Genomic DNA, 57,671 nt, shown 5'->3' on the forward strand with positions numbered 1-57,671 from the left:
GCGGCAAGCCTGTCTTGGAGAGGGATGCGGTGGTGGGATGGCGGCCGCCGCTGCCAGGCGCGCCCGGTCCGCGAACTTTACAGGAGTACCTGGACAGCCACCGTATGCCCGCGGGGATCTCTTTCGACACGGCCGGCGGAAAGATCAACAATGCCTCCGCGGCATTGCTGCGGGAGTGGGTGCAGTCCCTGGCCACGGAAAAAGACGAGCTGGGCGGGTGGCGCTATTCGATCAAGGATATTCATGCTGCCGTCGGCCACGACCTCCTGGCCTACAGCACGGTCAGGTTCTGGGTCGCTGCTGCGCGCGAGCTTGTGCCGGGCGCGGAGGACGCCGACACCGGCGGCAAGCCTGTCGACACCGGCGGCAAGCCTGTTTTGGAGAGGGATGCGGTGGTGGGATGGCGGCCGCCGCTGCGGGGCGCGCCCGGTCCGTGGACTTTACGCGAGTACCTGGACAGCCACCGTATGCCCGCGGGGATCTCTTTCGAGACGGCCGGCGGAAGGATCAGCAATGCGGCCGCGGTATTGCTGCGGGAGTGGGTTTACTCTATTGCCACGGAAAAGAACGAGCTGGGCAGGTGGCGCTATTCGAGCAAGGATATTCATGCTGCCGCCGGCCACGACCTCCTGGTCTACAGCACGGTCAGGAGGTGGGTCGCAGATGCGCGCGAGCCTGTGCCGGGCGTGGAGGACGCCGACACCGGTGGCAAACCTGTCTTGGAGAGGGATGCGGTGGTGGGATGGCGGCCGCCGCTGCCAGGCGCGCCCGGTCCGCGGACTTTACGCGAGTACCTGGACAGCCACCGTATGCCCGCGGGGATCTCTTTCGACACGGCCAGCGGAAAGATCAACCATGCCGCCATGGTATTGCTGCGGGAGTGGGTTTACTCTATTGCCACGGAAAAGAACGAGCTGGGCAGGTGGCGCTATTCGAGCAAGGATATTCATGCTGCCGCCGGCCAGGACCTCCTGGGCGAGAGAACGGTCAGGGTTTGGGTCGCAGATGCGCGCGAGCTTGCGCGGGGCGCGGAGGACGCCGACACCGGTGGCAAGCCTGCCTTGGAGAGGGATGCGGTGGTGGGGTGGCGGCCGCCGCTGCTGGGCGCGCCCGGTCCGCGGACTTTACAGGAGTACCTGGACAGCCGCCGTATGCTCGCGGGGATCTCTTTCGAGAAGACCAACGGAAAGATCAACAATGCGGCCGCGGCATTGCTGCGGGAGTGGGTTTACTCTATTGCCACGGAAAAGAACGAGCTGGGCAGGTGGCGCTATTCGAGCAAGGATATTCATGCTGCCGCCGGCCACGACCTCCTGGCCTACAGCACGGTCGGGGTTTGGATCGCAGATGCGCGCGAGCTTGCGCGGGGCGCGGAAGACACCGGCGGAAAGCCTGCCTTGGAGAGGGATGCGATGGTGGGATGGCGGCCGCCGCTGCCAGGCGCGCCCGGTCCGCGGACTTTACACGAGTACCTGGACAACCACCGTATGCCCGCGGGGATCTCTTTCGACACGGCCGGCGGAAAGCTCAGCAATGCCGCCATGGTATTGCTGCGGGAGTGGGTGCAGTCTTTGGCCACGGAAAAGAACGAGCTGGGCAGGTGGCGCTATTCGAGCAAGGACATTCATGCTGCCGCCGGCCAGGACCTCCTGGTCTACAGCACGGTCAGGAGGTGGGTCGCAGATGCGCGCGAGCCTGTGCCGGGCGTGGAGGACGCCGACACCGGTGGCAAACCTGTCTTGGAGAGGGATGCGGTGGTGGGATGGCGGCCGCCGCTGCCGGGCGCGCCCGGTCCGCGGACTTTACGCGAGTACCTGGACAGCCACCGTATGCCCGAGAAGATCTGTTTCGAGAAGACCAACGGAAAGATCAACAATGCGGCCGCGGCATTGCTGCGGGAGTGGGTTTACTCTATTGCCACGGAAAAGAACGAGCTGGGCGGGCGGCGCTATTCGGGCAAGGATATTCATGTTGCCGCCGGCCAGGACCTCCTGGGCGAGAGAACGGTCAGGGTTTGGATCGCAGATGCGCGCGAGCTTGCGCGGGGCGCGGAAGACACCGGCGGCAAGCCTGCCTTGGAGAGGGATGCGATGGTGGGATGGCGGCCGCCGCTGCCAGGCGCGCCCGGTCCGCGGACTTTACACGAGTACCTGGACAACCACCGTATGCCCGCGGGGATCTCTTTCGACACGGCCGGCGGAAAGATCAACAATGCGGCCGCGGCATTGCTGCGGGAGTGGGTGCAGTCCCTGGCTACGGAAAAAGACGAGCTGGGCGGGTGGCGCTATTCGATCAAGGACATTCATGCTGCCGTCGGCCACGACCTGCTGGTCTACAGCACGGTCAGGTCTTGGGTCGCAGATGCGCGCGAGCTTGTGCCGGGCGCGGAGGACACCGACACCGGCGGCAAGCCTGCCTTGGAGAGGGATGCGATGGTGGGATGGCGGCCGCCGCTGCCAGGCGCGCCCGGTCCGCGGACTTTACACGAGTACCTGGACAGCCACCGTATGCCCGCGGGGATCTCTTTCGGGAAGGCCAACGGAAAGATCAACAATGCCTCCGCGGCATTGCTGCGGGAGTGGGGGCAGTCCCTGGCTACGGAAAAAGACGAGCTGGGCGAGTGGCGCTATTCGATCAAGGACATTCATGCTGCCGCCGGCCACGACCTCCTGGCCTACAGCACGCTCAGGACTTGGGTCACGGATGTGCGGAGGCAGCGGGGAGGACAGCAGGAGAGGGTGCCGGGTGGGTTTGGTTCGGTGTCTTTCGGCGGTGGGGGCAGGCCGATGATCGTTCAGACGGGGCGGTTGGCAGATGAGAGTGGTGGTTCCGCGTTCGCGGGGCGTGTCGAGTTGCAGCGGCGGCCTTTGGGGGAAGCGTTGTCGTTGGTGCCGGAGTGGGTGATGGAGTGGTGGCCTGATTCTTCGCCGGGCGCGCCAAGTACGTTGCTCGAGTTCCTCGTGGCGAATGAACACATGCTTCCTGAAGATGTGTCGCCGGTACCTGATGAGAATGGCGTGCTTCAGGGGACGGTGTTGATCTTTGTGCGTGCCTGGTTCCTGAATGCGCTGGAGATAGGAGTCGAGGAGAATGGCTGGATTGATTCAGACGACGTCGCGGACCTCATGGAGCTTGTTTCCGAATGGCCGGTGACGGGCTTGCTTCCAGGCGGGGAGGATTTGTTCTCGGTTCCGGCGTCGTTGTTGCAGGCTGCTCCCGGCTCGTCCGCGGTGTCATCGGAAATTCGTGCGGAGGCGCAGGCGTCGATGGCGCTGGGTCGGCAGAAATCGCGGGCGCGTGTCGAGGAAAGCGATCATGACGTGGAAATGGAAGTGCCGGTTGTGGATGCTTCGCCACAGGAAATGATGCCCGGTGGACAGTCCGGCGCCGGTGAACCGGCCAGGGGCAGAGATCTGGAAGACCGTGTGCGCGTCCGGGCGCACGACGCGGGCGTGGCCCCCGCCGGCGAGGTCAGCGGGAGCGTTCCGGCTGGCGCTGAGAGTGCGCGGCGAGTCCTTGACCAGGGCAGGGAGGAAACCGTGTGGGGCGAGTCCGGGCTCGAGGTCGGCGAGGAAACGTACATGGTGCGGGCTGTGAGGCACCGGGTTGAACCGTTCGCGGGCATGGATGACCTGTTCCCCGCGCGTGATCGCCGTGATCCGAGCCGGGCCGACGAGCCCTACGCCGATGAAAACGGTGATGTGCACCCCGCGGTGAAAAGAGGCGCCGATCGGATCACCGCCAAGATGGCGGAGGGTATGGCGATGCTCAGAGGTATCGCCGAGGACCCCGATGATCCCCGATTGCCCGCAGAGTTGGCGACGAAGATGCCTGCCGTGCAACAATTCCTGCGCATAAAGGTGGCGGAGGAGCTGAAGCGGTTGGTCCTGGGCGAACCGTTGCTGTCTCCTCGGCTCGTGGTTGGCCCGGTTTTGCCGGAGCATGTTCTGAATCATGATCAGGGGCTGGCCAACGGGAAAGAGCTAGGGGTGCGGCTGAGCGACGCCGAGGCGGCCTTGCCTGGGAACCCTGCTCTGGCGGGGAGCAGAATCGACGTGAAGGGTTTGTATATGGGGGCGTCGTTGAGAACGCCTGGTTCTCAGGAAGAGTGGAAAGAGAAATACCGGCAGGCCCCGAACTATACTTTCGCCACGCGTTCAAGGGGTGCGAACATCACCCATATCGCCGGGGAAGGGATGACCAACTCCGTCGGTTTCGTGAACGCGCCGACCGTGCCGGATGCTTATCCTCCGGAGATCAATCACGGCGCGGTCAATTCGCTGCTCATCCCCTTTGAAGTCACAATGCCGAACAAACGCGGCAAAGATGTGGAAGACACGTTTATCGCGCTGATCGTACTGGATAACGCGTACGACTCCTCCGATAATCCACACCATGTACTCTGGGCCGAGTACAGTCACGAGTTCTTCAGTGGTCTTTCAGTAGTCGTCAAAGAGGAACCCGAATAATCCTGGACATCGACCCTGGTGCCCGAATCAAGGAATTGGTAAACGGCAGCACGTCGTGACTGTGGGCCGGGTGGCCTGTCGGTCTTGTGTTGACTGACACCTGAAAAGAACGCAGTTGCGGCGAGAGCGCGAAGGGCCACGGCTGCTCAACTGGGCGGTCGCCTCGTTACCGGTGTGCGAGGACGCCACCCCGTCAGGCTGGGCACAATGGCTATTGGTGCGCCGATCCCTGACATCTAAGAGCAAGGGTGAACCCGAACTTGCTTACTGCTTATGTTGCGCCCCAAGGGAACGGACGATGATGAGCTGATCCGGGTCACAAACGCCCGGTGGGCGGTCGAGGAGTGGTCCCAGACCGCCAAGAGCTACTAGTACTCCAGCCGTAGTTCGTGATGGTCATGGTTCGTGGGTCGATTGTCGCTGGTAGTGGCTTTGTTGGGCGCGGTATTGGTGGCGTCTGCGCCATGTTGAGCGGCGGATCCGGTGTGCGACATCGAGAACGGGTCGGCTGATGAGTGTGGTGAACAGGTGGTGGATTTCGTTGCAGGTCAACGAGATCCATCCGGCGGTTGCTGGTTCGGGGTTTCGTTCGGTGGATGCGACGACGGCGAGGAAGGCGTGGGCGAGCATCGCCATGACCGTCCAGCGGTGCCAGGAGGTCCAGTGTCGGACCTGGTGCTGGTCAAGGCCGGTGAGGCCTTTGCCGGCCTGGAAGGATTCCTCGACTGTCCATCTGCGGCCTGCGACCTGAACCAGGATCCGTAGCGGCACCGGTTCGGGTGCGTAGCAGCGGTAGAACGCCAGCTCGCCGGTGGTGCGGTGGCGGCGGATCAGCAACCACCGGCACCCGTCGGGCTCGTCGGTGCCGATGTCGGCGAACGCCCAGTCGTAGTAGCGATTCCCTTTTGCCCCAGCGCCGGCGGAGAGGCGTTGCCAGACGTGTTTGGGCAGCCTTGCGGCGACATCGTCAGCACGCAGCACGCCGGCTCGAGTGTTGACCCGGCGGTCGCAGCCGATGGCGAGAACGTAGCCGGTGCCGCGTTGTTCCAGGTTCTTGCGCAGGTGGGGGTCGGCTCCGTAAACCTCATCCCCGGCGACCCACTGTGCGCGGACGCCGGCGTCGAGAGCGTGCCCGATCATGGTGGTCGCCAGCGCTGGTTTCGTCGCGAACGCGGTGTCGTCAGGGATTCCGGCGTCGGTGCGGCGGCCGGGATCGGTGGTCCAGGATTTCGGGAGGTAGAGGGCCCGGTCGATGAACGCGTGCCCGGCGTCGGTGGCGTAGGTGAGGTAGACCGCGACCTGGGCGTTCTCGATGCGGCCCGCGGTGCCGGTGTATTGGCGTTGCACTCCGACGGTGTGGACGCCTTTCTTGAGGTCGCCGGTTTCGTCGACGACCAGCACGGCGCCGGTGTCACCGAGGTGTTCGGTGACGTAGTCACGCAGGTCGTCGCGGCCTTGTCGGCGTCCCAGACTGCTTTGCGCAGCAGGTGTTGTATCCCGTCGGGGGTGTCGTCGCCGGCGTGTTCGGAGATGGTCCAGCAGTTCTTGTCCGGCAGGTCCGACAGCAGCCCGAGCAGCAGTGCTCGTGCTCGTCGGCGGGGTTCGACTCGGGCGAACCGGCCGGCGATCCTACTGATCATCTCCTCGAACATCACCGCCCATCGGTCAGGGTTTACGCTGGGGCCTGCGGCCACCAGCCGATCAGGGTTAGTCCACACAACCGACCATGATCAACTGGTGGCCGCACCTGCTTTCCAGCAACCCACCAGCGACATCACGAAGTCCGGCTGGAGTACTAGGTCGGCGCCTACCGTATCGCTCCGGTGACAAGATGTCCGTGCGGAACGATGTCCGCCGAGGGAACCGCGAACGCCATTCCCTTCGCGAACACAGTGCTCCAACCCGGTGGCCGTGGCATTGGGTAACGAGTTCGACCCGGCCGTAAATCCTTATGGCATCATCGCGATCGACTACGGCCCTCTCTATCTCGACATCTTCAGGGACCGGAAAATCGTTAAGCCGTAACTGGAAGACGATGCGTGAGCAACCTTCGGACTCTGGCCATAGAGATTTCGTTGAGTCCGGTCTGGTCGACTGTGCACTGGACCCGTAGGCCGTCGGGCCGGTGCGGGGCAAGCGGACTCGGGAGGACATCTGATGGGCAACGGGAAGGCAGGCCGCCAAGGCGTTCTGATGATCACGCTGGTCACGGGCCTGGTATGGGCTTCGTCGCCTGCTGCGGCGCAAGAGATGCCTGTCCCCTTGCCCGCCCAGCAAAAGGGGTGCCTCCCGGCACCCGCGAACACCGAGCCCGGCGTGCCCTGGGCTCAGCAGCGGATGGCCGTGGACCGGGTCTGGGCGCTTACCAAGGGGGCCGGCGTCACTGTGGGAGTGGTCGACACCGGTGTCGACGGGACTACGCCCCAGCTGTCCGACGGACGTGTGAAACCCGGTGTCGATGTCACCACTCCGGAGCGCAAACCCGCGAACGACGACTGCTTCGGGCACGGCACTTTCGTAGCCGGGATCATCGGTGCCGCCGTCCGGCCGGGGACCGGGTTCGCCGGTGTCGCGCCTGAAGCCACCATCCTCCCGATTCGTTGTGCGATCACCACGGCGGACGGCTCGCCGCCGGTCCTGACCGCGACGGAGATGGCGAAGGGCCTCCGCGACGCCGTCGACGGCGGAGCCCGGGTGATCAACATCTCGGCCAGCACCGACACCCCCGACGAGGATCTCGCGGACGCTGTCCGGTACGCCGCCCAGCGCGATGTCGTGGTGGTCGCCTCCGCGGCGAACACCGCCCAGCAAGGGGACCCGATCACCTATCCTGCCTCCTATCCCACGGTCATCGCCGTCGGCGCGATCGACATCACGGGTAAGAAGGCGGACTTCTCCCAGACCGGGAAGTTCCTCTCCCTGGTGGCTCCCGGCGTCGGGGTCACCAGCGTCGGCCCCGGTGGTGCCGGTCATTGGGTGGGAAGTGGCACCAGCTACGCCGCGCCGTTCGTCGCGGGCGTCGCCGCGCTCGTACGCGCCTACCGTCCCCAGCTGTCGGCCGAGCAGGTCAAACACCGGCTGGAAGCCACCGCGGACCATCCGGCGGCTGCTCTGCCCGACGCGCAACTGGGCTGGGGCACGGTCAACGCGATGGCCGCCGTGACGACGTTGCTGCCCGAGGAATCCGGTACCGCGGCACCCGTCGTCGCGGCTGAGCCGGCACCGTTGCCGGTGCCCGTCCGGGCCGATGGCCCCGGCGAGGTCGTCGCGGTCACCGCCGCGATCTCGGTGCCGGTCCTCGCGGTGCTCGGACTGCTGGTGTTCCGCCTGTACTTGGGCGCGAGGCGCCGCCGCTGGAAGCGAGCCCGGGTGGTCGAGTTCTCCCGCCGCACTTGAGGTACCTGCTCACGGACCTTCGATGAGTTGAACGCACGTAAAGGCCCTCTTTCCCCGGCTGGGCCGAGGAAAGAGGGCCTTTACGTGCGCGAGACTGGAAAGTCTCCGTGGCCCCCGCCCGGAGCGTTGGAGGCTCGGATCAGCCGGCCGGAGGCTGCGAATCGTCCTCCACCAACGGTGTCTGGACCAGCCGGACCGAACGGCGCCGGTTGATGAACTGCGCGCGTCCCGGCGGAAGTACCCGGGGCCGGAGGTTGCCCAGGAAAGCCCCTTCGGTCTTCGGGCAGGACAGCAGCAGCGCCGGTGTGCCCAGTTCCCACATGCGCCGGATCGCCGGGTTGCTCATCGAGCGGCTGGCCCCCGCGGTGCTGCGCGCGAGGATGATGTGCACGCCGACGTCGGCGGCCTGGGCGAGCACCGGCATCAGGCCCTGCAGCGGGCCGGCGCTTCCGGCGGACTCCGACAGCTCGAAGTCGTCGATGATGATGTAGAGCCGCCCGCCCGACCACCAGTCGCGCAACGGGAGCCTGCTCGGGCTGATTTCCGGGCCGGGAATGCGTTTCTCGATGACGGACGCCGCACCGGTGATCGATTTCGTCAGTGCTTCGGCGCCGACGGCGTATTCCAGCTGGTACTCGGCCGGGATCGAATCCCGCAGCTCGCGACGGAAGTCACCGAACATGATCCGGGCTTCATCGCTGCTGTGATGTGCCACGATCGATCGGGCGATGTGCTTGAGGATGTTGGTCTTGCCCGATTCGGCGTCACCGTAGATCAGCAGGTGCGGCGTGACGTCGAAGTCGTGCCACTCCGGTTCGAGGTGCTGGTCTTCGAGGCCGAGCGCCATACGCATCTCCGCCGCCGCCGACGGCGCGTGCGGCGCCGGCAGTTCCCGTGCGTGGAGGGTCTGAGGCAGAAGCCGGACCTTCGGTGCTCGGGGTGCGCCTGGTGGCGCGAGCGCTTCGGCGAGTTCCACAGTCGCCTCGGCGAGATCGTCCGTGCGGGAATCACCGTCGATCCGGGGGAGGGCGGCGAGGAAGTGCAGCCGGTCCGGGGTGATACCGCGGCCGGGGATCGACGGCACGGTCGCGGCGAACCGGCTGTTGATTTCGGAGTCGACGGGGTCGCCGAGTTTGAGCTCGAACCGCGTCCCCATGACGTCCCGGAGCCATGGCCGCATTTCCGACCACCGGTTGGACGCAACGACGAGATGGATGCCGAAACTCAGTCCCCGCGCGGCCAGCTCGGTGAATTTCTCCTCGATCTCTTCGAAGTCCTGGCGGATCGTGTACCAGCCGTCGACCACGAGGAAGACGTCGCCGTAGGGGTCGAGGTCGCGGAAGCGTCCTTCGGCACGGGCTCGGCGGTAGCTGACCATCGAGTCGACGTTGTGCTCGGCGAAGATGGCCTCGCGCCGTGCCATCAGGTTGGTGATTTCCAGGACCGTGCGGGTGACCCGGTCGCGGTCGAGCCGGTTGGCGACGCTGCCGATGTGCGGCATCGCCGCGAGGGACGAGAGTGTCCCGCCGAAGTCCAGGCAGTAGAACTGGACCTGCTCGGCGGTGTGGGTGAGCGCGAGTCCGCAAATCAGCGTACGCAGCATCGTGCTCTTGCCACTCTGCGGTCCACCGACTACCGCCGCGTTGCCTTTGCTGCCCGACAGGTCGGCGATCAGCAGCTCACGTCGTTGCTGCGCGGGCAGGTCGATGAGCCCGACGGGCACGGCCATGTTGGCGGTGTTCAGTTCGCCGACCGGGCGCGGCCCATACGTCGGGTGGTCCACCAGCGGGGGCAGCAGCTGGTCCAGGGTCGCCGAAGTCTTCAGCGGCGGCAACCAGACCTGGTGCGCCCGCGGGCCGATACCTCGCAGCCTGCCGATCAGCACGTCGATCATGGTCTCGGTGGCCTCGTTGGTCTGGTCGTCCTCGACAGGCTCGGGCTCCGGTGTGACCGGTGGCTCGATGTACCGCTGTCCGAACGCGACAATGTGCTGCTCGACGGCGAGACCGGTCTGCCTTCGCTTCGGCCGGTAGGGCGCGGAGGAGAAAGCGCCCTTGAAGCGCACCAGGGTCTGGGTGTCCGGCCGGAGATAGCCGTTGCCCGGGCTGTTGGGCAGTTCGTAGGCGTCCGGGACGCCGATGACGCTGCGGCTCTCCATCGCGGAGAAGGTCCGGAGCCCGATCCGGTAGGACAGGTGCGTCTCGACCTTGTGGATCCTGCCTTCGTCCAGTCGCTGGGACGCGAGCAGCAGATGCACCCCGAGGCTGCGGCCGAGCCTGCCGATCATGGCGAACACGTCGATGAACTCGGGCTTGCTTGACAGCATCTCGCTGAACTCGTCCACCACGATGAACAGGGCAGGCATCGGTTCGAGCGGCACCCCTTGGGCGCGGGCAGCCTCGTAATCCCGCCGGGAGGCGTAGTTGCCGGCCGCACGCAGATGTTCCTGGCGCCGGTTCATCTCACCGGTCAGCGCGTCCTGCATCCGGTCGACCAGTTCGAGCTCTTCGGCGAGGTTGGTGATCACCGCGGAGGTGTGCGGCAGCTGGTCGAAACCGAGGAAGGCCGCGCCACCCTTGAAGTCCACCAGCACGAAGTTCAGGTCTTCCGGGGAATGTGTGGTGGCCAGGGCGAGCACCAGGGTGCGCAGCAGTTCGCTCTTGCCGGAGCCGGTGGCGCCGACGCACAGCCCATGCGGCCCCATACCGTCTTCTGCCGATTCCTTGATGTCGAGTTCGAGCGGTGAGCCCGCCCCAGCGATGCCGATCGGTACCCGCAGCCGCCGTTTCCCGGTCATCCGGTCGCGTCGGTACTTCACCGGGTCGAAGGTGGCGACGTCGCCGATGCCGAGCAGTGTGGCCAGGTCGTAGTCGACGGCGAGCGGCTCGTCGTCCTCGGAAACCTCGCCGATGCGGAACTGGGCCATCGTCCTGGCGAGGGCGTTCGCGGCGGTCACGCTCATCCGGTCGGGACGGCAGAGCCGGGCGGTCTGCTGCTTGCCCACCCGGTCGAAGGAGACGGTCCGGACCTCGTCCGCGTCGACCTCCAGGAACAACGCACCCGCCCGCTGCTGCCAGGGGAGCGAGCCGGACACGTCCAGGACCACGGTGTTGCGATAGCCCTCATCGGCTGCCCTGTGGTCGGCGGGCACCGAGACACCGTCGAGGACGAGGACGACGAACGGCTCGGACGCGGTGATCGGCGTGTCGGCCTCGAACCGCGGCCGCCCGGTGAACGAAGGGCCGCCGAGCAGCAGTTCGGCCTGCGTGATGTCGTCGGCGGCGAGCCGACGGGCTCCGGCGGCGTCACGGCTTTCGAAGTCCTGGTGGTGGGGGAGCCACTTGAGCCAGTCCCACCGGTCCCTGTGTTCGTCTGAGGCGCAGACCGCGATCCGGACGTCACCGGGAGCGTGCGCGGTGGCCAGCTGAGCGAGGATCGCCCGCGTCAGTCCGAGAACGGCTTCGTCGTCACCGGAGAACTGGATCTGCCCGAAACCACGCAGGTAGACCGCGATCGGCGCGTCCGGGAGCGTGTTGTACGCCCGCATGAACCGGCGCAGAGCGTGTGCCGTGAGCGGTTCGAGGTCTTCGATCGGCTGACTGTCCGGGGGGACCAGCTTGAACGTCGAACGCTGGGTGCCGAGGCCGAGCCTGATCTCCCCGAAATCGTCGTGCGCGGGGCGTCGCTCCCACAGCCGGTAACCCAGCGCCATCGACCACAGCGCGTGCGGGTCCGGGTGAATCCAGCGGGCCGCTTTTCGCTGAGCGCGCAGTGCGTCACGGGCCTGCTTACGCAGCTGGCCGAGGTAGCGGATGTAGTCGCGCCGGTGCCCGTTCAGCTTCTGCTTGTGCGTGACCGAGTTCCGCAGCATCTGCGTGACGAGCATGCCCAGGGCGGACAGCACCATGAGGCCACCGCCGATATAGGCGAAGGCGCCGGCGCCGGGGCGGACGAACATCATCACCATGGCGAGCGAACCCAGTGCCATGGGTGCGTACATCAGGACGCTGCTGATGCCACCCCCGGTGTCCTCGGGCACGCCGGGGGGCGGCTGAAGCTCGGTTTCGATCTCGGGGGCGGGCGGTTTTGGCCGTCGCGCGCGCCGGGCGAACAACGTGGTGCTCACAGGCTCTCCCTTGGTGAGTGGTTCTCCCCGTTCTCGGGGATCTCGGTCCGGCGTTGTCCGCCCGCGTCGCGGCCGTGGCTAGCGTGGACGCCGGGACAAGGGCCTGGACCTGGACGGAAGGGCCTGTCACCTGAAGAAGAGCGAACACAGCATCGCACAACGAACGCGGCGAAGCTACCGTCCATTTCGGATGGTAGGACCAGACGACCGGTCCCTCCGGTCGACCTGAAACATGTGCTGAACAAGGGGCTGATCCGTGACGGCGTCCGAACCGGTACCGATCGTGGACCCGGGAATCGAAGTGCTGACCTTCGAGCAGCTGGCTCAGCTGGTCAACGAGGTCAGCCCGGATTCCTTCTACGGGCGTGCGCAGGCTTTCGACACGGCTATGGCGCAGTTCGAGCAGGTGCAGGACAACCTCGCGCGCGGTACGCGCGAGCTGTGGGACGCCTGGCGAGGCGAGGGTGCCGATTCCTTCGCCGACGTCGTCCGTAACGTCTCGACTCTCGGCACCACGGTGATCCAGGCCATGGCCAGCCCAGGTTACGGTGCCACGCTCCGGCGGGCCGGTGACGCGCTGGCCCTCGCGCAGCAACGTATCCGCGACCTCCAGGCGCAGAAACGGGAAAGTGATCTCCCGGCCGCGCGTCAGGTGGTGAACGAACTCGGTATCGCCTACCAGGAGATCGGGTCGGCCATCACGCCGTTCCCCGGTGCCGAAACCGAGATCCCGATGAACGGCCAGGGGTCGGTGACGAACGCGACCGGTTCCGATGGGGCGACCCCGGCGACGGGCACAGTCCAGCCCCCGGCCGGGGACGGTCGGTATGGCGACGTGACGGAAAGCCACAGTGGCGGCATCATGCCCGCCGCGGCCTTGGTGCCGTTGGGCGGGCCGATGGCGCAAGGGCAACCCGGTCGCCAGGGCGACGTCTGGGCCGGGTTACTGGGTGATACGCCCCAGGGGCGAAGCGAAACCGTGACGTCCGCTGTATTGGGCAAGGGAACACCGGTCACCGAGCCTCACGTGGATGAAGGAACCGTTGACGGTCAACAGAACGGGGCCGTCGTCGCGGTGCTGGGCCGGGTTCCGGGAGCGCAGGACGGGTCGCGGGAGCCGGAACGCAAAAAGAAACGAAAGGAAAAGGACGGGTGCGAGGACGAAAGCGCGACCTCGGAGCCGGACGAGCCGCAGTTGACACCGGAGGCCCCGAAGGCGGATCTTACCTCCTCCGGGGACTCCGCCCTCAAGGCTGATCTCACCGCCGACGCCGACGAGTCGGCCCCGTCGGTGTCGACGGTGTCAGCGAAGGACTCTTCACCCACGACTCCCGCCGCTCCCCAACCGGTCGAGAGCAAAGCCCTGGTTCCCGCCACCGCTCCGGCTGACGCGACGGTGACTTCGCCGACCGCGACCGCCGGAGCACCCGCACCCACCGCGCCAATCGTGCCGCCTGAAGCCGTGACACCTCCGGCCGAAGCCCTCGAAGTACCCCCGCTCCCGCACGGTTCCGGAGCCGGGCTTCCCGGCAATGCCACGCCGATGTCGCTGGGCACGCCGGCGCAGCCCGTCGTCACGCCGGTCGTCGCGCCGGTAGGAGGAGAGACCTCCTTGCCGGGCGCACTGCCCGCTACACCTGCGTTCAGGCCCGTCACCGGCGGCTTCGACGCCAGTGCCACCCACGGGATTCCGCCGGTGGTTCCGGGCGGGACCGGTTCCCCCCGGATACCCGGGGAGGCCATGCACGGCGGCGGTGGCGGATTCATGTCGCCGATGCTCGGTGGCGGAGCCGGCGGAGGCCACGACGCCGACAACGAACGGCAACCGGCAGGCTTGCTCGGCGTCGACCCCAAGGTCTGGGAGGGTTCCGGTAACGCACATCAGGTCCTGGGCCGTCCTGCGGCGGCACCGCCGCCGCGGTCGGGCGATCTCGACGACGCGAAGAAGAAGGCCATGGAGATGGTGGACTCCGTCCTGGGACGCTCCGACGAGAAAGAAGAGGATCGGGTTCCCGAGTGAGGGGTCGTGAGCGGTGATGCGGCCTTGCTCCGTGAAGTACTCGCTTCCTGCCTTGAGAGCAGGTCCCGGCACTGTCGCGGGGCCGCGTGTGCTGGAGGGGCATCAATGTCCACAAGGGACACCGCAGGGCGATTGAGTGTTCGATTGATGACGCTATGTGCGGTTCTTCTAAGGGTCGTGAGTGATAATGACGGTTAGAACAACCCGAATCACTCACGACCCCCTTCCGAAACCGTGCCACTCGCACAAATCGGGCACTTCGACCTTGGAAGTGTCCCTTATGGACAGTCAAGAGTCGAGTGAGTCCGTGAAGGCCTCCTTGCCTACCCTTAGAGTAGGCAAGGAGGCCTTCACGGGGCGGAGCAGGAAACGATTGGTCAGTCCCGGCCCGGGGTATTTCGGATATGGCGTGTGTCCACTTAGGGCAGATCGCACGCGGTGCACTTCCAGGCGTCACGGGATTTCTTATGCTCGGTCCATGATCGTGGTGCAGTGGGAGAACAGTCTGCCGTTCGCGGTGTTCGAAACCATCGACGACTACAACATCGCGTATCCCCAGGCGCGGATGCCGTATCACGGCGACGTCCGCGGAAGGTCACGCAGCTTCACCTGCGCCGCCTCCGGGTTGTGGGACGACTTGACCGTGAGCGGCCACAAGTACATCCTGGACTTCCTCCCCGGCGACGTCGCGGGCTCCCGCGGCTTGGCGTGTGAAGGTACCGTCGTGGCGACCCGATGGGGAAATCCGCCGGTTCTGCTGCTGGCCGAACGGGTGCCACTGCGGTGGGCGTGGGAGGTCATCACCAAGGCCTGGCCCACCACTCTGGACAGTGCGGCACGAGTCCTGCACTCCACCACTCGGGAGCGGTGAGGAGCCTTGCATCTGGAGGTCGTCCGCCCGGCTCATTGTTTCCGGGCTTGGTCCACGATATCGCGCAAACCGTTGACCACTACGGTGTTGTAGTTGAAGAGGAGGACGCTGGCACCTCGAGTCCGCCATTCCTCGATCTTGCCGGGATGGTCCACCAGACCGAACAACGAACACCGTGGCGCGGATCCGACCGCCTCGGCTATCCGATCGACGGCCGACAGATAGTCGACGTGGGCGAAATCCCCTGGTACGCCCAGTGAGAGCGACAAATCGGTGGAGCCGATCCAGACGGCGTCGACGCCCTCGGTCGTGGCGATCGCGGCGCAGTTCTCGACGGAATGCCGGTCTTCGGCCTGGACCACGACGACGGTGTCGCGGGCGGCCTTGGCCAGGTGCTGCTCGAGACCGGAGGTGCCGTGGAGGCCTGCTCGAGTGCTCACCGCGAGGCTGCGAGTTCCCAGGGGCGGATAATGCGCGGCGCTGACCGCCGCCTCGGCCTCCGCGACACTCGACACGTGCGGCACGACGATTCCCGCCGCGCCGGCGTCCAGTGCGTGCAGCGCCGAGGCGGGCTCGTTGCCGGCGACGCGTACCAGTACGGGGATGCCGGCCGCGTCGCCCGCCCTGATATGGTGCTCCACCTCGACCGTCTCGGCGGACGCGTGCTCGGTGTCGAGCAGCACGAAGTCGAAACCCAGATGCCCGGCCAGTTCCACCACGGAATGAGAAGGGATCTTGAGGATCAGGCCGAGAAGTGGAACACCGTCGACGATTCGGGCCCGCAAGCTCACTGGGCGCCGCCCGACAGCGGCTGATTCCAACCACGGGCGTCGTCTCCGGGTGCTTCCCACCCGTCATCCGTCACGATGAGAGTGTCCTCCAGCTTCACGATGCCGACCTCGGGATTGGACAGGGTCGTCTCCAGGGACAGGACCATGCCGACCTCGAGCGGGGCTTCCTCGTGATCCGCGGGGTAGGGCACCGGTCCCGTGCCGGTCAATCGAGGGGCTTCGTGGGTGATGAGGCCCATGCCGTGGCCCACGAAGAACATCTCATCCGCGTGGGGGCAGCCGGCCAGCGCTTTGTCGGCCAAGGCGAAGATATCCCCGCCTCGGCGGCCGGGCGTCACCGCAGTGCGCACACTCTGTTGCACCGATTCGACTTCGGCCAGCAGGTCGCGCATCAAACCGGTCGGTTCGCCCGCCACCGCCATACGAGCCAGATCGCCGATATATCCCTGGTACATACCGCCGGAATCGAGTGACAGCGCTTCTCCTTCTTGCCACACCCTTGACGAAGGCGCGCGATTGAACTCGCTGCCGCACGACACCAAGCAGTAGTCGAAAACCAGCCCTCGATCGGTCTGTTCCCGACGGAACCGCTCGACTATCTCGATTTTCGTTTCGCCGGGACGGGACCCGGCGAAGGTGGCGGCCATGGACTCGATGATACCGACCGAGGCGGTTCGCACCAGTTCGAGTTCTTGAGGGGATTTGATCGCGCGTACACCTTCGAGGACCGGATGTGCGTCGACGAAGGTCGCTCCTGGCAGCTCGGCGCGCAGTACCTCTCCCGCGTCGACGGGGAGAAAGGCCTTCTCCACGGCGATGGTCATATACTCCAGACCGCGCTCTCGCAACCCGCCGGCGATCGCGTGCGCCGTGTCCACGCTCGACCACGACAGATTCCGCACGTCGGGAACCCACAGGGGGAAAACGGAGGTTCCCCATTCCTCGTTCCCGCAGCCGACGTAAAAGGACTTCTCGGCGGCGCCTTTGAAGTAAACGAGCGCGGGAAGGTACCGCGACACTCCGATCGCGTCGAGGTTGGCGAAGAAGAAGTACCGATACCCGCCGAGCAGATGCTGGAGGGAGAATCGAGTGGTCGCGATCACCACATCGGCGCCGGACTTTTCCATAAGGGAGTCCATGCGGCGCTGATCGAAAGGTAGGTCCATGACACTCCTTGAATCGATTGCCTGTCAAAAAGCAGAGAAGTTCAGTATAGTTCCGGCTGGCGAGTTCCCTTCGGCCATGAATCGAGCACACACATGAACGAGTTCTCCGGCGGCGCGCAGGCCGTTCCCGTCACCCGATCGATTTTGGACCGGTTCCGGTTGACCGGCAGGGTCGCCTTGGTGACCGGTGCAGGGCAGGGCATCGGCCGCGCTTTCGCCCACGCCCTGGCGGAAGCCGGCGCCAAGGTGGCGATCGTCGACCTCAGTGCGGAACGTGCGGCGGAGGTTGCCGATGAGCTGCTGAAATCGGGCGCGGAAGCGATCTCGATCCAAGCGGACGCCGCCGACGAACGTTCCATCGAGGGCTTTGTGCGCACCACGCTGGAGACGTTCGGCCGGTTGGACATCGCGGTGAACAACGCGGGGATCAATCTCAATTCCGCGGCTGAGGAGACGACGCTCGACGAATGGGACATGGTGCACAACCTCAACCTGAGGGGGGTGTTCATCGCGTGCCGGTACGAAGCGAAGGCGATGTTCCCGAACGGGTACGGAAAGATCATCAACACGGCGTCGATGGCGTCACTGATCGTCCCTCACCCCCAGAAGCAGGTGTCGTACAACGTTTCCAAGGGAGCGGTGGTCAGCCTGACCAAGACGCTGGCCGCCGAATGGGCCGACCGTGGAATCCGGGTGAACTGCATCTCGCCGGGAATCATCAGGACCGCCCTGATCGAAGAGTCCGAGGCGCTGGCTCCCTTGGTGGACGAATGGATTTCGAATATCCCGGCCGGCCGGTTGGGTGAGGTCGCCGACCTGCAGGGCGCCGTCGTTTACCTCGCGAGTGAGGTCTCCGACTACATGACGGGGCACAATCTCGCGATCGAGGGCGGGCAGACGCTGTGGTAGGCCATGCCTCGCCGCGCGTCACGCGGCTTCCATGGAACCACGCAGGGCCATCGCCCGTTGGAGTTCGATGGCCGCGGCCAGTTCCTCGTCGGAGACGTCGTTGACGAACAAGGCTTTTCCGATGCCGACGGGCAGTGGCAACCGCTGCTGCCCGTCGCGCCGCCGGACCGTTGCGTGCAGGGCGCGCCCCAGCACCTCGGGCGTGTGCAACGGACTCCAAGTCGGAAGCTCGAGGTCGGACATCACCGCGAACACGCGGGCGCATTCGTCCTCGTCCACGAGTCCACGCCGGCAGGCGAGCGCGGTGCTCAGCGCCATGTCGAGACAGACGGCTTCACCGTGCAGCATCGAGGGAAGACCGAGCATCTCGACGGCGGGACTGAAGGTGTGCCCGTAGTCCATGCTGCGTTCCAGCGTCGCTTCCCACAGATTCGGTTCGAGCTCTTCCAGCATGCCGCTGATCGCGGCTTCCAGGATAGCCGTGGCGGCCGCCTCACCTTCCGGAGACCGCCCTTGGAAATTCTCGTCCAGAACGACCTTGCCATATCGCTCGAGAAGGTCGAAAAGCGCTTCGTCCTTGATCAGTCCGACCTTCAAGATCTCGGCGAGTCCGTTGCTGATATGACGCCGGTTCAGCGTGGAGAGAAAACGCCGGTCGAGCAAGGTGAGCGCCGCCGCCGAATAGGTACCGAGCTGGTTCTTGTGACCGTTGAAATTCACTCCGGTCTTCACGCCGACCCCGGCGTCGACCAAACCTACCAGGGTCGTCGGGACTCTGACGAAGGGTGTTCCGCGTCGGTACAGGCTGGCGGCGAGCCCTACGATGTCCATCACGACACCGCCGCCCACGACGATGACCGGCTCGCGCCTGCGATCGATTCCGAAGGCGTCGAGCCGCTCTACGAAGCGCAGTACGACGTCGATCTCTTTGCGCACCTCACCTGACTGGATCACCATTATTTCGTAAGTGACCCCGTGGTGGTCCAGGTACCGCCGTAGCTCGGCCCCGTACAACCTGTCGACGGTTTCGTCCACCACCACGAAGCGGCGTCGTGCCCGGCTTTCACCTGAGCCGCCCGCATCAAGGAGATCGGTGCGGTTCGGATCGAAGACGCGGTGACAGGACCGGATCTCGTAGTCGACCGGTTGTGAGGCCTTGACATGCCAGGAGGAGATGCCCACCGTCGGGGTGACCTTCGTGGCCGTGGTCGGCTTCCTCGGTGCGGGCGGCGCGACCGCGGGCGGCGCACCCTCGTCTTCCGGCCGGTGGTGCGAATTCGTCAACTTGGGCATCTTTCGCCCTTTCTTCTTGACTGGGCCGCGGTCGAGTGCGCCGGCTCGCCGCCCTTCTGGTCACGGCGCTTGATAAGATCAATTTAGGTAAACCGAACAAGGCATCGCAATTCGTGATTCCGCGTGGTGGAACACGGGCTTGTTATTGTCGAACGTTGCTGCCTTTGGATACCCCGTCGGTCGCGGCTTCGGCCTGCCCAGGTGTCAGGAGGGGCGGGGCGGATCGTCCGGTCAGCGCCGGACGAGAGGGGATCCGGCAGTCACGGCGATCAGGGACCGGGCATAGCGGGCCGCCGCGGCCGGGTAGAGGTGGAAGAACTTCACGGGTGCCACCGATTCGATTTCCAGGAGCAGCAGCCTGCCGGTGACGGGGTGGCGGAGGAAGTCGAGCCGTACCGAGACCGGGTGCACCGGAACGGTCTTCAGGTAGGCGTCGTAGGTGGCGTGGATGTCGGCGAGATCCTCGCCGTGTTCGGTGTAGCCCGTGCGAGCGTTCGGATGGAACTGTGTTCCGGCGCGCCCCGGCGCGAGGATGGCGTCTTTGGTGATGGCGTGGGAGAACTCGCCCTCGATCATGATGATCCCGTTCTCTCCCAGTGAATCGATCGTGGAGACATAGGGCTGGACGCAAGCGGTCACCCCGGCCTGATCGAAGGCCGCGAGCTTGGCGACGAGTTCGCGCTCCTCGGTGACCCGGGCGGCGCCGAGCGTCCCTCCGGACGAGATGGGTTTGACGACGACGGCATGCTCGCCGAAGTCGCGTCCCGCGCGGGCGAGCGTCTCCGCCGCGATCGCACCGATACCTTCCCCCGGCCGGACCACGGTGGTCGGGATGGTCTTAGCACCGTGCTGCTCGACCTGGGGAAGGTATTCCTTGCTCATTCCGCCCACGATGATCGGGTATTGGTTGGCCAACCGCACACCCTGGCGGTGCAGGGATTCCACCCATTCCCGGAATTCCGCGAGTTTGAGCCACATGTTCCACGGGGACTGGACGGCGACCACGTCGAACGCGGTCCAGTCGATGCCAGGGGATTCGTCCCAGCTGAGGACCTGCGTGGCGCAGCCTTGTTCTTCCAAGGCGGCTCGCAGCAGTGGAGTGTCCCGATCGGACCAGTCCTTGCCGGGAAAAGCACTGGAGGTTACGAGTGCGATGTTCACGGAAGCCCTCTCGATACGTATACGAGCGCCTTGCTCGGCGAAGCCGAAGGTAAGGACCGAGAGGAACGACCCGCAACATCGATTCCACGAACTGGAACACCGGTTCACGTGGCACAGCGGGTTTCCGATAATGCCTCACCACCAGGTCGCTCCGCGCCTGGACATTCGGGCAATCGCGTTGGACGAAGTGCATGGATATGCGCCCAGGCGGGGTGCGCAGGCAGAGGATCTAGCCAGACACCACTCCGAGAGCGCTAGGGGCGACTGATCTGATGAGCCCGACCGAAATCGCAACCACGGTTCTTGACCCTTCGGTGCCCTTCGATTTGGGGCGATTGGACCTCGTCGGCCGTCCGACGGAGGTCGAGTTGTCGGACAATGCGATCGCGAGCATCAAGCGCGGCCGTGATTTCGTCGAGGACGTCCTCAACGGCGACGGGAGGCCCGTCTACGGCGCCACCACAGGGTTCGGCCCTCTCGTGATCTTCGAAGGGCGGGACAGCACCACCGAGCAGTGCGACAACGTCCTGCAGCACCTCACCGTCGGACAGGGCGCCGACCTGCCGATCCCCATCGCGCGGGCGGCGATGCTCGTGCGTGCCCGGTCGCTGGCGCAGGGCTTGTCCGGTGTGTCGGTAGCCACAGTGGACGCTCTCTGCCGGATGCTTTCCACGGGTTTCGCCCCCGCCATCCCGACCTGGGGTTCGGTCGGGGCAAGCGGGGACCTCGTGCCACTCGCTCATGCGGTCCAGAGCCTGCGCGGGGTCGGGCACGCCTACGTCGACGGCGAGCGGATGCCCGCCCGGGACGCACTCGGCGCCGCCGGGCTCACCCCGTTGCAACTCGACGGCCGGGACGCGCTGGCTCTGGTCAACGGCACGTCGGTGACCACGGCCGCCGCCGGTCTGGCGGCGCTGTCCGCACAGCGTTCGCTCAAGGTCGCGATCGCGCTGACGGCGGTCCTTTCCGACCTGCTCGGCGCCACACCCGCCTTCTTGGCGCCCTCCTTGCTGAAGGCGTTCGGCCATCCCGATGTCGCCACCACCGGGCGGGAATTGGCGTGGTGGCTGGAAGACACGACGCCGTCCATGGACCGGCCCCTGCAGGAGCCCTACAGCATCCGGTGCACGCCACAGCTGCTGGGAGCCGCGCGTTCGGCGATCGGGTGGTCGGCCCAGACCGTCTCGCAGGATCTTCGAGGAGTCAGCGACAACCCGTTGTTCTTCCCGGACGAGGACCTCGTCGCCCACGGTGGCAACTTCTTCGGCCAGCCGTCCGCCTTCGCCTCCGATCTGCTCTCTTCCGCCGTGACCCAGGTCGGCAACCTGGCGGAACGTCAGATCGACATGCTGGTGGATCCCGGGCGCAACGGTGGACGACCGCCGATGCTCGCCGCCGAGCCGGGAAGGCAGCACGCGATCCAGGGGTTGCAGGTGATGTCGACGTCGCTCGTCGTGGCGATGCGCCGGGCCTGCACGCCTGCGGCGATGCAGAGCGTCCCGACCAACTTGCACAACCAGGACGTGGTGCCGTTCGGCACCCAGGCGGCGTTGACCGCCTACGAGCAGGCCCGCATGCTGCGTCTGCTGCACGGAGCTCTCGGTGTCGCGGTGCGGCAGGCCGCACATCTCGACGACCGCGATTCGACCGCGTCGCGGTGCACCGGCCTGGTGGCGGCGTTGTCCGATCGGATCGCCCCGATAGCTCGGGATCGGCCGCTCGACGAGGACATCCGGATCGCCGCGGACGTGCTCGATAGCTACGTACAAGAGGTGAGTCCGTGACCGCCCCGGTGATCCCGCGGATCGTCGTTCCGTTGCCGCGGCAGGACCTCTCCCCGTGCTCGGCGGAAGAAGAGATTCCGGACGGAGCGCCGCCGCGGCAGTGCCACGCCCCGTGCGCGGAGAGGCTGAACCTCCATCCCGTGCCACCGCCGCCGGTCCAGTCGGAAGCCGAATTCGCGTGGTACCGCTGGGTCCTGGGACATCAGGGGTCCTTCGTTACTTGGCGGCTGCTGTCCTCGGCGCTCGACCGCCGCGACCTCGACGAGGCCGCGGCCCTGTTCGACGCCTACTCGGCGTTGCTGCTCTATTCGGGGAGTTGCACACGCGACGTGTACGCCACGGTGGTCCGGCCGCGGATGGCCGCGCGTCACCCGGCGATGAGCGGCATGTGGGCGCGCGACTACCGCCATATCAACGCGCAACTCGCCGAAGTCGTCCCAGCGCCTGGTTCTGCGCTGAAAGAGGCGATGAAGTTCAACCGTCTTGTGCACATGACGGTGGCCCACCGGCTTGTACCTGCGGGCGGGTCGCTCCTCCGCGATGCCGGCCACGACGCCCATCAGGCGCCCACCGCGGAAGAACTGGACATCCTCGACGACTTTTTCCTGTTGGACCGGGCCCCGAACTGCGCGCGCGGATTCGTCGCCGCATCGCGGGCCAGGGTGGCGGCGACACTCGCGGACCTGCGTATGTGCCCGGTTCGCGAGTTCTACAAGCGGGAAGCGGTGAACCGTTTCCAAGAAGACCTGCCTGCGCACATCGGCCGCGTCGGATCGATCGCCGAAGCGACCCTCTTGGAAGGAGCCCACGCATGACGAATACGGAAACACTGCCGGAGAAGGCGGTTTTGCTCACCCCGGAGGTGCTCGAGTACGTGCGTGGCCAGCTTCCGCCTTTCACCGACGTGCAGCAGGAATTGATCGACTCCACGCTCGCGCTGGGCGGAGTGGCGGAGATGCAGGTACCGCCGGAGCAGGGCGCCCTGCTGACCCTGCTGGCGAGGCTCACCGGGGCACGCGTCGCCGTCGAGGTGGGCACCTTCACCGGATACTCGACGCTCGCACTGGCCGAGGGGGTCGGCCCGGACGGCAAGGTGATCACCTGTGACGTCACCGATCGCTGGCAGGAGATCGCCGCGAAAGCCTGGACCAGGGCCGGCGTGGCCGATCAGGTGGAAAGCGTCTTCGGGCCCGCGGCGGAGACCCTCCGAAAGCTTCCCGATGAGCCCTTCGTGGATTTCGCGTTCATCGACGCCGACAAGGTCGGCTACATCGGTTACTGGGAAGCGCTCGTGCCGAGGATCAAGCCGAACGGCCTCATCGCGGCCGACAACGTGCTCTACGCGGGAGAGGCGGCTTCGCCCCACGCCGAAGGCAACGCACGCGCGATCCGCGAGTTCAACGAGCACGTGCTGCGTGACGATCGCGTCGAATCGGTCATGCTCACCGTCGCGGACGGATTGACCCTGGCGCGCAAGAAGAACTGAGGTCGGTCCGTGGAAACAACACAGCAGACCGCGGCGTGGGAAGTGCCGGCCGGGGTGAATCTCCACGAGTACGTCCTGCTCTCCACCGCCGCGAGTGGCGATCATCTCGCGGTGGTGGACCTTTCCCGGGGTATCCACCGCGAATGGACCTACGAGCAGGTGAACGCGGCCGTCGCGGGACTCGCGACCTGGTTGCGGCAGAACGGGATCGCCGACGACGACGTCGTGGCCGTGCTGACCGAGAACAGCGCCGAGTTCGTGGTGGCCTACCACGGGATCCTGGCGGCGGGCGGGGTGGTGCTCGCGCTCGACCCTCGGGACACCGCCGACCGCTGGCGGTCCACGATCGGCACCGGAGGCGCGAAGGCGCTGATCGCCGAGACCGCCTTGGGGCCACCGGAATCCACGCTGCCGGTCGTCTGCGTCGGAGCGGTCACCCCGGGCGGTACCGCGTGGGAAGACGCCGTCGCGGTCAAGCCGCGGCTGACGCACCCGGCCGGGGGCGATCGCACCGCCGTGCTGATGAGCTCCAGCGGCACGGAAGGAGTGCCGAAGCTCGTCCCGGTGACCCATCGCAACCTGACCTCGAACCTCGGTCAGATCGATTACCTGCACCGGGTGCACGGCGAGGACGTGGTGCTGTCGGTGCCGCCGCTGCGGCACGTGTACGGCATGCAGATGGCGATGAACCCGGCGCTGCGTGCCGGGGCGACCCTGGTGATCGGGGCCACCCCCTTCGCGGCCGAAGACTTCCTCCGCGACGTGACCGAACACGGCGTCTCCCTGTCCTATCTGGTGCCCAGTGTCATCACCGAGTTGGGGAAGACCGGGCGGCCGCTCCCATCGCTGCGGATGATCGTCTCGGGTGGCGCGCCGCTCCCCACGACGGACGGCGCCCGGTGTTCCGAAGTCCTGGGCGTACCGGTGGTGCAGGGCTTCGGGATGACCGAAGCGGGTTGCGTGAGCTTCAGTCCGGACGGGGTCGAGGTGCCACCGGGGTCCACCGGCCTGCTGGTTCCCGGGACGGAGATCAAGTTCCTCGGCTCCGGCTCCGAGGACGGAACCGAGTCCGGCGAACTCTGGCTGCGCGGCCCCCAGATCGCCCTGGCCTCGGCGGACGCGGACGGCTGGCTGCGCACCGGTGACCTGGTGACCCGGGACGCGGACGGTTTCCTGCGGATCACCGGGCGGGCGAAAGCCCTGATCAAGTACAAGGGACACCAGGTGTCACCCGCCGAACTGGAAGAGGTGGTGACGAGCCACCCCGCCGTGTCCGAAGCCCACGTCGGGGGAGTACCCGACCCGATCGCCGGGGAGATCCCCAAGGCGTTCGTCGTCCTCGACGAGACCGTTCCGCTCGCGGAGATCACCGCATACGTCGCCGAGCGGGTCGCCCCGCACAAACGTGTGCGGGCGATCGAGCGGGTGGCCGCCATCCCGCGTTCCTCGACCGGCAAACGGATCCGGCCACCGGCCCTGCGCGTGCTGGTCACCGGTGGGGGACGCGGGCTCGGGCAGATGTTCGCCATCGCTCTGGGCGCCACGGGGGCGAACGTGGTCGTCGCGGGCCGCGACGAGGGTGCTCTGGCCAAGACCGTCCTGGAGATCCGGCAAGCAGGCGGAACCGCGACGCACGTGACGCTCGACGTCACCGACGAGGCATCCGTGACCCGCGGGATCGCTCAAGCGATGGAAGAGTCCGGTGGTCTCGACGTCCTGGTCAACAACGCGGGCGTCCCAGGCCCGATCGGTCCCTCGTGGACGGTCTGCGAGCGGGAGTGGCGGCGCACGATCGAAGTCAACCTGTTCGGCTCGGCGACCGTGACCAGGGCCGTATTACCCGCGCTCACCGGGCGGGTGGTGAACGTGGTGAGCCGGGCCGGCCTGGTCGGCTGGGCGAACGCGAGTGCCTATGCGGCGTCGAAGGCGGCCTTGATCTCACTGACCGCCAGCCTGGCGGGCGAGTTCGGCGACACTGGCAGGGTCGCGGTGGCGTTCGACCCGGGATTGGTGGACACCGGCATCACCGGGGCTCACTTGGCCCGCGGCCGGACGGGAATCCACTGGGAGGACGAGATCCTGGAGTGGACACTGAAAGCCCGCGAGGCCGGACATTTCACCTCCGCCGAGGCCGCGACCGAAGCGCTGGTCGCCGTTGTGACCGGGGCAGCGGATCACCTGAACGGCCGCTATGTAGGGGTCGACGACGTAGGCTCACTGTCGCGTTCTCGGCCCGTTCGCCGGTAGATCGTCCGCGATCGCATCAAGAGATCACGGACTGCGGGTACGTTCACCATTCTCGAACCGGGCGAGGCGGCAGGGCCGTGTCGGCGAGTGCGCGCCGCCCGGGAATGCCGAATTTGCGGTACACGTTCGACAGGTGGAACTCGATCGTGCGCACGGTGAGCACCAGGCGGTCCGCTATCTGTTTGTTGCTATAGCCGTTCTTGGCCATTGTGGCGACGTTCAGCTCCTGCGTGGTCAACCTGGTCCGTTGTACGGGAGTGGTGAGTCCGTGAAGCAGCTTCTCGATCTGTTCCGTCAACGTCACATCACCGATCCACCGAGCTGATCTCGCGGCTCGAAGGAGTTGGTCCTTCGCTGCCTGATGCTTGCCGGAGTCCAGAAGTCTCTTGCCCTGCTCGTAGCAGACGGTCGCGATCCCGACCGGGGAGCCGGCGACCTCCAGCAGATCGACGGCGTCCCTGAGCCGTTCGGACGGCCGCTCGGAATCCTCTATCATCTCGAGGACATACAGCCCCCAGGCCACATGTTCGGGTGACCGCCACGCCGTCGCGGCCTCGTACTCCTGCGTCGCCGCGGTGACGGCGGTATCAAGCTGTCCGCTGGCGGCCGCCGTGAGTGCCAGCAACCCCTTTCGTCGCGCGACCGAAAAAGTCGCCGCGACCTCCGTGCCGGGAAGTCGCGAAGACGCACGCAGATCTCGGTAGGCCTCGTCGGTCCTGCCCGCGATCAGATGGAGCCAGCCACGCACCACCAGCACCAACGGGCGCATGGTCGGCCATTTCCGCAGAAGGCGGTCGAAGTCTTGCCTTCGCAGGGCCTGGTCGGCCTGGTCCGCGTCATTGATCGCGACCAGCGCTTCGATATAGAGGGGGCCCGCCAGATCACGCAGGCAAGCAGGATGTGCCGTGGTGGCGAGTCGCGCCAAGGCGGTCCGCGAACCCGCGAGGTCCCCGGCATGCTTCGCGTGCTCAGCCCGCATCAGCGCGACGTGATCGGTGAACTTGTCGTCAGAATCGCGCTCCAGCTTCCACAGATGTGCGTCCGCGCTTTCGAGCTCACCGGTCCGCAGAAGAATCGTCACTCCATGCCATAGGCAGCTCGGATTCCACGAACACACTTCGTCAGTGAACACGAGTTCGGCCTGCGCCGCGGTCGCCAGGCGGTCGGTGCCCCGTGAAAGCATCGCCAGCGCCGCCGACGCTTGGCACCCCGGATGCGATTCCGGCCACTGGGGCCCGATGAACCCGGATTCCGAGACCGGCTGAGTTGCGTCGGGTTCCACGTTGGTCAACTTCATCCGGCCCTCCCGTACCTCGTCCGCCATTGTCCACGAGCTTGGATAGGGTGCTTCACCCACTCGGGTGACTATTTGGGGTGTTTGCGGGTCCGTGTTGTCGACGACGGCCGCCTCGGTGGCGAAGCCGCGCGAGGACTTCGTCGCCGAATGCGGCTACCGCTCATCGAGGTGGGCCCGCCTATGTGCTCGTAATGTTTTAAAGCCCCTGTCGTGGCCTCTGTGGATGAATCGGGCGTAGTGCTACGCGTGTAGGTTTTCGGGTTTTTTCGACCGAGTACGACTGGGCGTCTTGCTCGCCACCGGTGGCTACCTTGTGTCACTCTTGCAGTAAGGAAAAGTCTGTCAGTCTTGAGGACGCTCTCCTTGTTTCCCCAGGAGGAGGGCCACTTTTCCGGTTGGCGAAATCTTGCGAGCATCACTTAAGGTGACCCCATTGTGTGTTAGGTCGTTTCCGTTGGACAAAAAGGCAGAATTTCACTTACTTCTGCTATAACGTGTTACTATTTGGCGCAAGAAATTGCATTATCCCTTGGTGTGAAATGCGTCGAAAATCGAGCCATTCGGAGTGCCTGTGCAGGCGAAATCACTTTCCTCGACGTTTCTTTTCCCGGGTCAAGGTGCCTATCTGGCCGGCGTCTTCGGTGCCAGCGGAACCGCCTTCCCTGCCATCGCCGCCGAACTCACCCAGATGGACGAATATTCGTTGCGGGCAGGCGGCCCCGCGGTGACTTCCCTGCTCACCGACACCGCTTCCCCCACCTTGGACCATCTTCTGGAGAGCGACGTCCCGGCATTGAGCCTGGCGATCTTCGCTTCCCAGGTCGTGGCCGCACGGCTCTACCAGGAGGAGTTCGGCCTTTCGCCGACGCTGCTCGTCGGCCACAGTTTCGGCGAATTCGCCGCGCTGGTGGTGTCCGGCGCCTTGACCCTGGAAGAAGGTGTCACGCTCGTGGTGGCGCGTGACCGAGCGCTGCGCGCCTCGGGGGCCTCCGGGGGTATGGTCGCGATCGAAGCGGGCTGCCGGCGGGTGGAACACCTGGTTGCCGCGATGGCCGACCGCAGTCTCGCGGTCGCCGCGGACAACGCCTATGACCAAACGGTGGTCTCCGGGTCCGAGTCGGCTGTCGCCCGTCTCGCGGACGTCGCCCGCGCACTCGGCGTCAAGGCCACCGTCCTCCGGGTGCCCTACCCGTTCCACAACCACCGGCTCCTCGGCCAGGCCAACGAGCTGTTCGCCCGGACCGTGGCCACGATCGCCCCACGAGTACCGCGAATCTCGGTGTACTCGCCCGTTCTCGGACGTCGGGTCGAAACCCCCGAGGACGTTGTGGAGGTGCTGTCGAACCATCTGGTCCGGCCGGTGCGCTTCCTCGGTGCGCTGCACACGATCCGCGCGGAGGGCGAAACCCGGTTCGTCGAGTGCGGTGCGCGGTCGACGTTGGTGGACCTCGCGGCCACGACCTTGGCCGGGATCAGCACCAGCGCGCCCTTCCGCCGCCGTGCCGACGACGCGGGCGTGCTGGCCGAGGTACGTGTCCTCGACGCCGGTGTCGAAACCAAGCGGCAGGCGACGGCCGCGCCCGCTCCTGTCGCCGCCGCTCCCGTCGCCCCGGCCCCGGTCGCACCGGAGCCCGTGGCGTCCGTCGAGCCGGTGCCGGTCGAACCGTTGCCAGCCCAGCGGGTCACCTCGGCAGCGAGCGAAACCGGTGATGGGGAGGGCGAACTCTCCGAGACGGAGGTGCTCGGCGAACTCAAGACGCTGTATGCCGACGCCGTGGGCTATCCCGCCGATGTCTTCGAGGCCGGTGTGGAACTCGAGGCCGATCTCGGCATCGACTCGATCCGTCAGACCGAACTCCTGCAGCGGGCGAGGAAGCGCTACGACGTTCCCGAGGCCGATCACATCCGGATCACCGACTACACGACCCTCGAGTCCATCGCCGGGCTGATCGTCGAACTGAATCACCAGGGAGCGCAGGTGTGAACGGCCAGGACTTCGACGGCAAGATCTGCCTGATCACCGGCGGCTCGAAAGGGCAGGGCCGGGCGATCTCGTACGAACTGGCCGGACGGGGCGCGCACGTCATAGTCAACTGGTTCCACGATCAGGCGGCGGCCGAGGAGACCGTCCAGACCATCGTTTCCGCCGGTGGCTCGGCGGAGGGCTTGCGCGCGAGCGTGGCGAAGGCAGAGACCGTGGACGCGATGTTCGAAGAGATCGGACATCGGCACGGCAGGCTCGACGTGCTGGTCAACAACGCCGCCCGCGGGGTCTTCGTACCGCCGGAGGTGCTGACGGAGCACGACTGGGAGCGCGCGTTCAACACCAATGTGCATGGGCCGCGCCGCTGTTCCAGGGCGGCTTTACCGCTGATGCGGGAACGCGGCGGAGCCATCGTGAACCTGGGTTCGCTCGGCACGAGCGTGGTGATCGAGAACTACGTCTGTACGGCCGTGTGCAAAGGTGCGCTGGAGCAGCTCACCAAGTATCTTGCGGTCGAATTCGGACCGTACGGCATCCGGGTCAACATGGCCTCCGCCGGGATGCTGGAAAGCGAGACCGTCAAGCTGTTCCCGGACAGCGAGAGGGTGCTCGAAGCCACCGTCGCGGGTACTCCGCTGAACCGGCTGGGCACCCTCGAGGAGAACGCGAAGCTGGTCGCGTTCCTGGCGTCGGACCAGTCGTCGTGGATGACCGGTGAAGAGGTCGTCAACGACGGCGGTCTCCGGCTGGGTGGAGCGCTGATCCGCGCCGGGGGCACGTGGGGTGGGCGGGAGCGGATCGTGGCCGCCACCCCGTCCGCGCCGGAGGTCACCACACCGGCCCCCGCGCCGGAACCGGTGCTCGCGGCCGCACCGGCGCGCACCGAGCCGGTGACCGGAGGCACCGAGGACGACTGCGTCGCGATCGTCGGCATGGGACTGGTCGTTCCCGGTGCGGAATCCCCGGAAGAGTTCTGGAACCTCCTGCGGACCGGAGAGCCCGCGTTCTCCGCGCCGGGCGACCGCTACCCGGACGAAACGTTCTGGGCCGCGTCGCCGGGCGAACAGGACCGCACCTACGCCAGTGTCTCCGGCTTCGTCCGGGCCGGCCGGTCCGACGACATCGCCCCGGAGGCGAGCTTGTCCGCGTCCTGGCTGCGCCGGGCCCTGCGTCAGGCCCTGCCCGCCTCCGCCGGTCGAGGCCTGCGGACCAGCTGTCACATCGGGGCCTGCTCCGACGGAGACCAGCACTTCGAACAGGCGATGGTGGTGGAGGGCTACGCCCGGCGGCTCGCCGAAAATTGGCCAGGCGAGAACCCGGTCTCGCTCGACGAACTCCGTGCCGCGCTGCGGACCCGCTACGACCTCGACATCGGGCACGCCGCCGGACATCTGCCGGACGGGATCGTCCGGCACGCGATCGACGGCCTCCTGCCGGGGAACACGCCGTTCACCGTGGTCGACACGGCCTGTTCGTCGTCGTTGTACGCCCTTGAGCAAGGTATGACCGCGGTGCTCGACGGCCGGGCCGAGCTGGCTCTCTGCGGGGGCTACTTCATGGTCACGCCGCGATTCAACGTGCTGTTCGGCAAACTGTCCGGGCTCAGCGAGGCCGGCAAGGTCGCTTCCTACCAGCAGTCGGCCGACGGGACACTGTTCTCCGACGGGGCCGCTGTGGTCGCGGTGCGCCGTCTCTCCGACGCCCGGCGCGACGGCGACGAAGTGCTCGCCGTCCTCGCCGGCTTCGGCGCTGCCGCGGACGGCCGGGGCCGCGCCATCGCGGCACCGAATCCCCATGGCCAAAAACTGGCGGTGACCAGGGCGGGCAGGGCATCGCAGGTGCCCGCGGACGAGATCGGCTGGATCGTCGGGCACGGCACCGGCACCAAGGCGGGCGACGCCGTCGAACTGGCCGCTCTCGATGGGGTCGCCCCCGCCGTTCCGGTTCTGTGCACCTCGAACAAGCCACTGGTCGGGCACACCGGCTGGGCCGCGGGCGCGGTCTCGGTGATCCATGTCGTGCTAGGCCTGCGCAACGGCGTCGTGCCCGCGCAACGTCCCGTCCCTGGCGAGGGTGAGCTGCTCGAATCTCGGCGGGTCACCGTTCCGGTGCGGGACACGCCGCTGCCCGCGTCGTCGCGCACCGTGGGCGTATCCGGATTCGGTTTCGGTGGCACCAACGGACATCTGCTGCTGCGGAAGGAACCCGCACCGGGCGCCCCGGTGGCCAGGAGCAAGCCGGAGGGCGCTCACGACGAGCCGATCGTCCTGGTGGGCTGGTCCGCGCATCTTCCCGGATCGCCGGACGCCGCCACCGTGCTCGACCGGCTCCGAGCGGGGAAGCCACCGGCCGAAGCCGCGTCCTTCCCGTCTCCGTATCCGGCACCGCCGGTGCGCGTCACGAAGATGCCGCCCGCCGCCTCGAACGCGGTGGACCGGACCCAGCTGATGGCACTGGAAGTCGCCGATCGGTTCGTGACGGAAAACGGCTTGCTCTGGCGCGGCATCGAGCCGGCCACCGGCGTGATCGGCGCGCACTACGGCCCGGCGACGTCCTGGCTGGAGACGGCTTTGCGTTCCTACGCCGACGATCTGCTGTCCTGGAACCCGGCGGGGCTGTCCGCGGACGACTACGCCGTGGCGGCCGAGGCCGCCGTCAAGCTGGTACGGGAAAACACGCCGGTGACCACTCAGGACAGTCAGCCCGGTCTGATGGGCAACGTGATCCCGGCCAGGATCGCCAACCACTACGACCTCAACGGTCCGGTCTTGCTCGCCGACGCGGGCCCCGCCGCGACCCTGCACGCCGTCGACATCGCGCGCCGGTACCTGCGCGACGGCACCCTCGATCTCGCACTCGTGCTCGCGGTCAACGGCAACAGCTCCCCGGAGCTGGAGACGCTCCTTGGCCGCGAAGCGCTGGGGGAGGGGGCTTTTCTCATGGCGCTGGCCCGCCGTGGGGACGCTGTGGCGGCCGGCTGGCCGGTGCTGTGCGAGCTGTCGACGGAGGCGCCCTCGACGTCCGGGGAATCCGGCGCACGCGAGCGCGACTACCTCGGCGCCCACGGTGCGATCGACCTGCTCACCGCGCTGGCCACACTGGACGAGACCCCTCGGCGTGAGATCGCGGGCGCGTTCCCGGCTCCGACGGTGACGCTCACCGCGCCTGCCCGCACCGAACGCGTCCGCCGCAACGATCGCTACGTCTGTTCGCTGGCCGAGGACCTCGAACCGGCGGAAGGAAGCTGGACGATTCCGCCCGGCCCCGACTGGCTGGTCCTCGCCCAGCCAGGATGCGCGGATCTGGTGCCCGCGGCCGTGCGCGAAGCGGGTGCCGTCGTCCGCGAGCTGGACAGCGCCGTCCCGGTCGAAGCGCAGGTGTCCCTCGACGAAGGCCGGTTCTCCCACGTGCGCGTGGTCGTCTCGACCCGGAAAGCGGGCTGGCCGACTTCGGTGGACGACAACCTCGTGCTCGCCCACGAGGCGCTCTTCCTGGCCGCGAAGGCCTGTCGCGACCGCATCGACGACGGCGGGTCGCTCGGCGTCGTCATCGACGACGCTCTCGCGGGTGGCGTGCCCCATCCCGACACCGGGCTGTTCTCGGCCATGGTGAGCAGCCTCGCGTGGGATCTGCGCGGCGCCCGGCTCGCCGTGGTCATCGGCACCTCGGACTGGGACGTGGTCAACCGGGAACTGGCGAACTACGGCGGGAACCCCGTGGTGATCCACCGTGACGGGAAGCGGTTGCGGACGACGATCGTGGCTTCGCCTTCGGAGCTCGACGAGATCGGCCCGGTCCTTCGTCCCGGCGCCGTCGTGGTGACCACTGGTGGCGCTCGCGGGATCACGGCGGCCTGTATGAAGGAACTCGCCGCCGCACAACGGATCCGGCTCTGGCTCCTGGGTTCGTCGCAGCTTCGGGATGTGCCCGAGCACATCCTCGACGCGCCGGATTCGGATTTGAACCGCCTCCGTGGCGAGTTCATCGCGGCCGAACGCGCGAAGCGGTCCGACCTGTCGGTGCGTGAACTGAACGGCCGGTTCGCCAAGCTGCTCAACGCCCGCGAATCACTGCTGAACCTGCGTGAACTGCGTGCGTTGTGCGGCGAGGACGCGGTGCACTATCTGTCCTGCGATCTCAACTCCGTCACCGCGGTCGCCGCGGCGGTCCAGCGGATCCGGGAGACGGAGCCGCGGGTGGACCTGCTCGTTCACGGCGCGGGCCTGCACAACGGCGGCGACATCTCGCGGATCACTCTCGACGGCTTGCGTCGGATCCGTGACGTGAAGCGGCGCGGCTATCACAACCTCAAGAAAGCGTTCGGGGACGCTCAACCTCTTTCATGGTGCAACTTCGGCTCAGTGGCGGGCCTGGTCGGCCTGCCGGGCGAAACCGACTACGCACCGGGGAACGACTTCCTCCACGGGGCAGCCAGGGCGAACACCTTCGCCCGGGGGCTCGAGGAACGCACCCTGGTGTGGCCGATCTGGTCCGAGGTCGGCATGGGCGGGTCGGACCTCATGCAGGGCAACAACGAGCGGGCCGGGATCATGGCCCCGCTCAACCCGGCCGAAGGAGTGCGGCACTTCGTCGCGGAACTGACCCGGTTCCCGGCATCCGAGCCGTTGATCGCCTTCCTGAACCCGAGGGAGCGGGAGACCTTCTCCCGGCAGTTCCCCGGATTCGTCCGGAACCGCCCGGCGCGGGCACCGTGGCTGCTCGGCACTCCTTACCGGTTCGACGCGAGCTCGGCGGAGTGGGTGCTCGAACTCGGGGGCCGGACGGCCGGATTCCTGGCCGAACACCTCGTGAACGACAAGCCCACCCTGCATGGCACCGGCCTAGCCACGGTCGCGGCCGAAGCGGCGACGGAACTGTTCCCGGATCGTCCGGTGAGCGCCCTGCGTGATCTGCGGTTCCACGCGTTCGTGGCTCCGAAGGCCAGGCCAGGAAGCCCCTACCGGGTGACGGCGACCTTCTCCGGCCACGATGGCGAGAAGGCGTTGGTGGAGGTCCAGATCACCAGTGACGTCGTGGACCGGCGTGGCCGGGTCCTGCGTCGCAACCGGCCGCACTTCACGTGCGTCGCCGAACTGGGACCCCTGGCGCCGTCGCCGTCGGCGGCGGAACGGGTCACCGGGAAGCACTCGGACGACCCGTACTACCGGGCAGGCAGCGGTGTGTACCTCGGCGGCGTCTTCCAGGCGACCACCGACTCGGTCGAAGGCCCCCGCGGCGCGAGTGCCCGCTGGGTGCACGTGCCCCCGGCGACCGAGTCGGACCGGACGCTGCAGGAGAATCCGCCGGTACCGTCGGTCCTTCTCGACGCGCTGGCCCGCACACGGATGCTGCGGACGGACGAGAACGGTGTCCACCTCCTCGCCGTCCCCCGTGCCATCGGGCGGATCGACTTCTTCACCGCGGGTGGCGACGGCCCGGTCTCCCGGGCGAATCCCGACGGCATCGTGCTCAATCACGTCGCCGCCGAGAACATCGACGAGGCGTCCTCGGTGGACGGGCGGGTGCTGATCCGGATCAGCGGCTGCGAGATCTACGACGTCGACGACACCGAACGCTCACTGGTCACGGGCACGTGACGGCGTCCTTTCCTGCCGCCTGAACACCCGACCTGGGGAACTTGATCCAGTAACACTGAGGAGTTTCGCTTAGCTCCATCACGACGCCAGGCCACCGGCGGTCTCACCACCGTCGATGACAAAGGCTTGGCCCGTAATGAAGGCGGCGGCGTTCGAGGCCAGGTAAGCCCCGAGTGCCGCTATCTCGTCCGGGTGGGCCATCCGCCCCGCGGGCAGCCGGGCGGCCATCGCGGCCTGATCCTCGGGGCTGGCGATCTCACGGTCGATCAGGGGCGTGTGCACGAAGCCCGGACAGATCGCGTTGACCCGGATCTTCGGTCCCAGCTCGAGCGCCAGTGTCTTGGTGAACTCGATGAGCCCCGCCTTACTGACGTTGTAGCTTACATAGTCCGGCATGCCGACCATTCCGCTCACGGACGAAACGTTGACGATGACACCGCCGTCACCTGCGTCCATGCGGCGCGCGGCTTCCTGCGCCACATGGAATGCACCCGTCAGGTTCACCGCCAGGACACGTTCCCAGCCGGCCGCGTCCGCCTCCAGGAACGAGGCGTGCCGCATGACACCGGCATTGTTGAACAGCGTGTCAACACCGCCCCACAACCGGTCCAGGTCGGCGAACACCTCGGCCACGCGCGCGCGGTCGCTGACGTCGGCTTCGGCAGCCACTTCGAGTCCGGGCAAGGTATTCTGTAACGCCGTCAGGCCTTCTCGATCGACGTCCAGCACCGCGACGCGGGCACCGTCGTCGACGAACCGTCGTGCAAGAGCCTTGCCGATCCCGGACGCTCCACCTGTGATCACGACTCGCATACTTGATCACGATAGACGCGATGCGCGCAGACAACATCGTCCATATGGTCAGGCACTACTGATCATCGGGGCGGTGCTGGCGACCAACGGCGACGTCAGGTCCATTCTTCGCCGGAGCATTTCGCTATTCGGGACCCTGTTCCCGCGAGGCTGGAACTCAACCTCACGCTCGATTCGCACTCGAGCGGTCCCACTTCCACAGTCGCCGGCTGGGCCAGGATCATGCATCCAAGGGGTCCACCATCAGTCGAAGCCGCAGCTAGCGATCCTTTTCGACTCAACGCCGCTTTAAAGGTGTAAGTGGCCACGCTGGCGGCCAGTCCGTCACTGGCCGGTCGCGTACACAAGGCCGTGCGTCGGTCGTCGATCAGTTACGACTCACTCGTCTCGTTGGCTTCGCCCGGCTCGGCGGACAGATGATCGTGAACGGCGAGCCAGCCCTGGGCGTAACGGTGGAAGACAATGGTCTCCCGCTCCCTGAGCATCACCTCCGCTCCGAAGGTCACCCGCGTCCGCACCACGTGCGTGAAGATCGCGTTGTCCTCGTCGAGGACCTGCACGGCCCCGTCGAGTGACTGGCAGCTCAGCACGCGCATTCCCTCACTTTCCCAGCCACGCCAGATGGTTTCGTATTCGGCCCGGTCGGAGATCACTGTCGGGTGATCGTGGAAAACAAAGGTGGCGTCTGCGGCAAAACCGGCGAAATAAGCCTCGGTGTCGTGCTTTCCGTACGCGTATACGAGACTGGCCGACATGTCAAGGACCTCGTTGCGGACAATATCGACGCCAACTGCCTTGTCACTCTCCGTCATCGCGTACATCCATTCTGAACAGGGATGGCCAAGTGGCCAGTAATACGTGGCCTAAAGGCTATATCCAGGATCGCGCGGGTCGGTCAGGCTACCCCTACCCGCCAGGCACCCCCGAGTTGATCAGGAGTCCGGCATGTCTACGGTTCGTACGCGGCCGACAACCGAACTGTTCGGTGAGGCATACTTTCAGGATCCACATCCGGCGTGGGAATGGTTGCGCCGGAACGATCCCGTCCACTCGACGATGCTTCCGGGTGGTAGTACCCCGGTCTGGCTGGTATCCCGGTACGACGAAGTCAAGTCCATCCTGTTGGACGAATCGTTCTCCAATTCTTTCGAGCACGCCCCAGTCGAGTTCCGCGAGTATCTTGGCCTCGGCGCGGCGAACACGCCCGGCATGACCCAGATGGATCCCCCCGAACACACCCACCTCCGCGGGCTCGTCAGCGGATTGTTCACGGCGCGGCACGTCCAGAACCTCGAAGACGAGATCACCACGATCGTCGATCACGTACTGGACGACCTGACCGCCTCACGCGGCCGACCGATGGACGCGGTTCTCGGGCTTGCCTGGATGATCGCCACTCGCGTCGCGTGTCATGCGTTGGGCACGCCACGTAGCCAGGCGCGCGAGCTGTCAATCCAGTTGTACACGATGATGTCGACGGATCCTGACACGGCAGCGGCGGCGGATCGCGCCAAGAACGAGGTGCGGTCCTGGCTCCTCCGAGCCGTGGTGGAAGCGCCCGGAGGGTATGACGGCGGTCTTGCCCACACCCTCGCCGCCAACGGCGAACTGGACACTGAGCGGCTGCTTGACCTGCTCATGACGATGATCGAGGGTTGCACCGTCAGTCCGGCCAATCTGCTGAGTATGGGGTTACTCATTCTGCTCGATCACCCCGAGCAGCTCGCGGCCTTGCGGGCGCGTCCCGACGGTATGACGGCGGTAATCGAGGAGATGCTGCGTTACGAATCGGTCGCTGCCACCTCGCTGTGGCGCTTTCCCCGCACCGATTGCACGATCGCGGGCAGAACCATCGCGGCATGCGAGCCGGTGTGGCTGCTGCTGGGGTCCGCGAATCGAGACCCCGCGCGGTTCGAACGGCCGGACGAGTTTGATCCTTTGCGGTCCAACAACAATACGCATCTCGCGTTCGGCCGTGGGCGGCACTCCTGCTTCGGCAGCGCGCTGGCACAACTGGAGGCGAGAATTTTCTTCACCAGGCTGCTCGAACGCTTTGACACAATCAGTCTCGCCGTCAACCGAGCGGATGTGCGGTTCCGTCACTGTCTGATGGACCGTGCACTAGCGGCCTTGCCGATCGTTGCCGATAAGGAACGGTGATGTCATCATGGACGAAATCCAGCCTTCCTTGGAATCCGAAGACGTGAGGTCGCGTCTGCCTCAGGCGATCAGGGAATGGCAGGAGATCCTGGCTGATAAATGGGTGTCGACTGCCGAGGATGATGTCGATAAATGGGGCCAAGCCACTTACCCGACGAATGCCGTACCACTGGCGGTCGTCTGGCCGGCCACCGCCGACGACGTCGCGTCGTGCCTGAAAGTAGCGGCGCGGCACCGAGTCCCCCTATACACCGTGAGCACCGGGCGCAATTGGGGGCTGGGCTCGGCCGTCCCGCCCCGTCCTGGCTGCGTCCTCATGGTGCTGACGCGCATGAACCGGATCGTCGATTTCGACGAGGAGCTTGCCTATGTCGCGGTGCAGCCCGGTGTGACGCAGCGGCAGCTAAGCGAATTCCTGGCGTCGCGTGGGTCGCGACTGCAATTCGGTGTCACCGGCAGTTCGCCGGATTCGAGCATCGTCGGCAACGTTCTCGAACGAGGCGATGCCGAGGGCGTGAACGGAGACCGGTTTGAGAACGTCTGCGCCCTCGAGGTGGTTCTCTCGACCGGCGAAACGATCCGAACCGGGTTTTCCCGCTTCCCTGGCGCGCTGACGAAATCGCTCCATCGCTGGGGAGTTGGGCCGTGGCTGGACGGTATTTTCACACAGTCGAACTTCGGCGTCGTCACCCAGTTGACGTTGTGGCTGGCGCCGAGGCCCGCTGGCGCACGTACGTTCAGCTTCGCAGTCGACTCCGACGAATCCCTGTCCCGGCTCATCGACGCGTTGCGGCGGTTGCGGCTGAGCCGGGTCCTAGACGGCGGTCTGGTGTTCGCCAACGACGTGCGGGCCATCGCTGAGCAACGCCAGTTCCCGTTCGATGAGTGCGATTCCGGCCAGGCGTTGCCCTCTGAGGTGCTGAGCCGGCTCCGCCATGAACACGGCGTGCTTCGATGGAACGGCGGGGGCGTCATCTACGCCGCGGACGATGCCATCTCGGAAGCGCTCTGGTCCCACGTCCAGGCCGAACTGTCCAGCTGCACGGAAATACTCGAGTCCGCTACCGGAGACGCGATCGTCGAGGCAGCCGCAGCTGGCACCCCGGTCGAAACTCACCTTCGCATGGCCTACTGGCGGCTTCGTAAGCCGATCCCGGACTCCCCGTTGCATCTGGACCGGGACGGCTGCGGGCTGATCTGGTGCTGTCCGGTCGTTCCCTTCGTCGGAGCGCATGTTGTCGCCGCCGCCGCGATCGTGCGGGAGGTCTGCACCGATGCCGGTTTCGAGACGAACATCGGCCTGCATCTAGTAGCGCCCCGCAGTATCGCGATGACGGTCGCGATCCCGTTCGACCGCAGCGTCGAATCCGAGAGCAAACGCGCGGCGGAAGCCAGCGCGCTCATGCACAAGCGGTTCGCTGAAGCCGGCTACATCCCCTATCGCGTGCCGACCAGCAGCATGGACGTCATGCATCGAGCCAGTGACGATTCACTGCCAATACTTCGCCGGCTCAAGTCAGCACTGGATCCCGCCAATGTCCTGTCGCCGGGGCGTTACGAATAAGCCAACTTGATCGGAGTAGCCGTGAAAATCAATAGCTACGACGAGTGGTCGCCACTCAGGGAAGTCATCGTCGGATCAGGTATCAACTTGACGCAGCACGACATTGAGCTGTCGTTCAAGCTGTTCTTCCATGACGAGGCCAACTCCGCGTTCTACTACCCGAAATACCAGCCGGGGCGGACCGGGGCGAAGGATTCGCATGCGCCGAAGACACGCTACGTCGAAGAACTCGAGGAGGACATCGAGTTGTTCGTCGACGCACTGAAGCAGTTATCGGTGAGTGTGCATCGGCCACTCGAACTCTCCGGCCCCAATGTCATTACCACGCCCTCGTTCTCGGCGACGCCGACACCGGCACTCAACGTCCGCGATCAGGCTATCGTCTTCGGCGACGAGGTCATCGAAACGCCGCCGCAGGTGCGTGCCCGGTACTTCGAGAACGACCTGCTGAAGCCGGTTCTGTATGACTATTTCCGACAGGGCAGCCGGTGGACGACCATGCCGCGGCCCGTCATGACGGACCTCTCGTTCGACACGGAGTGGGTGTCTGGTCAGAACACGCCGGCCGCGGAGAGCATCGTCAAAAGGACACCATCCCCCGCGGACATCGGCTTCGAGATCATGATCGACGCGGCCCAGTGTCTCCGGTTCGGCCGGGACGTGATCGTCAACGTGGCGACCGAAAACCACGAGCTGGGATTGGAGTGGCTGCGCCGCCACCTTGAAGGACGGTTCCGGCTGCACACCGTCAAAAGGCTCTCGGGCAACCACATCGACAGCCTGGTGCTGCCGTTACGCCCCGGCACCCTGCTGCTGCGGAACGAGTCCGTTGTGGACTACCTGCCTGAGCAGCTGCGAAGCTGGGACCGGATCCTCGCGCCCGAGCCCAGCGAGAACAACTTCCCCGCTTACGATGACGACGACCTGATTCTCACCACGCCATACATCGACATGAATGTACTCTCGATCGACGCAGAGACCATCGTGGTGAACTCATTGTCCCCGGAACTCATACGCCGCCTGGAAGCTGCGGGCTTCACCGTCGTCCCGGTCCGGCACCGGCACCGCCGCCTGTTTGGCGGTGGGTTCCACTGCTTCACCCTCGATACGGTGCGAGACGGCGGGCCGGAGGACTATTGGGACTAAGACCGCATCTCATTTGGATGTGTTGTCAGGTGGGCGATATCGTTGATCGGCGATGACTGATGTGGAGAAGTGGTGTCCGGAGCCGTTGTGGCTGCTGGCGTACCCGTTGTTGCCCGATGCGCCGCAACGCCACCAGGGCGGAGGTCGGCGCCGGCTAGACGATCGTGCGGTGCTGGCCGCGATCCTGTATGTGTTGCAGACCGGTTGTGCCTGGTCGGCGCTGCCCACCTCGTTCGGAGTCAGTGCCGCGACCGCGCATCGCCGGTTCACTGAGTGGGTCGAGGCGGACGTGTTCGTCCGGTTGCACCAGATGATGCTGGATCTGCTCGGTTCTGCCGGAGCGATCGACTGGTCACGAGCGTCGGTGGATGCCATGCAGGTCAGGGCGGTAAAAGGGGGGATCTGACCGGCCCCAGTCCGGTCGATCGAGGCAAGCCGGGCTCGAAGATTCACGCGATGAGCGAGCGTGGTGGTATCCCGTTGTCGGTGGTCATCTCCGCGGCCAACCGCAACGACCACCTGGAGTTCGAGAAGGTGGTCGATGCGGTCGCGCCGGTCACCGGACCGGCCGGACGTCCCCGGCGTCGCACGGACAAGCTGCACGCGGACAAGGGCTACGACTACGCGACCTGCCGCAAGACGCTGCGTCGACGGGGCATCGTCGCCCGGATCGCCCGCCGGGGTATCGAGTCGGCCAAACGGCTGGGGCGCCACCGCTACGTCATCGAACGGACCCTGGAGTGGGTTTCCCGGTTCCGTCGGCTGGCACGCCGCTACGAGCGCAAGGCCGCCCATTTCCTGGGTTTCGCCCAACTGGCTTGCGCGGTGATCTGCTACCGCCGAGCCGTCAAGCTGGATCTCCTGACCCACAACAACCCCAAATGAGACACGGTCTGAGCCGTGTCCTGTAGGTCACGGGAGCCAGAGCTCGATTGCGGCGATGGTGAGTTCGGCCTGGTAGTAGGCGGCGCGTTTGGCGTAGCGGGTGGCCAGGTCGCGGAACTGTTTGAGCCGGTTGAAGCACCACTCGACCACGTTGCGCTGTTTATGGACTCAGCATCGAACGCGGGTGGTCGTCCGCCGCTGCGGCCTTTGGCTGTGCGGCGGGCGATCTGGTCGTCCCGTTCCGGGCTGACAACCTGACCCGCCGGTCTCGCATCGCCCGGCGGGTTGAAGGATGCGAAACGCCTTGTCCGCGATCACCGTGTCCAGTCGGAGGCGTGGCCGGCCTGGACCGATCGGGGCGACGGTGATGCCGTCCAGTAGCGGAACCAGCTGCGGGTTGTCTCCGGCTTGGCCCGGGGTGAGCAGGAACCGCATCGGCAGGCCCCGCCCGACCACTTACAGGACACGCCCTAAGTCATTCGGGCCTGGCGACCACGAACTCCTTGATCAGGAGCTACGAAGAAGGTAACGAGGCTGCCGCGTTCCGCTGGTCCTCCGCTCGCCCCTCCCGGTCAGGTGGGCCGAACGGGCAGAAATTCTAAACATAAACTCTGCTTGCGCTTCTGTCTGCGGCTCCGACATCTGAGCCCACTCGGTAGTATCACGAGATGATCGGCTCCCCAGCTGTAGTCGCAGCCGCTGTTCGTGACCTGGTGGACGCGGAGGTGGCAAAGGCGGCCAAACGTGTCGACGAGGACGGTGTCCACCCCGTCGAGGTGCTCGGCCGCCTCGGACTGGCGGGTGCTTTCCGCTCTCACATCGAAGGCGGGAAGCAGCCCGGCCTCGACATCGCCATCGCGACGACGGCGGCCATCTCGGAAGCCTGCCTGACGACCGGTTTCTGCACGTGGTGCCAGCACTCGGCGGCCTGGCTCCTGGTGAACAGCGACAACGTCGAGCTGTGCTCGCGGTTGCTGCCCGACGTTGCGAACGGCACCGTCATGGCCGGTGTCGGGCTCGCGAACCCGGTGAAGGCCATGAGCGGCACCGAGCAGTTCAAGCTACGTGCTGAACCCGTTTCGGGTGGTTACCTGGTCAGCGGCGCCCAGCCGTGGATATCCAACATGGACGAAGGGCACTGGTTCGCCACGGTTTTCGCCCACGTGGCCGACCCGTCCCACCGGATCATGGCGATGGTGCGCTGCGGACAGCCGGGCGTGACGATTCGGCCGAACGTCCACATGACGTCGATGCGTGGTAGCGCGACGGTGACGGCCCTGTTCAAGGAGGCCTTCATCCCCACCGGTCAGGTCCTGGCGGACCCGGCCGAAGACCTGCTGGCCCGTGCCTACCCGGGAATCGTCCTGCTGCAGACCGGAATGGCGTTGGGGGTGATCGGGGCGAGCGTCGCCATGATGCGCGAGTTCGACGCTGGGCAGTCAGAGAGCAACCGGTACCTGCCGCGCCACCCGGACGACTTCGCGGCCGACCGGGACCAGCTGCGGGACCGGATCACGCGGCTCACCGAAACGCCGCTCGACGACTCTCCCGGCTACCTCCGGTCGGTGTTCGAGACTCGGTTCAAGGCCAGTGAGCTCACCCTGGCGGCCACGCGGATGGCCATGCTGCGTGCCGGACTACCGGCCTTCATGCAGGGGTCTCCGGTGGACCGGAGAATGCGCGAGGGCAACTTCGTCGCGACGATCACACCGTCGATGAGGTTCCTCGTCCGTGCTCTGGCGACGATGGGCAGGAGGACGCCGTGGCCGACCTGATCGTCACCGCTCCCACCGGCGGCGAGAGCGCTCTCGACGGCACTGGAACCGAGACGGTCATGGAGCGCGTGCGGCAGGCGGGTCTTCCGGTGCGCGGCGAGTGCGGTGGATCGATGTACTGCGGGACATGCCACGTGATCGTCGATCCGGCGTGGGCCGGGCGGCTCAAGCCGCCCGGCGAGGAGGAAACCGACCTGCTCGACACGCTGCACGACCGGCAGCAGACGTCCCGCCTCGGCTGTCAGATCACCATGACGGACGAACTCCACGGACTTCGCGTGCGGCTCCCCGGAACGCTCGCCCGACCTCCGCGGCAGCGGACGTCAGGCAATCCCGGCACGATATCGCCGCTATCGGCGCGGGGATGAGCGGCATCTGCCAGTGCTCGCAGGTCGGTGAACCGCTGGTGCTCGTCGACGGACAGCGGAGCCGGCAGTTCTTCCCTGAGATCGATGCCAGCCACGTTGCTCGGCAAGGCGATAACCAACGAGACGACTCGCGCATCGGGCGGTGGTCGCCACCGCGGGCCTTCGCCGCTTGAGACTGGTAGCTCAGCGACGGGAACGCCAGCTGGTGGCGGCCTGGAATGGGACGGGGCGCGGACGGGAAGGCGCAGGTTGCGGGGGAGCGGTCCGGGGTGCGGCGCCGAGCGCTGAAAGGACCGCGACCAGCGCCGCCAGCTCGTCATCGTCCGGGGAACCATGCAGGACCCGGACGGTCACGTCGGCCATCAGACGGGCGGGTTCCCGTGCTTGCGCGCGGGGATGTCCGCGTGCTTCGTGCGGAGCATCTTGAGCGTGCGGATCAGCAGTTCACGTGTTTCACCCGGCTCGATCACGTCGTCGACCAAGCCTCGCTCCGCCGCGTAGTACGAGTGCATCAATTCGGTGCGATACTGCTTGATCTTCTGTTCCCGCACCGCGTCCGGGTCGTCGGCCGCCTTGATCTCGCGGCGGAAGATGACGTTGGCGGCGCCTTCCGCCCCCATCACGGCGATCTCGTTCGTCGGCCACGCCAGCGAGATGTCGGCGCCGATGGAGCGCGAGTCCATCACGATGTACGCGCCGCCGTAGGCCTTGCGCAGGATGAGCTGGACCCGCGGCACCGTGGCGTTGCAGTAGGCGTACAGCAGTTTCGCGCCGTGCCGGATGATGCCGCCGTGTTCCTGGTCCACGCCGGGCAGGAAGCCGGGCACGTCCACCAGGGTCACGAGCGGGATGTTGAACGCGTCGCAGGTCTGCACGAACCGGGCGGCCTTCTCGCTCGCCTCGATGTCGAGCACCCCGGCGAAAACGGTGGGCTGGTTCGCGACGATACCCACCACGTGGCCGTCCAGCCGGGCCAGCGCGCAGACGACGTTGGTGGCCCATGCCGAGTGAACCTGGAAGACCTCGCCGTCGTCGACGATCTCCTCGATCACCGCGCAGATGTCGTACGCGCGGGAAGGATCCGTCGGCACCAACTCCAGCAACCGGTCGGTGCGGCGATCGGCAGGATCGGCCGTCGGCTCGTGCGGCGGGGCCTCGTTGTTGTTGGCCGGCAGGAGGGAAAGCAGATACCGCACGTCTTCGAGACAGGTCTGCTCGTCGTCGTAGGCGAACGCGGCGACTCCTGAGGTCGACGCGTGCACGTCGGCGCCGCCAAGGTCGTTAAGCGAGATCTTCTCCCCGGTCACCGCCTGCACCACGTCGGGGCCGGTGATGAACATCTGCGAGGTGTCGCGGACCATGAACACGAAGTCGGTCAGCGCGGGCGAGTACGCCGCCCCGCCCGCGCACGGGCCCAGCATCACCGAAATCTGCGGGATGACGCCGGAACACCGGGTGTTGCGCCGGAAGATGCCGCCGACCCCGGCGAGCGCGGTGACCCCTTCCTGGATCCTGGCGCCCGCGCCGTCGTTGAGCGACACCAGCGGCGCCCCCGCAGCCTCCGCGAGGTCCATCACCTTGTGGATCTTCTGTGCGTGTGCCTCGCCCAGCGCACCGCCGAAGATGCGAAAGTCGTGGGCGTACACGAAAACCGTGCGCCCGTGGACGGTTCCCCAGCCGCACACCACGCCGTCGGAGTGCGGCCGCCGATCCTCCAGGCCGAACCCGGTGGCCCGGTGTCGCCGCAACGCCTCCAGTTCGGTGAAGGTACCGGGATCCATGAGCAGTTCGATGCGTTCGTGCGCGGTCAGTTTGCCGCGTTCGTGCTGCCGGACTGTCGCCGCGTCGTCCGGCCCGCGCCGCGCGGAGTCCTTGATCTCGCGCAGTTCGACGAGTCGGTTCTCAAAAGCATTCTCCGTTTCCAATGCTTCAGACATGGGTCGATCCCCTTTTCGGCGAGCCGGGCGGCCAGGCATCGCGGCACCACTTCCTGGCGGCGGATGAGATTTCCGCTTCTCAGAACTGCCCGCCCCGAGTAAGCGGGAGGTGCCTGCGAATCGCAGACTCGGTCAGTCAAGGACCATAAACATGTCAAGCCTGGGCCTGACGCCGCATTCCAAGGGGCGGAACAGAACACCTGTCCATGCCCACGGCTAGTGGGACGACTGTGACCTCGGCGGCCGATCGTGAAGTACATGAAGGCCCCCTTCCTTGCGCTAGACGCAAGGAAGGGGGCCTTCATGTACTTCGGTAGGGCGTGCCTGTTTCGTGCCGGCCCTTTCCCCTGTCCGTCGATCATTGTGGAATAGGTCTCATTCAGTCCGGTGAACGCGAAGGTAAGATCGGGCAGCTTTCTTCCAGATTCGGGTCGCCTGCTTGACAGTCGCCGAACCTTGCTGAAGCGTCAAGAGAAGTAATGAACGAACAGAACGTAAAAGTGGCAGGTCGTGCCGGGGCCGGGAGTGACCCGGGAACCCCCGAGCCGTCCGCGTCGGGGTTTCACGTGCTGGTGGTGGATTACGATCCGAGCAGACGGCGGAATCTGGCTGTCAGGCTGAAGGTCATGGGCGCTGAGGCCGTAACCGAGACCACGGCCACCCACGGCCTGCACGCGGTGGAGAGGTACGACCTCGTCGTCCTGCACACGAGCCAGACCCCGCGAAGCACGGCCGAACTACTGGGCGAACTGTGCCGCCAGGGCAGGAAACGTGTGGTCGTGGTCGCGTCCGAGCACGACCCCGTGCCGGCGATCGCCGCTTTCACCGCGAACGCCGTCGGCTTTCTGGTCGGAACGAGCGACCCCGCGCCTGTGGACGACTTCGCGATGCGGCCGTCCACGGGCGTCGAAAGGCTCGTCCGCGACGAGTACGAGCACGTGCGGAGCCTCTCCGCGCGGGAGATCGAAATTCTTTCCTTGGTGGCGGAAGGAAAATCGAACCGGGAGATCGGCGCCGACCTCACCTTGTCCCTGAACACGGTCAAGGGTCATCTCGCGCATCTGGCCATGAAGCTGCAGACGGGCGATCGGTCGCGGATGGTCATGCTCGCGCTGCGTTCCGGTGTGATCAGCTGATCCCGCCGCGCGCCGTCCGAACCACGGGATGGTGGTAAAGCCGCCGTTGCGGGTGGGTAAGCGCGGCGATGACACCGGACGCCACAGGCAACCAGCGATCCTTCGGCGACGGTTCGCGCAGCCACTGCACGGCACCCCGCGGGGTGACCGTCGGCGGCAACAACGCCCGCGTCGGGGACCGGTGGAACAGCACGCCCTTGGGCAGTTCCGCGTCCGAGACGACGCAGTCGTCCGACTCGACGAGTGCGTATGCCCGGAACGGGGCGCCAGGCACCAAGATCAGCGGACCGCGGGGAACGGCGCCGGTCGAGGCGAAAAGGTGTTCACCACCCCGGAACGGTACGGAAACCGCGGCCATGCCACCGGTGAGACATAGTAGGAGGGAATTGTCCTGGATCTGGATGTCCCAAGCGAAATTGGCCTTGTAGAACTCGGCCGCCGCGAGCAGTCGTGGAGAGACGCCGCGGTGCGCGGCCTCTCGCGTTCCGGTCGAGCCTGCGATCACCTTGACCTCGCCCCCGGAGGACACTGTTCCCATGGAATCCGCCATTCTGCTCAAGACATCGTGGTTCTTCCGCACCCATCCGGAATGCTCGACGTTTATTCTGTTCCTGGTGACTTTATGAATTCTCCATGTACGGGAGCATTCGCCAAGACGACGGGCAAGCGTTGTCAGGAACTGGTCCACACGGGCTCGTTGTCCGCGGACGGGGTCAGTACCTCCATGACGCGGCCGAGTGCCACGGTGTCGGGGAACGGAGGTGGGCCGTCGATGTCGTCGATATGGGCGAGAAGTTCGGGGTCCGGGGCCAGGTGGTGTTCCCGAAGGTAATAGGTGACCGAGTCGGTCCACACCCAGGAGCCGTCGGTGTAGAAGTTCGTCGGCACAGCCTTCCCGCGTTCGGGCTCGACGACGTCGTCCAGCATCGCCGAGGTGACGAGCAGCAAGGTGGCCGATTCGAGGTACTCGCAGATCCTCTCTCGCTCGTCCTCGTCGTCGATCTTCGTCCGGTCGGGAGCGAACGAGGGGCCCTCGACGGGGTCGACCTTGTCGAAGATCCTGACCACCTTGATCTCGGGATCGGGGTCGGCGGCCCAGAGTAACCTGCCATTCTGCTGCGCGGCACGCTGATAGCGCAGATTGCTGCTACCCAGGGGTACCACCTCGACCTGGGGATCCCGCTCACCGGCGGCGAGCAGGCTCTCCTGGAACTGTCCGGCCAGTTCGGCCGGTTCCGCGGATTCCTCGTGCTCGTCGTCGATCTCGACCACGTACACGACGCGAGGCGGCGGGTAGGGTGCGCCGTCGACAGGGCTGCGCACGGCGCTCCAAATGCCACGCAAGCCGGGTTCGTCAGTCGCGGTGGCGAGCAGGTCCTGCTCGGCGAGCGCGGAAATCAGCATCGCGTTGCTCGCGTCCTCATCCTGCTCGTCGTCGTCGGGCTCGGCCCATGCCGTCGAGAATCGCCACGGTGGCGAAGCGTCTTCGGGCGCGAGTTCGATCTCGGCCAGCGAGCTGGGGTCGCCCCCCTCGGCCTCCAGTAACTCACCGAGCAAGTCGAGGTCGTCCTCGGTCAGCGGGAGTGTTGTCCGCCGCCCCGCGAACCCCAAGAGCCGGGCGACCTCCTCGCACCGGTCCTCCGCCAGCATGCCGCGGGCGATGGTGAGCGCGTCGTCGGAAAGCCAACCGGCGCTACGGAGCAGAATGTCGTGCAGCTCGGAGGTGAAGGGGTGGGTCATTCATCGCTCCCAAGAGGTTGCCGGTCACCTTTCATTCTCACCCCAGAGGAAACCAAACCCAGTGAAAGCGGCGATGAACTGCCCTAATGTGCATTCTTCGCCGACGTTCATCACCTCGACGCCGGTGGTGGCGGTCGGCGTGCCCGCACGACGCACGCCGATCCGTGCCGGGCATGCGTACCCTGAGCACTTCGGGCACATCTCCTACCGGAAAGTCCTCGTCGTTGTCGCGGCGACCTTGCTCGCGACAACGCTGTCAACCCGGGACGATATTGTCGGCGCTGTATTCGGAGCGGTCGTCGGCGCATGGGACCCCATCGGTTCGGCACCGCGGAAGCAACTCAAGGGAGATGTCCATGCTGATGACCGGCAAAGTGATCCGTTACGACGAGCTAAGGGGCTACGGCTTCGTCGCGCCGGACAGCGGTGACGAAGACGTTTTCCTGCATGTGAACGATCTGACCTTCGACAAGCGGCTGCTCGCGGCCGGGGTGCAGGTCCAGTTCACCACCGAAGAGGGGCCCCGCGGGCTGAAGGCGTCGGACGTCACGTTGCTCGACCGTGGCACCCAAGAAGTCCCCGCCCGGGCTGAGCGAGGGCCGTCCGTCCGCCACGGCGACCACGACGTACTCACCGCTCAGGACCTGCGTGAAGAGATCACTGAAGTGCTGCTGCTCGGCGCTCCGATGCTGACCGGTCAGCAGATCGTCGAGATCAGGCAGGGTTTCATCGCACTCGCGCTGTCCCATGGCTGGGTCAGCGACTGATCGGCTGCGCGCCGGCGGAGTGCGTGACGCGGCGTAGTCAGCCTGGTACCCGATCGGCGGTTTCGCGGCCATGAGCGGCGTGTTGAGGGGAAATGAAGTCTCGATGTCAACACTGGGGACCATGAACAACGAGGCAACCCCGTCAACGTCCGAGAACCTCTCGATCAAACACGTGGCTCACAGTCACGACGTTGTCTTCGTGCGGGCGATCCCGAACGTCGATGATGTGCTCGTAGATGTCGAACTGCGCTACGACACCAGTGATCCGTTCGCGATCAGGGCCCGCTTCCTGCGTGAGACGCCGAACGAGATCGACTGGTTGTTCTCACGCGAACTCCTGACAGCCGGCCTGCTCGCGCCGTCGGGGGAGGGCGACGTCCGGATCAGCCCGTCGACGTCCAACTCCGAAGGGGTGCAGATCGATCTGAAGACCCCCGACGGTGCGGCCAGCTTCACGGTGGGCGCCGAGGACCTGAAGGACTTTCTGGACTGCAGCCATGCCATGGTGCCGCACGGCGAAGAGTTCCTTTGGATCGACTTCGAATCCGAGCTGCACCGGCTCGTTTCCGGCTGAGTGGGCGCGTCGGCCGAGGTCGCCCCCTCGGCCGACGCGGTCCGGTCCGCCCGCACACGGCCCTGGTCCTTCATGGCCCGGTAGCAGGCGCGACCGGGAGAGACTGCGCCGCGTAAAGCCGCTCGATAGCCTCTTCGTCCATGTCCAGACTCAACTGCATGAAGTTCGCGTTCAGCCGCACCGCGGCGGGCCCGCCCGGATTGAACAGCACATCGACGTCCTCGGCGAGCAGTTCCACGAGTTCCCCGAGATCGATTCGACGCCAGTCCGGAGAGCTGATCCGCCGCCGATGAGACTCCCCGGTCGCGATCACGACACACGGGACGCCGTCCGGGGACTTCATCACCAGCGGCCTGCCGTCACCGTTCATCGCGATGTCGAAGAGTGAGTCACGCAGCATCAACTGGATCTGTTCGACCTGGCCTTGGCCCCGCATCACCAGCCGCAGCGCGGCGTCGAGGGGGTCGGTCGGTGAATTCTCGTCCGCGGGCACGTAGTCGGGATTGGCCCGGAATTTTCCCGCCTTGCCGTCCTCGACCGGCCACAGGCCGACGACCGCCTCGATGGGTGGCGACTGGTCCTCCGTTTCCGGCTCCCAGCCGGGATCCATCAACAGAACCCAGTTCTCCAGCTTGTCTTCGTCCTGCGCCTGTTCCGCGGTTTCGGCCATGATGGGGTTCTCCTGCTCTCCTTCGAGGCGGTTCTTGTTCGCCAAGGCGGAAAGAACCGCTATCCAAGATTATGGTGATCCACTGCCGAATCGAACGGGCGGCGAAGGCGTAGTCGGTGGATCGGGTCAGCGACCTTGCCCGATCGCGCATTCCGCCGTTGGTGAGGGATAGTCGGCAAAACCGTGGAGCACGGTCGTGATCCGGCCCCGCGATCGAGAAGGACCGGCACAATACGACCGCGTCCGGAAGGGGAGATCATGAGCGAACAGTCCGAGGAGACCGTGGCCGGAGAAGCCTCCGGCAGCAGGTTGCTGCTCCTGCTCGACCCCGAGTTCAAAATGACCGAAGAGCAGCAGGGCCTGCCTCCGCAGGTGGTCCTGGGCGCGTGGGTCGTCAACGAGGACGGCGACCCGAGCCGTTTCCACCCGAATCCGGACTACCGGCCCAGCAGTCCGGGATCCCCGCTCGATCCCGTGGACGCCGTACTCCGTGCCCTCGCCGACGGTCAGGACGTCGCGAACCAGTTCTCCGTGGTACTCCGTGACGCCGTTCTCGGCATCGCCACGGCCGAGGACGGCACCGCGGTGATCAAGCCCGCGCCGGACGGGGTGCCGTCGGTCCAGGTGACCACTTCCTACGGTCACCGCGAACGGGTCGGAGAGGACGTCCGCTGGCTGGACGTCACCGTCGAGGACCTGGCCGAAGCGTTGCCCCAGGAGGGCGTGGACGTGCTGCTGAACCCCGGCTCACCGGCGTCGATGCGGGTGCTGGCGGACGCGATCCGCGCTGCCGCCCAAGACGCCTGACGGCAAGGCGCGCCCGGTCAAAGGTGTAGTTCGCCGTTGGCGATCGCGGTCGACAGTTCAATGCGGGAACGGTAGCCACTCCGGGTGAACAACCGGCTCAGGCGACCTTCGACGCTCTTTTCGCTCGTGATCAGCGCCGCGGCGATCTGCTTGTTGCTCAGGCCCTCGGCGGCCAGCGTCGCCAGCAGCCGCTCGTTCTCCTCCACCGTGTTCCGGCGGCCGGGAACGACGATGCCGTGCTTCTGCATGAGAGTGCGGGTCTTCGCGCGGTGCATGAGCGCCCCGAGGCCGGCCATCAGTTCGTAGGCCTCGCTGAGCAGTGCGGGATCCGCCACCCCGTGCTTCACCAGACGCGCGATGAGGACCGACAACTCGAACGGCTGACCGCGTTCATGGGCCATGCGCAGGCACTCCGTCGCCGCGTCCGCGTCCTTCGTGACCACCGCGCGCACGAAGGACGCGAGAACGGTCGCCCGGCCTGTCGGCAAGGTTCGCATCAGCCGTTCGGCCTCCGCCAGGCAGTTCACCGCGGTCTCCGGGGCGTCGAGGTCGAGAGCCAGATCCGCCAGTTCCGCACAAGCGATGTCGCAGCCGACCACCAAGCCGCGCTCCTCGGCCGCGTTCAACGCGGTGATGAGCCGATCGGCCGCCCGCCGCGGCTCGCCGAGGGCGCGGTCGATCAGCGCCTCGGTGAAGGTCATCAGATGGGCGAGGACGGGGGCGCCCTCCCCGGCCGCGGTCACCAGTTCACGTGCGGTCGTGAACCGTCCCTGACAGACGAGAGCGGAGACCGTGGCGTTGAACATCCCGGTCGTCGCGGCGGCGAAACCGGGAGCCGATCGGTACGCCACGCTCCGGCAGGCCAGTTCTGTCGCGGCCCGGAAGTCGCCGCGCAGGACCGCGGCCGTCGCCCGGTTGGCGAGCCCCGCGTCATCCCACGAAAGCCTCTCGTTCGCCAGCAGCTCCTCGGCGCGACCGAGCTCGCCGTTGAGAAGCAAGCCCGTGAGATGCGCGTCGACCTGCTCGACGCGGTACCGCGCGATGGCACGCAATGGCCACTGCTGTCGTTCCAGGAGGCTTCGCTCGAAGTATTCCGCCTGCCCTTGCCAGAGCCCGCCGAGGGCTTTGAGCAGACGCGAGACAACGGCTTGCGGCTGTCCTTCGTGGACCGCCGTGGTAGCGGCGTCCGCCCACCGCACGGCTTCCGGCCAGCGGTCCAGCAGCGCGCACGCGGTCGCCCGGATCATCGCCCGCGATCCGGAATCCCCGGCCAAGCTGTGGTCGCCGTCCGCGATGTCGTTCAGCGGTTCGGTGGAGCCCAGGCCACTGAGACCGCGAACGAGCAGACAGTGGGCCTCGAAGACGGCCTCCGCGGGCAACTCGGACGCGAAGTCGCTCAGCATCAGCCGGACGGTGCGCAGGCTCTGCTCGTAGTCGCCGCTCTGCTGGTAGGTGGCGGCGAGCAGCAGAAGCAACTTCGCCCGTTGTGCCCGGTCGCCGGCGAGTTCGACAGCCGCGTTGAGCCAACGAGGCGCCGACGCCGCGCCGTCCTCTCCGGCTTCGATGGCACGGCGGATCAGTTCTTCCGACGCCCGCCCCGGATCCACGGCCCGGCCTGCCTCGGCAAGAAGGTTCGTCCGGTGCTCCGGATCGGGGCAGACCGCGGTTCCCGACCACAGGGCTTCGACGGCGGCCGCCGCCAGCGTCCGGCGCTCGTACGGTCCGCATGATTCGGCCAACGTGGTGGCGTGGAGGGGGAGGACGAAGCGCCAGGTCGCGTCCGCGCGATGGAGTACACCCTTGGCGCGCAGGGTTTCCAGACAATCCAGCACGTCCTCTTCGGAGATGCCGATCACCGCGCCTGCCAGGCGAGGCGCCGCACTGCCGAGCGGGGACAGGAAGGCCATCGCCTTCGCCACTTCCCAGGCTGCCGGGCCGAGCGCGCGAGCGGCCATGACGTGTTCACTGGGCGGGAGAGGGTCCTTCGCGGCCATCGAGGGGACGAAGTACGCGGCCCGGTTCACAATCCGGATCGCACCGCGCCGGCGCAGTGCGTCCATCGTCTCGCCCACCGCGGAGCGCACGCCACGGCTCACGGCGTGTACGTGGTCGACAAGTGCGGGTTCGGGAGCGGCCCCCAGCATTCCCCTCAGTTCGCCCGCCAGCAGCTCCTCGGTCAGCGGACGCAGGCGCAGGGTGTGCACCAGGTTCTCCCTGCGGAGCCGCGCCAGCGCCTCGCCGCCGTAGCGGGCGGCGGAGCCGTTCGCAGGGACACGGAGCGAGCCGACACATGAGAGCCGACGGCCGTCGAGCATCGGGACCAGCGCTTCGAGTACCGCGAGGGAGTCACGGTCGATCCATTGCAGGTCGTCGAGCAACAGGACCGTGCCGTCGCCGCCGCGACGGAGAGCCGCCGCCGCGGCGTGGGCGGCACGCAGCGCCACCGCCGGTTCCTCGGCCGCACCGGCGACCGGACCGATCGTCGCCCAAGCGGGTTCGCCGGACACCGGCCCTCGCAACCGGGCGGCCGCGTCGCCCCGCCGGTTGTCGGACGGGAAGGCGAACCGGGCGGGGGTGACGTCCCCGCTCGAGGTGAATCGCATGGCCGAGACGTGCCTTCGGTCCGCTTCGTAACGTTCGGTAAGCCGAGCGAGCAGGTTCGTACGACCGGTGCCGGCGAGCCCGGTGAGCAAGACCAGTGGTTTCTCGGCTTTGAGAACCGCGTCGAGAATATTCTCCACTTCGCCATCATCGAGGCAAGCGGGAACATGGCCGGTGTAAGAAAGGCGAGTTGGCCCGACATCATGCCCGAAGTTCCCCTGTCGCGACCGAGGCGCCGGGGCGTGCGTGATGATTCGGGCCAGAACACAAATCGTCTCGCACGGCCGCGAAAAGCCCACTGGCCGGGCTGGCCGGATTCGGGACATAAAGGCATCCGGTCTGAACGATCGAGCTCGCTTGTTGCTCTTTTCGGGTCACTCGGGCCGAGCGGTATTGCGCCTCGGCTCAATCGACCTATCTCATGGCGCTCGGTCGGTCAGGCACTGTCCGGACAAGTTCTTCAAGAGCGACAGGGTGAAGTCGATGACCGGTATCGCATCATTCCTCGAGTGGGATGACGAGCGCGTTGCCACTGAGCAAGAGTTCTATTCGGCTGCGATGGAATGGCATTTCGGCCCGAAGACCGGATCCCGGTTCTGGCTGGAAAAGGCGGGTTCTCTTGGCTTCGACCCGCGGTGTGACATCCGCGGCCATGCCGATCTGCGGCGGTTCCCGAACGTGGTAGCCGAGTTCAGGCACATCCCCATCGAGGATCTGATCCCTCGTGGATACGAAGGAAAGACCGACGTCGTCGGCGCTTTCGACAGCGGAGGCACGACAGGTGCGCCGAAACGGGTGCCTCTGCTGTCGGACTGGATGTCACGTTCACTGCGGTGGAAGTCGGCAAGGATGGACGAGCTGGGGCTCCCGCGCGGAGTGAATTGGCTGACCCTCGCGCCGAGTGGGCCGCACATTTTCGGCAGGCTCATGGCCGAGGTGACCCGGATGCGCGAAGGCATCTGCTTCACGGTCGATCTCGACCCGCGCTGGGTGCGGAAGTGCCTGAGCGCCGGGCAGGCCGAAGAAGCGGACAGGTACGCCGAGCACGTCGTCGACCAGGCGGAATCCATACTCGCGCAGCAGGACATCGGCGTTCTGGTGGCCACGCCTCCGTTGCTCGGCCGTATGGCCGAACGCGACAAGCTGGTGGATCTCGTCAACGAGAAAGTGGCCGTGATCATGTGGGGTGGCGCGCATTTGGACGCCGACACCCGCAAGGTCCTTCAGGAAGAGGTCTTCCCGGACGTGCGCTTGTGCGGCCAGTACGGCAGCACGATGATTCTGGGCGGGAGCATGGAACGCGCGGAAGCACCGCGGACGGCGGGGCAGTGCGTTTTCGATTCCTTCTCTCCCTACACGACGTTTTCCGTCGTCGACCCGAGTTCCCAGCTCGAAGTGGCCGAAGGCGAGCGCGGCCAGGTCGTGATGCATCACGTCAGCAAATCGCTGCTGTTGCCGAACAATCCGGAACGGGATCTCGCCGTCCGGATCGCCGCGCGGCCGGGGTCACTCGGGGATTCGGTGGCCGATGTCACGCCGGTCCCGGTGTTCGAGGCGGCCGAAGTGATCGAGGGCGTCTACTAGTGACCGCGATTCCGCGCCTCGACGCGCTCGGACCTTCAGGTTCCTTCCGGTCGCACCAAAGTGCACCGGTCACCGGGGTGGCCGGGATGGCAATCGCGGAGTTGAGTCTCGTTCCGAGTCTCTATGCCAAAAGAAGCGTTCGGACGATGCGGCGGGCACAGCCGTTGCCTCCTGCGGACCGGAAGGCGGCGCTCGCGGCAGCCGGCGATCTTTTCCTGGACACGGTCGGCGATGTTCCCTTGGCCGAATACGAGCGGCAGGTGGCCGAAGCCTCCGGAGTCGCGTTGGCCGTCGTGCGGGCGGCATCACGGTCCATCGCCCGCAGTGCCACCGAGGCGGAGGAAATCGTGCGTCAGGCTCGCCCCACCGGGGCGATCGACGACTGGCGCGGGGTTCCCGAGGCGGGTGCGGTGTGGACCCGGCGGGGCGAGGTCCTGGTGGTGCAGGCACCGGGGAACCACCCGGCGACGCATACGGTGTGGCTCGAAGCGCTGGCCCTGGGCTACCGGGTCGCCGTCCGGCCGTCCAGCCGGGAGCCGTTCACCCCGTACCGGCTGGTGAGTGCCTTGCGTGCCTGTGGTTTCCCCGAGGATCAGGTGACTTTTCTGCCCACCGAGCGCGCGGTGGCCCGGGACCTCGTGAACGCCGCGGACCTGGCTTTGGTCTACGGAGGAAGCGAAGTCGCGGCGATGTACCGAGGCCGAGCGGACGTCTCGGTGCAGGGGCCGGGCCGGTCCAAGATCCTGCTCGCCGACGGTCGATGGGCCGACCACGTCGACACGGTGGTCTCCTCGGTCGCCGGATTCGGGGGAACCGCCTGCGTGAACACTTCGGCGGTCCTGGTCGATGGTGACGCCGCGGCCTTCGCCCACGAGCTGGCGCGCCGGCTGGGTGAGCTCCCCGTCGCGCGCCCGTCGGACGAAGCCGCCGTCCTGCCCGCCTTCTCACTCGAACGCGCACACGCCCTCGAAGCCTATGTCCGCGGCAAACTGGACGGCGGCCGGATGATTCCCGGCGGCAGGCTCGCCGCTCCGCTGCCCGGCGGAGGTGCGGTTCTCCGTCCGGCGGTCGTCCTGCTCGACCGGTGTGACGCGCCGCAACTGTCCATCGAACTCCCTTTTCCGTGTGTCTGGGTCGCTCCGTGGTCACCGGCTGACGGGATCGGCCCGCTGCGGGACAGTCTGACGGTCACTGCCATCACCGACGACGAAGCACTTCTTTCTTCGCTGGCGGAAGACGGCACGATCGGCAACCTGCACATCGGCGACCGGCCCACGCACGAAATGCGGCCGGGGCTCCCGCACGAGGGACACCTGGCGGAGTTCCTGATGCGAAGCAAGACCGTGATCCGAGACCTCGTTCCCCACCGAGACGGCCGACGACTGCGACCTTAGGAAGAAGAATGCTGGACACCGAAGACGAACGACGACTGCGCGACGTGATCGGGCGGCTCGGCGGACTGACGGCGGCGGGATCGTTCGCCCATGTGCTCGGGAGCCCTGTCGACCCCGGCATCGCGAACGCCGTCCGTTTCGATCACGCGGCGCTGCTCGTGTTCCCCGACACCGTTTCCGACGTCCGAGACTTCCTCGCGGCGTCCGGATTCGTCGCCGGGCCGTCCGTGCCGAGCCGGGTCGTCCGAGCCCGGCTCGCCGAGCGACATCAGGTTCCCGAGGAGGAGCTGGAGGTCACCATCGTGCACGGTCGGCCTTCCGATGGCGCGCCGGGTGGCCTGGAGATCTTCGTGCTGCCGCGGGAGGCGGCCGACGCGATCGCACCGGGACTCGTCGACCAGGAGCGCGCGACAGGAGAGGAGTCCCACGCTGGCTGGCTGGTCGCCCCGGAGAGGCTCGAGCAGGCACGGCGGACCTGCCTTCATCTGTCGTCGATGACCCCTGACGGGGGCGGCTACAACCCCTGCGACGACCGCGACTCCGGTGGCCGTTCGGTGGTGTACTTCAAGACCGGACCGGACGGTGACGGTCGCCGCTCCCGAATCGAACTGACCGCCCATGGGCAGCACGCCGAGGTCCTCGCCGCGCACCTGACCGAGCCGGCCCGATCCGCCGGCGAACACAAAGCACTCCTTTCGATCCTCAGTGGACATTGGGCCGCGCGTGCCCTGCACGTGGCAGTGGAGATCGGGCTCGCCGACGCGTTGGGTGACGAGCACCTCGGTGCCCCGGACGTCGCCGCCGCGGTCGATTGTGATCCGCTCGCGATCGCTCGGCTGCTGCGCTATCTCACCCGGTCGGAGGTGGTCCGGGAGCGGGACAACGGCACGTTCGAGTTGACCGAGCGAGGGAAACTGCTCCGATCCGAAGACCCGTTCAGCGGGCTGATCGAGCTCTACGGCACCGAGTTCTACGATGCCTGGAGCGAGTTCCCCACAGCGGTGCGGACCGGACGTACCGCGTTCAGCCATCGGTACGGCGTGGAGCATTTCGAGTACTTCTCGACCGAGCCCGAAACCTCCCATCGGTTCGACCGCTCGATGCAGGCGGTGACCCGGCTGGTGGCCGAGGAACTCAGCCGCAGCTATCCGTT

At 66.5% G+C, this 57,671-nt stretch carries 40 protein-coding genes and 1 pseudogene (1 of these 41 running past the window's edge); 25 read left to right on the forward strand and 16 right to left on the reverse strand.

Annotation, left to right across the window (positions count from 1 at the left end; all coding sequences use genetic code 11):
* The first annotated feature begins 104 nt into the window (after positions 1 to 104).
* Positions 105 to 4,469: a hypothetical protein gene (locus H074_RS00085; RefSeq protein WP_007027965.1), complete on the forward strand. Its 4,365-nt coding sequence runs from the start codon at positions 105 to 107 to the stop codon at positions 4,467 to 4,469.
* Positions 4,470 to 4,865: 396 nt separating this feature from the next.
* On the opposite strand, the pseudogene H074_RS00090 reads toward H074_RS00085, so the two are convergent.
* Positions 4,866 to 6,121, reverse strand: a pseudogene (locus tag H074_RS00090) (IS701 family transposase).
* Positions 6,122 to 6,626: 505 nt separating this feature from the next.
* Between H074_RS00090 and mycP the strand changes: the two are divergent.
* The gene (gene mycP / locus H074_RS00095) at positions 6,627 to 7,865 is read left to right on the forward strand and encodes a type VII secretion-associated serine protease mycosin (RefSeq protein WP_039921040.1); all 1,239 of its coding nucleotides are present in this window, start codon (positions 6,627 to 6,629) and stop codon (positions 7,863 to 7,865) included.
* Between the two features lie 139 nt (positions 7,866 to 8,004).
* On the opposite strand, the gene H074_RS00100 is transcribed toward mycP, so the two are convergent.
* Positions 8,005 to 11,991 carry a type VII secretion protein EccC gene (locus H074_RS00100; protein ID WP_007027968.1) on the reverse strand — a complete coding sequence of 1,329 codons (3,987 nt, stop codon included), beginning with the start codon at positions 11,989 to 11,991 and terminating at the stop codon, positions 8,005 to 8,007.
* A 256-nt stretch (positions 11,992 to 12,247) separates the two neighbouring features.
* Here H074_RS00100 and H074_RS00105 point away from each other — a divergent pair, with 256 nt between their 5' ends.
* Positions 12,248 to 14,011, forward strand: a complete 1,764-nt coding sequence (locus H074_RS00105; protein WP_007027969.1) for a WXG100 family type VII secretion target — start codon at positions 12,248 to 12,250, stop codon at positions 14,009 to 14,011.
* A gap of 478 nt (positions 14,012 to 14,489) precedes the next feature.
* Positions 14,490 to 14,882, forward strand: coding sequence for a hypothetical protein (locus tag H074_RS00110; protein WP_007027970.1), 393 nt, complete (start codon positions 14,490 to 14,492; stop codon positions 14,880 to 14,882).
* A gap of 32 nt (positions 14,883 to 14,914) precedes the next feature.
* Here the strand turns inward: H074_RS00110 and H074_RS00115 are convergent, their stop codons facing one another.
* Complete coding sequence (locus H074_RS00115) at positions 14,915 to 15,673, reverse strand: HpcH/HpaI aldolase family protein (RefSeq protein ID WP_007027971.1); 759 nt, start codon at positions 15,671 to 15,673, stop codon at positions 14,915 to 14,917.
* Entirely contained in the window at positions 15,670 to 16,839 is a 1,170-nt protein-coding gene (locus tag H074_RS00120; RefSeq protein WP_039921043.1) for a M24 family metallopeptidase, read from the reverse strand. The genes H074_RS00115 and H074_RS00120 overlap by 4 nt, the downstream gene beginning before the upstream one ends.
* A 93-nt stretch (positions 16,840 to 16,932) precedes the next feature.
* Here H074_RS00120 and H074_RS00125 point away from each other — a divergent pair, with 93 nt between their 5' ends.
* Positions 16,933 to 17,748 carry an SDR family NAD(P)-dependent oxidoreductase gene (locus H074_RS00125; protein ID WP_007027973.1) on the forward strand — a complete coding sequence of 272 codons (816 nt, stop codon included), beginning with the start codon at positions 16,933 to 16,935 and terminating at the stop codon, positions 17,746 to 17,748.
* An 18-nt stretch (positions 17,749 to 17,766) separates the two neighbouring features.
* On the opposite strand, the gene H074_RS00130 is transcribed toward H074_RS00125, so the two are convergent.
* Both H074_RS00130 and H074_RS00135 read right to left on the reverse strand, forming a co-directional pair.
* Entirely contained in the window at positions 17,767 to 19,041 is a 1,275-nt protein-coding gene (locus H074_RS00130) for a sedoheptulose 7-phosphate cyclase (protein ID WP_007027974.1), read from the reverse strand.
* A gap of 231 nt (positions 19,042 to 19,272) precedes the next feature.
* Positions 19,273 to 20,202 carry an ATP-grasp domain-containing protein gene (locus H074_RS00135; RefSeq protein ID WP_007027975.1) on the reverse strand — a complete coding sequence of 310 codons (930 nt, stop codon included), beginning with the start codon at positions 20,200 to 20,202 and terminating at the stop codon, positions 19,273 to 19,275.
* Positions 20,203 to 20,474: 272 nt separating this feature from the next.
* Between H074_RS00135 and H074_RS00140 the strand changes: the two genes are divergently transcribed.
* From H074_RS00140 to H074_RS00155, 4 genes are read left to right on the forward strand one after another with little or no spacing between them, the layout of a single operon-like run.
* Positions 20,475 to 21,986 carry an HAL/PAL/TAL family ammonia-lyase gene (locus tag H074_RS00140; protein WP_420805356.1) on the forward strand — a complete coding sequence of 504 codons (1,512 nt, stop codon included), beginning with the start codon at positions 20,475 to 20,477 and terminating at the stop codon, positions 21,984 to 21,986.
* Positions 21,983 to 22,801 (forward strand): hypothetical protein, encoded by an 819-nt coding sequence (locus H074_RS00145; protein WP_007027977.1) that lies wholly within the window; start codon positions 21,983 to 21,985, stop codon positions 22,799 to 22,801. Before H074_RS00140 ends, H074_RS00145 begins: the two co-directional genes overlap by 4 nt.
* Positions 22,798 to 23,472 (forward strand): O-methyltransferase, encoded by a 675-nt coding sequence (locus H074_RS00150; protein WP_007027978.1) that lies wholly within the window; start codon positions 22,798 to 22,800, stop codon positions 23,470 to 23,472. Before H074_RS00145 ends, H074_RS00150 begins: the two co-directional genes overlap by 4 nt.
* 9 nt (positions 23,473 to 23,481) lie before the next feature.
* On the forward strand, positions 23,482 to 25,719 hold the full coding sequence (locus H074_RS00155; RefSeq protein WP_007027979.1) for an SDR family NAD(P)-dependent oxidoreductase: 2,238 nt from the start codon (positions 23,482 to 23,484) through the stop codon (positions 25,717 to 25,719).
* A gap of 43 nt (positions 25,720 to 25,762) precedes the next feature.
* Here H074_RS00155 and H074_RS00160 read toward each other — a convergent pair whose 3' ends face one another.
* Positions 25,763 to 26,644 carry a helix-turn-helix transcriptional regulator gene (locus H074_RS00160; RefSeq protein WP_235096615.1) on the reverse strand — a complete coding sequence of 294 codons (882 nt, stop codon included), beginning with the start codon at positions 26,642 to 26,644 and terminating at the stop codon, positions 25,763 to 25,765.
* 199 nt (positions 26,645 to 26,843) lie between these two features.
* Between H074_RS00160 and H074_RS41350 the strand changes: the two genes are divergently transcribed.
* The 3 genes from H074_RS41350 to H074_RS00170 all read left to right on the forward strand — a co-directional run bounded on the left by H074_RS41350 (position 26,844) and on the right by H074_RS00170 (position 34,597).
* A complete protein-coding gene (locus H074_RS41350) occupies positions 26,844 to 26,984 on the forward strand; it encodes a hypothetical protein (RefSeq protein ID WP_235096616.1) in 141 nt (46 codons plus the stop codon).
* Between the two features lie 603 nt (positions 26,985 to 27,587).
* Complete coding sequence (locus H074_RS00165; protein ID WP_007027981.1) at positions 27,588 to 29,000, forward strand: acyltransferase domain-containing protein; 1,413 nt, start codon at positions 27,588 to 27,590, stop codon at positions 28,998 to 29,000.
* The gene (locus H074_RS00170) at positions 28,997 to 34,597 is read left to right on the forward strand and encodes an SDR family oxidoreductase (protein WP_007027982.1); all 5,601 of its coding nucleotides are present in this window, start codon (positions 28,997 to 28,999) and stop codon (positions 34,595 to 34,597) included. Before H074_RS00165 ends, H074_RS00170 begins: the two co-directional genes overlap by 4 nt.
* Positions 34,598 to 34,675: 78 nt before the next feature.
* Here the strand turns inward: H074_RS00170 and H074_RS00175 are convergent, their stop codons facing one another.
* Both H074_RS00175 and H074_RS00180 read right to left on the reverse strand, forming a co-directional pair.
* Entirely contained in the window at positions 34,676 to 35,410 is a 735-nt protein-coding gene (locus H074_RS00175; RefSeq protein ID WP_039921047.1) for an SDR family NAD(P)-dependent oxidoreductase, read from the reverse strand.
* Between the two features lie 371 nt (positions 35,411 to 35,781).
* Positions 35,782 to 36,222 carry a YybH family protein gene (locus H074_RS00180; protein WP_051071858.1) on the reverse strand — a complete coding sequence of 147 codons (441 nt, stop codon included), beginning with the start codon at positions 36,220 to 36,222 and terminating at the stop codon, positions 35,782 to 35,784.
* Between the two features lie 133 nt (positions 36,223 to 36,355).
* Between H074_RS00180 and H074_RS00185 the strand changes: the two genes are divergently transcribed.
* From H074_RS00185 to H074_RS38990, 4 genes are all read left to right on the forward strand, one after another.
* Positions 36,356 to 37,570 carry a cytochrome P450 gene (locus H074_RS00185; RefSeq protein WP_007027985.1) on the forward strand — a complete coding sequence of 405 codons (1,215 nt, stop codon included), beginning with the start codon at positions 36,356 to 36,358 and terminating at the stop codon, positions 37,568 to 37,570.
* Between the two features lie 7 nt (positions 37,571 to 37,577).
* A complete protein-coding gene (locus H074_RS00190) occupies positions 37,578 to 39,134 on the forward strand; it encodes an FAD-binding oxidoreductase (RefSeq protein ID WP_039921051.1) in 1,557 nt (518 codons plus the stop codon).
* 21 nt (positions 39,135 to 39,155) lie between these two features.
* The gene (locus H074_RS00195) at positions 39,156 to 40,280 is read left to right on the forward strand and encodes a hypothetical protein (RefSeq protein WP_007027987.1); all 1,125 of its coding nucleotides are present in this window, start codon (positions 39,156 to 39,158) and stop codon (positions 40,278 to 40,280) included.
* A 52-nt stretch (positions 40,281 to 40,332) separates the two neighbouring features.
* Positions 40,333 to 41,165, forward strand: a protein-coding gene (locus H074_RS38990; RefSeq protein WP_235096617.1) for an IS5 family transposase whose coding sequence is annotated in 2 segments (ribosomal slippage) — positions 40,333 to 40,669 and positions 40,669 to 41,165 — 834 coding nt in all. Because the reading frame shifts where the segments join, the coding sequence is not laid out codon by codon here.
* Positions 41,166 to 41,192: 27 nt separating this feature from the next.
* On the opposite strand, the gene H074_RS41955 is transcribed toward H074_RS38990, so the two are convergent.
* Positions 41,193 to 41,315, reverse strand: coding sequence for a hypothetical protein (locus tag H074_RS41955; RefSeq protein WP_007027990.1), 123 nt, complete (start codon positions 41,313 to 41,315; stop codon positions 41,193 to 41,195).
* 518 nt (positions 41,316 to 41,833) lie between these two features.
* Between H074_RS41955 and H074_RS00215 the strand changes: the two genes are divergently transcribed.
* Both H074_RS00215 and H074_RS00220 read left to right on the forward strand, forming a co-directional pair.
* Positions 41,834 to 42,940 (forward strand): acyl-CoA dehydrogenase family protein, encoded by a 1,107-nt coding sequence (locus tag H074_RS00215; RefSeq protein WP_039921056.1) that lies wholly within the window; start codon positions 41,834 to 41,836, stop codon positions 42,938 to 42,940.
* Positions 42,928 to 43,308: a 2Fe-2S iron-sulfur cluster-binding protein gene (locus H074_RS00220; protein WP_007027992.1), complete on the forward strand. Its 381-nt coding sequence runs from the start codon at positions 42,928 to 42,930 to the stop codon at positions 43,306 to 43,308. Before H074_RS00215 ends, H074_RS00220 begins: the two co-directional genes overlap by 13 nt.
* A gap of 183 nt (positions 43,309 to 43,491) precedes the next feature.
* Here H074_RS00220 and H074_RS39000 read toward each other — a convergent pair whose 3' ends face one another.
* Both H074_RS39000 and H074_RS00225 read right to left on the reverse strand, forming a co-directional pair.
* Positions 43,492 to 43,671, reverse strand: a complete 180-nt coding sequence (locus tag H074_RS39000; RefSeq protein WP_083920349.1) for an acyl-CoA carboxylase subunit epsilon — start codon at positions 43,669 to 43,671, stop codon at positions 43,492 to 43,494.
* The gene (locus H074_RS00225) at positions 43,671 to 45,245 is read right to left on the reverse strand and encodes an acyl-CoA carboxylase subunit beta (protein WP_039921057.1); all 1,575 of its coding nucleotides are present in this window, start codon (positions 45,243 to 45,245) and stop codon (positions 43,671 to 43,673) included. The genes H074_RS39000 and H074_RS00225 overlap by 1 nt, the downstream gene beginning before the upstream one ends.
* 626 nt (positions 45,246 to 45,871) lie before the next feature.
* Here H074_RS00225 and H074_RS00230 point away from each other — a divergent pair.
* Positions 45,872 to 46,381, forward strand: coding sequence for a response regulator transcription factor (locus tag H074_RS00230; protein ID WP_235096618.1), 510 nt, complete (start codon positions 45,872 to 45,874; stop codon positions 46,379 to 46,381).
* On the opposite strand, the gene H074_RS00235 is transcribed toward H074_RS00230, so the two are convergent.
* Positions 46,374 to 46,919 (reverse strand): hypothetical protein, encoded by a 546-nt coding sequence (locus H074_RS00235; protein WP_235096620.1) that lies wholly within the window; start codon positions 46,917 to 46,919, stop codon positions 46,374 to 46,376. The two genes, H074_RS00230 and H074_RS00235, sit on opposite strands and share 8 nt — an antisense overlap.
* 134 nt (positions 46,920 to 47,053) lie before the next feature.
* The gene (locus H074_RS00240) at positions 47,054 to 48,121 is read right to left on the reverse strand and encodes a hypothetical protein (RefSeq protein WP_007027996.1); all 1,068 of its coding nucleotides are present in this window, start codon (positions 48,119 to 48,121) and stop codon (positions 47,054 to 47,056) included.
* A 356-nt stretch (positions 48,122 to 48,477) separates the two neighbouring features.
* Between H074_RS00240 and H074_RS00245 the strand changes: the two genes are divergently transcribed.
* Together H074_RS00245 and H074_RS00250 are read left to right on the forward strand one after the other, a co-directional pair.
* Complete coding sequence (locus H074_RS00245) at positions 48,478 to 48,888, forward strand: cold shock domain-containing protein (RefSeq protein ID WP_039921074.1); 411 nt, start codon at positions 48,478 to 48,480, stop codon at positions 48,886 to 48,888.
* 70 nt (positions 48,889 to 48,958) lie between these two features.
* On the forward strand, positions 48,959 to 49,462 hold the full coding sequence (locus H074_RS00250) for an SsgA family sporulation/cell division regulator (protein WP_235096621.1): 504 nt from the start codon (positions 48,959 to 48,961) through the stop codon (positions 49,460 to 49,462).
* 70 nt (positions 49,463 to 49,532) lie between these two features.
* Here the strand turns inward: H074_RS00250 and H074_RS00255 are convergent, their stop codons facing one another.
* Positions 49,533 to 50,132: a type VII secretion system-associated protein gene (locus H074_RS00255; RefSeq protein ID WP_039921075.1), complete on the reverse strand. Its 600-nt coding sequence runs from the start codon at positions 50,130 to 50,132 to the stop codon at positions 49,533 to 49,535.
* Positions 50,133 to 50,390: 258 nt separating this feature from the next.
* Here H074_RS00255 and H074_RS00260 point away from each other — a divergent pair, with 258 nt between their 5' ends.
* Complete coding sequence (locus H074_RS00260; RefSeq protein WP_007028000.1) at positions 50,391 to 50,939, forward strand: type VII secretion system-associated protein; 549 nt, start codon at positions 50,391 to 50,393, stop codon at positions 50,937 to 50,939.
* Positions 50,940 to 50,956: 17 nt separating this feature from the next.
* Here H074_RS00260 and H074_RS00265 read toward each other — a convergent pair whose 3' ends face one another.
* Positions 50,957 to 53,680, reverse strand: a complete 2,724-nt coding sequence (locus tag H074_RS00265) for an ATP-binding protein (RefSeq protein ID WP_007028001.1) — start codon at positions 53,678 to 53,680, stop codon at positions 50,957 to 50,959.
* Between the two features lie 109 nt (positions 53,681 to 53,789).
* On the opposite strand from H074_RS00265, the gene H074_RS00270 reads away from it, so the two are divergent.
* The 3 genes from H074_RS00270 to H074_RS00280 all read left to right on the forward strand — a co-directional run.
* Entirely contained in the window at positions 53,790 to 55,124 is a 1,335-nt protein-coding gene (locus H074_RS00270; RefSeq protein WP_235096625.1) for an acyl-CoA synthetase family protein, read from the forward strand.
* Positions 55,125 to 55,270: 146 nt separating this feature from the next.
* Positions 55,271 to 56,518: an aldehyde dehydrogenase family protein gene (locus tag H074_RS00275; protein WP_007028003.1), complete on the forward strand. Its 1,248-nt coding sequence runs from the start codon at positions 55,271 to 55,273 to the stop codon at positions 56,516 to 56,518.
* Between the two features lie 8 nt (positions 56,519 to 56,526).
* Positions 56,527 to 57,671 carry the 5' portion of a methyltransferase gene (locus H074_RS00280; RefSeq protein WP_007028004.1) on the forward strand. It continues 511 nt past the right edge of the window, so the window shows 1,145 of its 1,656 coding nt (coding positions 1–1,145); the start codon lies at positions 56,527 to 56,529; its stop codon lies beyond the right edge, outside the window.

Source organism: Amycolatopsis decaplanina DSM 44594 (assembly GCF_000342005.1).
Classification (GTDB): Bacteria; Actinomycetota; Actinomycetes; order Mycobacteriales; family Pseudonocardiaceae; genus Amycolatopsis; species Amycolatopsis decaplanina.

Excerpts from the sequence above, each read along its gene's own strand:
- H074_RS00270 (WP_235096625.1), top strand. The coding sequence starts at position 53,790 with ATGATTCGGGCCAGAACACAAATCGTCTCGCACGGCCGCGAAAAGCCC.
- H074_RS39000 (WP_083920349.1), bottom strand. The coding sequence starts at position 43,671 with ATGGCCGACGTGACCGTCCGGGTCCTGCATGGTTCCCCGGACGATGAC.
- H074_RS00190 (WP_039921051.1), top strand. The coding sequence starts at position 37,578 with ATGGACGAAATCCAGCCTTCCTTGGAATCCGAAGACGTGAGGTCGCGT.
- H074_RS00225 (WP_039921057.1), bottom strand. The coding sequence starts at position 45,245 with ATGTCTGAAGCATTGGAAACGGAGAATGCTTTTGAGAACCGACTCGTC.
- H074_RS00250 (WP_235096621.1), top strand. The coding sequence starts at position 48,959 with ATGAGCGGCGTGTTGAGGGGAAATGAAGTCTCGATGTCAACACTGGGG.
- H074_RS00175 (WP_039921047.1), bottom strand. The coding sequence starts at position 35,410 with ATGCGAGTCGTGATCACAGGTGGAGCGTCCGGGATCGGCAAGGCTCTT.
- H074_RS00215 (WP_039921056.1), top strand. The coding sequence starts at position 41,834 with ATGATCGGCTCCCCAGCTGTAGTCGCAGCCGCTGTTCGTGACCTGGTG.
- H074_RS00255 (WP_039921075.1), bottom strand. The coding sequence starts at position 50,132 with ATGGCCGAAACCGCGGAACAGGCGCAGGACGAAGACAAGCTGGAGAAC.
- H074_RS00240 (WP_007027996.1), bottom strand. The coding sequence starts at position 48,121 with ATGACCCACCCCTTCACCTCCGAGCTGCACGACATTCTGCTCCGTAGC.
- H074_RS00120 (WP_039921043.1), bottom strand. The coding sequence starts at position 16,839 with ATGGACCTACCTTTCGATCAGCGCCGCATGGACTCCCTTATGGAAAAG.
- H074_RS00260 (WP_007028000.1), top strand. The coding sequence starts at position 50,391 with ATGAGCGAACAGTCCGAGGAGACCGTGGCCGGAGAAGCCTCCGGCAGC.
- H074_RS00125 (WP_007027973.1), top strand. The coding sequence starts at position 16,933 with ATGAACGAGTTCTCCGGCGGCGCGCAGGCCGTTCCCGTCACCCGATCG.
- H074_RS00235 (WP_235096620.1), bottom strand. The coding sequence starts at position 46,919 with ATGGGAACAGTGTCCTCCGGGGGCGAGGTCAAGGTGATCGCAGGCTCG.
- H074_RS00085 (WP_007027965.1), top strand. The coding sequence starts at position 105 with ATGCCCGCGGGGATCTCTTTCGACACGGCCGGCGGAAAGATCAACAAT.
- H074_RS00140 (WP_420805356.1), top strand. The coding sequence starts at position 20,475 with ATGAGCCCGACCGAAATCGCAACCACGGTTCTTGACCCTTCGGTGCCC.
- H074_RS00245 (WP_039921074.1), top strand. The coding sequence starts at position 48,478 with ATGCTGATGACCGGCAAAGTGATCCGTTACGACGAGCTAAGGGGCTAC.
- mycP (WP_039921040.1), top strand. The coding sequence starts at position 6,627 with ATGGGCAACGGGAAGGCAGGCCGCCAAGGCGTTCTGATGATCACGCTG.
- H074_RS00130 (WP_007027974.1), bottom strand. The coding sequence starts at position 19,041 with ATGCCCAAGTTGACGAATTCGCACCACCGGCCGGAAGACGAGGGTGCG.
- H074_RS00275 (WP_007028003.1), top strand. The coding sequence starts at position 55,271 with ATGCGGCGGGCACAGCCGTTGCCTCCTGCGGACCGGAAGGCGGCGCTC.
- H074_RS00150 (WP_007027978.1), top strand. The coding sequence starts at position 22,798 with ATGACGAATACGGAAACACTGCCGGAGAAGGCGGTTTTGCTCACCCCG.
- H074_RS00180 (WP_051071858.1), bottom strand. The coding sequence starts at position 36,222 with ATGACGGAGAGTGACAAGGCAGTTGGCGTCGATATTGTCCGCAACGAG.
- H074_RS00230 (WP_235096618.1), top strand. The coding sequence starts at position 45,872 with ATGGGCGCTGAGGCCGTAACCGAGACCACGGCCACCCACGGCCTGCAC.
- H074_RS00185 (WP_007027985.1), top strand. The coding sequence starts at position 36,356 with ATGTCTACGGTTCGTACGCGGCCGACAACCGAACTGTTCGGTGAGGCA.
- H074_RS00110 (WP_007027970.1), top strand. The coding sequence starts at position 14,490 with ATGATCGTGGTGCAGTGGGAGAACAGTCTGCCGTTCGCGGTGTTCGAA.